We start from the raw sequence: 47,644 nt of genomic DNA, 5'->3' as shown, positions 1-47,644 counted from the left end.
GCGCGGAGAAAGAGCGTAAGATTCTCTTCTCCGCGCCCCCGGCGTCCCCTGCGGTGATTCCTCCGTGACCGATCCCGTCCGCGAGAAGGTGCTGGCCGTGTACGCCGAGGCCGACGCGGCGGTGCGCGAGGCCGGGCCGCGGTGCGAGGCGTCCGGCAAGTGCTGCCGGTTCACCGAGTACGGCCACACGCTGTTCATCTCGCACTTCGAAGCCGAGATCCTCCTCGAATCGGCCCCGCCCTACACACAGCCCGTCACACGCGACGGGTGCCCGTTCCAGGTGGGCGGCCTCTGCACGGCCCGCGACGCGCGCCCGCTCGGGTGCCGCATCTACTTCTGTGACCCGGCCTACACCGACCGCATGGTCGAGATCACCGAGACCGCCATCGCGAAGCTGAAGGCGATCGCCGACGAACACGACGCCGGGTGGAACTACGCGCCGCTTCATTACTTCCTGAACGCGGCCGTGCGGGAGGGGCCGGCGGTTTCCGCGCCGGATAGCATGACCCCGCCGGACTCACGGCTCTCGCTGCCGGTGGTGTCGATTCCGGGCGAAGCCGGAGCGTGAGCGGCGGGGTGAGGAGTCGGAGAGAAGCGATGGCACGCGGATGACGCGGACGAGAGACAGGATGAAGAGGATCAGAGAAGACTGCATTTCGAAGAACAGGTTTCCTCTGATCGGTCTTCGATCCTGTCTTTCGTCCGCGTCATCCGCGTGCCATCGCTTCCTGTCTTTCAAACCGCCCCGGCGCTCGCGCTCCGGGTTCGCCAACTGCCAGGAGGGTTCCGCATGCTCCGCTTCTTGGCCTCGCTGCACCTCGCACTTGGGCTCGCGCTCACCACAGCGGCTGCCGACTGGCCGCAGTTCCTCGGCCCGACCCGCGACGACACGACCCCCGAGGCCGTCGAGCCGTGGGCGGCCGACCTCAAGCCGCTGTGGAAGAAGCCCGTCGGCGAGGCGCACAGCTCGCCCGTGGTCGCCGGCGGCGTCGTGTACGCCTTCTACCAGCCGAAGGGCAAGAACGCCGACGCGCTCGCCGCGTTCGACGCGAAGAAGGGCGACCTGCTCTGGGAGAAGAGCTACGACCGGCCCGAGTTCAAGCCGCTGTTCGGCAGCGGCCCGCGGTCCACTCCGGCCGTCGCGGACGGGTCGGTGTTCACGCTCGGCGGCACCGGGATTCTTGCGTGCTGGGACGCGAGGACCGGCGAGATCACGTGGAAGGTGGACACGCTCAAAGACTTCGACACGCAGAACCTGTTCTTTGGCGTCTCGACCTCGCCGATCGTCGTGGACGGGCGCGTCGTCGTCATGGTCGGCGGCAAGGGGGCCGGGGTCGTGGCGTTCGACGCGAAGACCGGGAAGACCGCGTGGAAGGCGACCGACGAGCCCGCGAGTTACTCGTCCCCGGTGTTCAGCGGTGGGCAGTTCATCTTCCTGACCGGGGCGAACCTGCTCGGCCTCGGCCCGAAGGGCGAGAAGCTGTGGGCGGTGCCGTTCGAGGGGAAGGTCGGGCAGTTGGTCGAGTCGTCGGCGACGCCGATCAAGGTCGGCGACGTGGTGCTCGGCAGCACGGTCACGTCGGGCTCGATCGGGCTGGGCCTTACCGAGAAGGACGGGAAGTTCGCGGCGCACAAGCTGTGGGCGAACAAGAAGCTGACGTGCTACTTCTCGACGCCCGTGGCCGTCGGCGAGTACGTCTACATGGTGAACGGCGCGGCGTCGATCACGAACCCGACCATCACCCTGCGGTGCGTGGAACTGGCGACGGGGAAGGTCGCGTGGGAGAAGGCCGGGGTCGGGAAGTACCACGCCGCGATCGTCCGGTGCGGGCCGCCAGGCAAGGAGCGGTTGCTGATGCTCGACGACAACGGGTTCCTCACGCTGTTCGAGCCGGACCCCAAGGAGTTCAAGCCGCTCGCGAAGTCGAAGGTGTGCGAGAAGACGTGGGCGCACCCGGCCCTCGTGGACGGGCACCTGTACCTCCGCGACGACCACCACCTGATCTGCGTCCCGGTGAAGTGACGCCCGCCGTCCGCTTGCCCCCAGGTGTTCCGTGACCGCCGGGCTCATCATCGCTGCCGTGTTGATCGCGCTCGGGCTGGGCACCGGGGCGCGGCAGGTCCGCACGCTCCGCCGCCTCCGCGAGGAGCAGTACACGCCGGAGGTCGACCGCCGCTACTTCCGCGGGCAGGTCCGCCGCCGCGGGCTGGCGGCGCTGGTCCTCTTCAGCATCGGGGCGATGATCGCGGGCTACTACCTGAGCGGCACGGACGCCCGCATGGACGCGCTCGGCGCGCAGCGCGAGACCGGCCAACCGCTCGACGCGGGGGACAAGGAGTTCGCCCGCGGCGTCGCGCTGTACTGGATCGCCGTCATCCTGCTGGTCGGGGTGGTGCTGACGGGTGCCGTGGTCGACTTCTGGGCCACGCGGGTGTACTGGATGGCCCGGTACCGCGAGATCAAGACGGACCACGACACGAAGCTCCGCCGCGACCTCGCCGTGTACCGGCAGCAAAGGCTGAACGACCGCGCGAAGGGACTGAAGCCGCCCGCCGCCGACACCCCCGAGGGCGACCCGCCCGTGGCGTAGCGTAGTGCGGCGTCCGGCGCGGTATAATTCGGGCACGGGGGGTGAATGAAATGAGCGAGAGCGAGCTCGATGCCCTGGAGGCTACCGTACCCGACCTGGCGGTCCGGGCGCTCAACGAAGCCCAGCAACGGGCCCGGGTTTCGGGGCGCCCCGTCGTACTGGTAGTACACGACCAACTCGTGCGCATCGGGCCGGAGGGCACGACCGTACTGTAAGACATGCCGCCGCTGGTCAAGGTAACGACACGGACGAAGCGGGCGACCTCGTGAATCGCATGCCCCGGGTGCGGATGTTCGCCGGGCCAGAAGCTCTTGGCTGCTTCGATCTCGTTCACCTTCGAGACGGTCATCTCCGCGCCGGATAAGGTCGAGTTGCTCCGTGAGGCGCGGGCTCTGGGATACCGCACCTACCTGTCCTCTGCACTGAAATCGCGGAGCGCGTCCGCCGTGCCGGGCACGGAGTCTCTGAACGTGTATAGGCGGGGAAGATGGCCTTCGACTTCGACGCGATCATCTGCGGTGCTGGAGCGGCAGGTCTGATGGCCGCTATTCACGCCGCCGAGCGCGGGCGTCGTGTGCTTCTGTTGGAGAAGGGCAAGAAGGCTGGTGTGAAGATCCTCATGTCCGGCGGCACGCGGTGCAACATCACGCACGACTGTGAGCGGCGCGGCATCATCGAAGCGTTCGGGCCGAACGGGAAGTTCCTGCACTCGGCGCTCGCCCAGCTCGGCCCCCGCGAAACGGTGCAGTTCTTCGAGGCCGAGGGGGTCGCCACCAAGGTTGAGGACACCGGCAAGGTCTTCCCCGTGAGTGATCGGGCGGTCGACGTGCTCGATGCGCTCCTCCGGCGGCTCGGTCGAAGTGGCGCGAAGCTATCGCTGACCGAGCCGGTGCGCGAGATCGCGGCGAACCCCGACGGCGGGTTCCGCGTAGTGACCGCGGCTCGCACGGTGACGGCCGAGAAGGTGCTCGTCACCACGGGCGGCCGGTCGTTCCCGGGGTGCGGCACCACCGGCGACGGGTACGGCTTCGCGGCCGCGTTCGGCCACACCATCCTGCCGCAGCGGCCGGCGCTGGTGCCGCTCACCGTGCAACCGGCGTGGGTCGGCGAACTCCGCGGCATCACGCTCCCCGACCCGAACCTGAAGGTGATCGACCCGGCCGGCAAGGTGCTGGATTCGCGCCGCGGGTCGATGCTGTTCGCGCACTTCGGCCTCACCGGTCCGGCCCCGCTCGATGTGAGTCGCGCCGTCAGCGGCCACCCGAACCCGGCCACGCTCACGCTCGAAGTCGACCTGCTCCCGGGCGAACCGGAGCAGGCGTTCGACGAGTTCGTGCGGGTCGAGACGGCCGCGAACGGCAAGCAACTCCTCGCGGGTGTGCTGTCGGCGAAACTTCCGCGGCGCATCGCCGATCAGGTCGTGGTGCTGTGCGGGCTGCAACCCACCCGCACGGCCGCGGCGCTGAGCAAGCCCGACCGCCAGAAGATCGTCGCCGCGACCAAGCGCCTGCGGCTCCCCTTGCGGGGGACGCTCGGCTTCGAGAAGGCCGAAGTGACGGCCGGCGGCGTGAGTCTCGACGAGGTCGATTCGCGGACGATGCAGAGCAAGAAGCAACCCGGGCTGTACCTCGCCGGCGAGGTGCTCGACCTCGACGGCTGGATCGGCGGGTACAACTTCCAGTCGGCCTGGAGCACCGGGTGGCTCGCCGGCCGTGAGTTGTAACGCGAACTTCTCCCCCGTCGCCCGTGTCTCGCGTTCACCCCCGGAGGCACGAAATGGCGGCGATCGTTCACGACCTCGACTTCGCCGCCCTCGCCGCGTGGGGCACCGAGCGGGTGCCCGCGGCGCTGTTCTGGACCGTCAGCGGGTCGCACCTCTACGGGTTCCCGTCCGTCGACAGCGACGTAGATTTACGCGGGTGCTTTATCGCGCCGCTGCGGAGCGTCCTCGGGTTGAAGGTGCCGACCGAAACGGTCGAGCCGAAGGGCGTGGTCGGCGGGCGGGAAGTGGAGGCCGTGTCGCACGAGGTCGGGAAGTACCTGCGGCTCGCGTGCAAGCACAACGGGTACGTCCTCGAACAGATCTTCTCGCCGCTCGTCGTCCACGGGGCCGAGTTCCTCGCCGCGCTGCGGCCGCTCGCGGCGCTGTGCGTGACGCGGCACTGCGCGCACCACTACCGCGGGTTCCTCGCCACGCAGCGGAAGGTGATGGACAAGGAACCGGCGCTGCGCGCGAAGACGCTGCTGTACGCCTACCGCGTCGCGATGACCGGCGTTCACCTGCTGGAAACGGGCGCGGTCGTGTCGCACCTGCCAACGCTCAACGAGCGGTTCGGGGTGCCGTACATTCCGGAGCTGATCGCACGGAAGGCGGACGCCGAAACGGGCGCGCTCGCCGGGGCGGACGTCGCGTTCCACTGCACCCAGCTCGACGCCTGGGAGCGCCGTCTGGACGAGGCGGAGGCCGCGAGCACGCTGCCGCACGACGCCCCGGTCGGCGAACTCAGCGAGTTCGTCGCCGACCTGCGGCTCGCGTGATCGTGACGCCGGGACCGGTGGCCCCGGCGAACAACGCGGTGGATCAGTTGGGGCAGACTTCGACGTGGTTCAAGAGGCGGCGACTGCCGAGTACCGAGCGGATCGACTCCTGAGCGAGTTGCTTCATGTAGTAGCTGGTGACGCGGCCGGTGATGACGACCTCGTGGTCGGTCGTGGTCACCTGGAGCCGCCGGAGTTGCGGCAGCGGGCTGGTGGTCAGGACGGTCGTGGGCTCGGTCGAGAAAATGGTACAGGCGTTCATCGCATCGCTCCTTGCGGATGTCGATCTCGGGTGAAGACCGAGACGCCTCAGGGAAGCCGCCGACGAGGGGTCCGTCGGTGGGTTCCACGAGAAAAGGTCGCCAACTTTCCGGGAGTTGAGAACGAGGGAGACTCCCGCGAATCCTTCCGGGGTCACCGTTCGGGCGAACCTGGGGGCGATCCATTCAGCTAGGATGGTAAGGGCGGGTCGGCGCGATTGCAACGGTTTTTCCGACGTACTCACGGCTTTCACAACTCCCCGACACGCTTGAAGGGGCTGTGAGCGGGCCGTAAACTTCCGCCCACCCGCGTGCCCGCGGGGCTCCCAAGGACGCACCCGGACACCGATGGCGAGCGAAGCCTCACTCACGCGGTCCCGCTTCCGGCCGTGGCGGTCGGCGGCCCTCGGGTGGGTCGTCGCCGCGCTCGCGCTCATCGTCGGCGTGCCCCTCTTCCTCGTCATGCCGCCGTGGGTCGACGTCACCCTCTACGACATGGCGGTGCGGTCGATTCTCCGCGGCGGCGTCTACTACCGCGACGTGTTCGACACGAACCTGCCCGGCATCTCCTGGGCGATGGCGGTGGTGCGGCTCCTGTTCGGGTGGAGCTACGTCGCGCTCCGGGCCGTCGATCTGCTCGTCATCGGAGCCGAGGTCGCAGTTCTGATCGGCTGGACGCGAAGGGCCGGCGCGACCCCTTACGCCGCCGCGTGGCTCGCGGCCGCCGCGGCGCTGTTCTACCCGTACACGTCCGAGTTCAGCCACGTCCAGCGCGACGGCTGGATGCTCCTCCCGGCGCTCGTCGCGGCGCGGTTGCGACTGAAGCGCGTCGAGGGGCTGCACGCCGAATCACCGACTCCCGCGCCGTTGTGGCGAGCCGTTCTCGAAGGGCTCGCCTGGGGCGCGGCGGTGTGGTTCAAGCCCCACGTCGTCGTCCCGGCGTTCGCGGTGTGGCTCGCGTCGGCCGTGCTGCTCGCGCGCCGCGAGGCGCCGCGCCGCGTCCTCGGCGACCTGGCCGCACTCGTGCTCGGCGGGGGGCTCGCCGGGGCCGCTGGGGTCGCGTGGCTCGTCGGCACCGGCGCGTGGCCGTACTTCCGCGAGGTGTTCCTGGAGTGGAACCCGAACTACGTCTCGGACGTGTTCGCGGACCTCGGGAACCGGGCGGTCTACACGTTCGAGGTGTTCCGCCCGTGGGGGATGATCCACACCCTCGCGCTCCCGCTCGCGCTCCTCGCGTTCTGGGAGGGGCGGGCGTGGTCGCGGCGTCCCGGGCCACCACGACGAGTCCGCGGCACCCCGCGGATCTACGCCGCGGCCGGGACCGAGGGCGTCGCCGCCGCTCGCGTGCTGCTCGCGGCGCTCTACCTCGGCTGGGTGGCCCAGGCCGTCCTCTTTCAGAAGGGGTTCGAGTACGTTCAGGTGCCGGTGCTGCTGCTCGGCCTCGCCGTGATCGCGACGCAGTCGTGGTGCGTCGGCTTCGTGTACGCGGCGTGGTTCGCGTTCCTCGCACTGCTGCTGAACCTCACGAGCCTGGTACCGCCGCACCAGTGGCCCGCTCCCGGGTTCCCGGCCGTGCGCCTCGAACACTATGGCGCACTGACCGACCCCGCACTCCTGAAGCTGTGGCCGCGGTGCTGGGCCGAGGGAAGTTCGCCGGAGATGCGCGACCGCACCGGCCAGCGGATCGACATCCACTGCGGCGTGAACTGGGAGCAACTCGACGCCGTCGCGAAGTACCTCCGCTCCGTCGAGCCGCCGCTCGGCCCCGGCGAACTCAACTGCTGGCACGACAGCACGCACTCGCTGTACCTGACGCTCGACGCCGACCCGGCGACGCGGTACATGCACTACGGCACCGTCTTCGCGATCCGCTCGCCGGGCAACTGGATCCGCTCTCGTATTGTCGAGGAAGTGCGCACGAGTCGCCAGCGCTACGTCGTGGCCGACCTCGCCCGGATGACCGAGGACCGCGTCCTCCCGCACGCGCCGGGGGAGGGCGGCCCGTACTCGCTGCCGGCGTGGTTCCCGGCATCCGAGCGAACCAAGTTCCCGTGGAACCAGCGGCCCGTGTTCCGCGCCGGGCGGTATGTCGTGTACCGGGTCGAGAACCCGCTCGGCGAGATCGGCGTCCCCGACTGGGCCGACCTGCCGCGGCCGTCCGGGGGCTGAGCCTCCGGTGCATTCGGGCGAACCCCGAGCGCCAGCGAACGGGTGCGCCTTACCCCCTCGCTGGTGCTCGGGGTTCGCCACCAGAGCCCGCACCTTTTCGCTTTTCGCGTGATCCGCCGGCCGCGGGCTGCGACACTGAATCCATCACCTCTGCGAAATTCTTCGAAGCCCCGGGCCGCGGCCGGGAACTATCTGGGCGTCGGCACTCCGGAGAGGACGATGGGCGTTTCACCCCGCGGGCTGTTCAGCTTCGTGGCCCGGTTGCACCTGCCGCCGGCGGCCGAGTCCGACGCCGACCTGCTCGACCGGTTCGTGCGGACCGGGGACGAGGCCGCGTTCGCGGGGATCGTCCGCCGGCACGGGGCGATGGTCCTGGGCGTGTGCCGCCGGCGGCTGGGCCGCGAGGCCGACGCCGAGGACGCCTTCCAGGCGGTGTTCCTCGCTCTGGCGACGTCGGCCCGGGGCATCGGGGGCGGGGCGGCGCTCGCCGGGTGGCTGTACCGGGTGGCGTACCTCGTCGCCCTCAAGGCCGCCGGCCTCCGGGCCAAACTGCCGGTCCCGTCGCCCCTCTCGGCCGAGGTGCCGATGCCAGCCCCGCCGCAAGCGCCGTGTGAAACTCAGGAACTGAAGTCGCTGCTCGACGCGGAACTCGCGGCGCTGCCGGACAAGTTCCGCTCGGTGGTCGTGCTGTGCCTCGTCGAGGGCCGCACGAACGCCGAGGCCGCGGGGGTGCTCGGCGTCCCGGTCGGCACCGTCGACTCGCGGCTCAGCACCGCGCGAAAGAAGCTGCGGGGCCGCCTGTCGCGCCGCGGGGTGGCGCTGGCGGCGGCGGCCGCACTCGAACACCAGCTCGCCGCGCCGCTCGCTGCGACGGACGCGGCCGCGTTTCAAGAACTGGTCGGACTCACGATCCGGGCCGTCCTCGCCGAGGCGGCCGGACCCGGGGCCGGGGCGGTGGCGCCCGCGGTCACACACCTTGCACGAGGAGTCGGAACGATGGTCGCGTCAAAGCTCCGGTTCGCGGGCGTCCTGTGCCTCGCGCTGGGAATTCTGGGCGGGGCCGGGGCGGGCGTGTACTTCGCGGACGCCGGTGACCCGCCGCCCCCCGCCGCGAGGGTCCCCGCCGAGAAGCTCCCGGCCGATGCGGCCGCGCCGCAAAAGGCGAAGGCCCCCGACCCCGCGGCCGCTCCGCCGGCGGCGAAGGGCGACGCCGGGGCGCTCGCGCTCCAGAAGCCGTTCGGCGTCAAGCTCGACGCCGTTGACGGGACCGCACTGGAGGAGGTTCTGGAGCTGATCGAGGACAACAGCGACCTCGTGGTCCGGGTGGACGTGGCCGCGTTCCGCCGGATCGGGGTACTCGGTGAGGCCGCTCCGCCGACCACGTTCCTCAAAGGAATCTACGACACGAAAGTGATCCTCCCGCGGCGTGTCGACAAGCTCACGCTCGGCGAGGTGCTGGCCGACTCGCTCGCCCAGCTCGACCTCTCCCACCCCTGCACGTTCCAGGTCCGCGGGTCGCAAATCCTGATCGTGCCCGCGTACCGGCCACCGGTCCGGCCCGGGGCCAACCCCCTGGCACCCTTCACGTCGGACGGGAGTTTTCAAGAGGAGGTGCCCGTGCTGTCGGCGAACGTCCTCAACGAGCAGATCTACGGCGGCGTGGTGAGCGTGGCGGTCGAGCGGAAGCCGCTGGCCGACGTCCTCGCCGACCTGCGGAAGCAGACCGGGGCGAACATCGTCCTCGACCCGCGGTGCGAGCCGCTGGTCGCGAAGTCGACGGTCACGGTGGCCCTCGGCGACGTGCGGCTGTACGACGCGCTCCGGGTGATCGCCGACATGGTCGAACTCAAGATGGTGTACGCCGGGAACATCTACTACGTCACCACACCGGCGAACGCCAAGGCGTTCCAGCCGGCCCCACCACCGCCAGCGGCGGTCACGGGTGGGGCCCCCTTCGGGTCTCCGGCACCCGCTCCGCAACAGCAGCAACCGAACCCCCAACCGTGACTCGATTTACGACAACGAAAAAGCCCGCACCGGGAGGTGCGGGCTTTTTTGCATCCAACTGACAGGGCGGCCCGTTATCAGTTGTGGGGAATCTCGATCCGGCACCAGCCGAGGTCGAGGTGCGTGGCCTTGGCGCTATCGTTGTTGAAGATCTTCGGGTGGAGCGAGTACACCACGAAGCGGCCGTTCTTCTCGTCCTGGACCAGTCCAGCCGTCCGGAGGACGCCGAGGTGGTGCGAGACGTTCACGATTTCGACGCCGAGTTCCTTCGCCAGTTGCGTCACGTTCTTCGACCCGCCGCGAAGGCACTCGATAATCCGGATGCGGTTCGGCTCGGCAATCGCCTGGAGCATGTCCGCGCAATCTTTTGCTTGCTTCTTGTCGGTCATGTGCAGAATACCTGAATATGAAGACGACGGTTTGGGAGAGGGCGGGTTAGGCGTGATTCCACCCCACGAGGCTGACCCAACTGCATAACCCAGCGGGACATAGTGATAGCCAGCAGGGTTATCTAATCATCATACTTATCCCGGATGTCCTCACAAGGCAAGGCACCGAGATATTTCATTTTTCGAGTGGACCTGGGCCAAAGAATTCGGGTCACCCGACAAATCGGACATTCCTGTCCAACACGCCCGGAAAAGCTCTAAGGGCGGATACCGGGACCACCTTCAACCCTTACGTCCGCACCACGACGCACCGCACGGCGGGCCGTCGCCGCGGCAGTTCGTTGGGGCACCCCCCTCGGCCACCTTCGCGGTCGGCAGGGCGAGCAACCGGCCCACGTCGGCGCTGTCGCACTTGGGGCACCGAACCGCCTCGGTCGTCCGGGACGTGACGAGGGTCTCGAACGGCTGGGTGCAACTGCGGCACTCGTACTCGAACAGGGGCATCGCGAGAGTCCTCTTCGCAAGAACGCCACTCATACCTTCGACGCGGCACAACGGGGCCGCATTCACCGGCATCCTCAAATCATCATAGCAGGGGGGTCCGGGTCGCGGCGGTCACCCGGGTGCGGCGGCCCGCGTCAGCCGGTCCCGCACCGCGGCCCACTCGGGCGCATCGGGCGGCAGCGCGACCACGATCCGGTCGAACCCGCCGTCATCCAGTTCGTGAAGGACCGCGTACAGTTCCGCGGCGTACTCGACCGGGTCGCCGGAAATCGACCGGTGGTCCGAGAACAGATCGACCCCGACCGAGATCACCCGGAACCCCGCATCGCGGAGCCTCCGGTGCTCCGCGTCCGCGTCTTCGGCCAGCACCACCGGCGTGCGCGGCGAGTAGTGCCTCGCCATCAGCCCCGGGGAACGGGCGACGGAATCGGGATTCGCGCCGACCGCCAACGGGCCGACGACCGCCTCCAGCATCGCGACCGTCACGAGGCCGGGGCGCAGGAGCCGCGCGACCGGTCCCGTGACGTCGACCACGGTGGACTCGATGCCGCCGGTGCAGGGGCCGCCGTCCAACACGAGGTCGATCCGCCCGTTCAACCCCTTGAGGACGTGTTCGGCGAGCGTCGGCGACAGTTCCGTGCTGCGGTTCGCGCTCGGCGCGGCGACCGGAACCCCCGCTGCGGCGATCAGGGCGCGGGCCACGGGGTGCCTCGGGCACCGCACCGCGACCGTCGGCCCGCCGGCGGTCACCTCGTCCGGCACGGTCGGCAACTTCGGAACGACCAGCGTGAGCGGGCCTGGCCAGAACGCTGCGGCGAGTTTCGCGGCCGCCTCGGGCCAGTCCGCGGCGACGTTTCGCACCTGCGAGGGTTCGTGAACGTGTACAATAACGGGGTTGGACGGCGGCCGGCCCTTGGCCGCGAAGATGCCCCGGACCGCGGCCGCGTCCAGGGCGTTCGCACCCAGTCCGTAGACCGTCTCGGTCGGGAACGCGACGAGCCGCCCGGTGCGGAGCACGGCCGCCGCCCGCTCGATCAGGACCGGGTCGGGGGCGTGCGGGTCGACTCTGAGAACCTCTGTGCTCATGTCCCTCGGATCGGCCCGCTCGGCCGCGACGACAATGTGATCGGTTCCGCTACAACTGTATGGTACGCTGTGTGTGCCGGTCGTCCCGGTCTGGAGCGCCTCTCATGCCCGACCAACCCGCCCCGCCGTCCGCCCCGACCCCGACCGCCGACCAGCGGCGGATCGCGCAGGACAGCTTCACCAAGGCCCGTGAGGCGATCACCAACGACCAGTACGACTACGCCATCAGCCTGCTCCTGACGTGCTGCCGGCTCGACCCAGCGAACTTCTTCTACCGCCAGACCCTGCGGAAGACCCAGAAGGAGAAGTTCGACAACAACCTCCGCGGCAGCCGGTTCGCGTTCCTCACGACGCCGCGGCTCAAGGCCCGCGTGAAGGCCGCCAAGCGGAACCGCGACTACCTGAAGGCGCTGGAGCACGCCGAGCAGGTGCTGTGCCGCAACCCGTGGGACCTCGGTACGCAGCTCGACATGGCCGAGGCGTTCGACGCTCTCAACCTGAGCGACCTCGCCGTCTTCACGCTCGACCAGGCCCGGCAGAAGCACCCCAAGGACGCGACCCTCAACCGCGCCCTCGCCCGCCAGTTCGAGAAGCGGGGCGACTTCAAGAGCGCGATCGTCCTGTGGCAGCTCGTGAAGGAGTCGAACCCGACGGACGTCGAGGCGGCGCACAAGGCGAAGGACCTCGCCGCCAGCGACACCATCGCCAAGGGCCAGTACGAGGAGGCCGCCTCCGGCAGCAAGGAGTCGCCGGTCCTGAACCGGATCGAGTCGCGGGCGGCGGAGAAGACCGACAAGCTGGCCCGCGACGCCGACCCGCTCCGCAAGCGGATCGAGGCCGACCCGACCGAGCCGTCGCTCTACGTGCAGCTCGCGAACCTGTACCGCCGGCACGGCCAGGCGGACCGCGCCCGGGCGACGCTCCAGCAGGGGCTCGGGCCGACCGGCAACGCCTTCCAGTTGCAGCTCGAACTGATGGACCTCGACCTCGCCCCGGTCCGCAAGAACCTGGAGCTGACCGAGGGCCGGCTCCGCAAACTCAAGGACCGGTCCGCGTCGGCCGACGACACAACCGAGACCGGCACCGACGTCGCCGAACTGTCCGAGAAGGAGCTGCAGCAGCTCCGGGCCAAGCTCCTCAAGGAGATCAACGCCCGCGAGATCGACCTCTACCGGGTGAAGGCCGACCGGTTCCCCAACGAGACCCAGCACCGCATCGAACTCGGGACCCGCCTGCTCAAGGCCGACCTCATCGACGAGGCGATCACCGAGCTCCAGACCGCCCGGCGGGACGAGAGGCTGAAGTGGCGGGCCGCGATGCTCCTGGGCGTGTGCTTCCGCAAGCGGAACAACTGGCGGCTGGCGCAGCGGAACTTCGAGGAGGCGCTCACGGCGCTGCCGCCGGGCGAGGACGGCGGCCGCAAGGAGCTCCTCTACCAACTCGCCAGCGGCTGCGCCGAGAACGGCGACCTCCCCCGGGCCATCGACCTGGGCCACGAACTCGCGAACCTCGACTTCGGGTTCAAGAACATCGGCAAGCTGCTCGACGAGTGGAACGACCGCCTCCAGTCGGCGTAACCGCGCGGTTCGTGGCACGGGCCTCGGGCTTGTGACCGCTTGCACGGGCCAAAGGCCCGCGCCACCAGAATGGGCCGGGCCGTGAGCGATCCGTCACCCCCTGTTGTCCACACCATCCGGCTCCGGGGCGCGTGGGTCGCGGCCCCCGACGGCGGCCGCACCGCCCACACCCGCCACTTCGGCTGGCCCCGGACCCTCGACCCCGACGAGCACCTCTGGCTCGCCTGCACGCACCTCCCCGGCCCGGCCGAGGTCCGGCTCAACGGCGCGGTCGTCGCGACCACTCACGCCCCCGGACCGTTCCGCCTCGACGTGACGCGACTCGGTCGCCCGCGGAACACTGTCGGATTCTCGGTCACATCGGACGGGGCGCTGGGTGAGGTCACACTTGAAGTGCGCCGGTCCCTGGGGTAACTTGGCGGTAACCGTCTGGCAGGAGAGGAATTCAGGGGTCGAATTTCGCCGGGGGGAATGTCAGCTTTCGGGGCGCGACGCGTAAGGATTTCGGTCGCCGGCATTTCGTGAGCTACACTTCCTCGAAAATCGGACAGCCTCCACTCTCCCGGGCGACGCGCCCCGTGTCGAAGGACCGCGTGCGATGTCCACCTGCCAGAAATGCCAGTTCGCGAACCCCGACGCGGCGACCGCCTGTGGGCGGTGCGGGGCGAGCCTGTTGACGAGCCTCTCGGCCCTCGCCCGCGCCGCCGGGCTCCCGGCCCCGATGGTCGAGCCGATCAACGACCCGGCCCCCGTCACGGAGCCGGGCCGGTCCACCGGGGCGGCCCCGAAGACGATGCTGCTCGACGACCAGCGCTCGAGCAAACTGGCCCGCGACGGCCGATACGGGTTGGAGGTGACGCCGCCCCCCGTTCGCCGCGGCCCGGTCGCCCGCGACGCCCGCAAATCGCAAGGCACGGCCCCCGCACTCCCAGGCCTCCCGGGACACCCGATGAGCGACCCACAACAGAACCTGGCAATCACCATTCCGGCGACCGCCCGGGCGGACGAGGCCCTCCAACCGGTCCCCGACGCGCCGCAGATCAAGCCCAAGCTCGTGGTCCTCCGCGGCACCCGGATCAATGCGGAGTACCCGATCTACGAGGGGCGGAACATGGTCGGCCGGTTCGCCGACAAGCCCGTTGACATCGACCTGATGAGCCAGGAGTCGCTCGAACAGATCTGGTGCTCGCGGCAGCACGCGATCATCCACTTCGAGCGGGGCGTGGTCGCCGTCGAGGACCTGAACAGCCTGAACGGGACCTGGGTCAACGGCACCCGCCTCCCGCCCAAGCAGCCGCGGCAACTCAAGCCCGGCGACGTCGTCCAGATCGGCACCGTCCAGATGAAGCTCGTCTTCGCCTGACCGCGGGCGAGAGGCCTTCGGCCCCAGAAGCCAGAGGTCAGAGGACAGAAACCAGATCGGACTGCCCCAGTCGCGTCGCTGACTCCGCGGGGCCGCGTGCCGCTTCGGAGCGGCGGCCGCTAAACTGGTGTCTGTCCTCTGATCGCTGTCCTCTGACTCTGACGGGCCACAGCATGTCCAAAGCGGTCGTACTCCTCAGCGGCGGGCTCGACAGCACCACCGCCCTCGCCGTCGCGAAGTCACAGGGCTTCACCCCGTACGCCCTCAGCGTCGACTACGGGCAGCGGCACCGCGTCGAGTTGCAGCGCGCCGCGGCCGTGGCAAAGGCGCTCGGGGTCGCCGACCACCGCGTCGTCACGCTCGACCTGCGGGCGATCGGCGGGTCGGCGCTGACCGCCGACGTTGAGGTGCCGAAGGGCCGAACGGCCTCCGAGATGGGCCGCGGCGTGCCGGTGACCTACGTTCCCGCCCGGAACACGATCCTGCTGGGCCTGGCGCTGGGGTACGCCGAGACGGTGGGGGCGTTCGACCTCTTCATCGGGGCCAACGTGCTCGACTACTCGGGCTACCCGGACTGCCGGCCCGAGTTCCTGTCCGCGTTCGAGAACCTGGCGAACCTGGCGACGCGGGCGGGCACCGAGGGCGCGGGCCGGTTCCGCGTCCACTCGCCGCTGCTGAGGATGACGAAGGCCGAGATCATCCGCGAGGGGGCGCGGCTCGGCGTGGACTACGCGCTGACGCTGAGCTGCTACGACCCGGACGGGGCCGGGCGGGCGTGCGGCCGGTGCGACTCGTGCGTGTTGCGGGCCAAGGGGTTCGCCGAGGCGGGGGTGCCGGACCCGACGCCGTACCAGTAGGCGATCGGGGGCGGGCGGGCCCCCGAGCGGTTCGTCAGCTCGGCTTCGCCGCGGGCTTGGGGGCCGGTGCGGGCTTCGGGGCCGCGGGCCGGGCCGCCGCCTTCGGGGGGGTGGGCACGACGGCGTGGGGCAGGACCGCCGGGATCGGCTGGATGGGCGGCTTCGAATCGGCCGCGGCCGCGGCCGCCTCGTCCCACAGCCCGCGGGCCATGAGCCACGCCCGCGCCAGCGCCAGCGTCACGCCCTGCGGCCCCTCGCCGGTCGCCTCGACCTTGGTGCCGTCCCCGACGAGGGTGCCGGCCCAGGTGGCGTCCGGGCGGCGGCTCATCGTGATCTCGGTGCCCGGGGGCAGCGCCTTGAACGCCTCGCCCTTCTTGGGCAGCGTCGCGGCCCGCCGCTGCTCCTCGACCAGCTTCGCGACGCACGCCGGGCACCGCGTCTTCTGGAACTTCGCCTTCCGCTGCTCGCGGTACCGGTCGACCGCGTAGTGCTGGAACTCTTGAACGCACCCGCACGCCCGCGCGACCATGGGCCGCGCGATGATCTCCCCCGACGGAACGCCCATCGCACCTTCTCCTGACTCGAACGGCCGCACGGCCGTTCCGAACACGATCCCCCATCAGCATAGTTCAGAATAGCAAAGCGGCGTGCCCGGCGGAAGTCACTCTCGGACGCGGGTCACCCGGCGAACTGGAACAGGTCGGCCGCGGTGACCGTTTCCCGGACCGACTCCGGGAGCAGGTGGCTCGGCACGTACATCGCGGCGGCCTGGGTCGCGGGGCACATGACGACGTGCTGGGCGGTGATCGCTTGCAGCACCCGCCGGTCGGTGAGGAGGTCCATCGGGTCGCGGCGGCCGGCGTACTCGGCGAGGCACGCGTACCGGTCGCACACGACGGTCGGCGGTGCGAGTTCGCGGTAGTGGTTGGTGGCCATCAGCGGGCCGTCGCCCAACGGCCGGCGGACGCGGGCTCTCGCCGGCATCCGCTCGACGACGACCCGCTCGTCGTTGCGCGTGCCCACGACCGTGACCAGCCCGCCCGACATCAGCCGCTCGCCCTCGACCATGTTTAGCGCGTCGCCGAAGTTCCGGGCGGTGTCGAGGACGTGCCGAAGGAACAGGAGCATCGGGTAGCCGTCGGGGTCGGTGCCGCCGAACGCCGCGTTGATGCACACGCAGAACCCGTTCTTCGACAGACCGGTGACGGCCCCGAGCCCGCCGAGGAACCCGGCGCTGACGCCGAAGTCTTCGGTCACGAGGCAACTCGCCTTGGCGATCTTCTCGGCGGGGAACCAGTCCATGTTCCGGGCGAGGACCGGGCCGTCGGTGCCAGCGAGCGCGAGCGTCGAGCACCCCATCGCGACTGTACCGGCGAGGATGTCGTAGCACAGGTTCCCGGTGAGGAGGTCGACGGGATCGACACCCATCACCGCGGCCGCGGCGGTCGCGCGCCCGGCGTGGACCGGGTACTTGTGGAACGCGGCCCGGCCGATGCCCGCGACCGGTCCGAGCGGCCGGAACAGCGTGAGCGTCGCGTCGAGGAACTCCCGCGCCCGCGCCGCGAGGTCGGGCGGGTACGGCGGCCTGTTGGCGACCGCGGGGACGGGCTCGTAGCTGTACCCGTCGGCGTTGGTGACTCGCACGGCTGGCCTCCGGTGTGGGGAGCAGGTTACCCGGAACTGGACAGGCACCCAACGGCGGCTCGCCCGTCGAGCCCGGCGAACAACTCCCCGATGCTCTCGGTCCGCTTGATCGCGTCGAACCGCGTGAACCCGCCGAACTTCGCGGCCATGCTGAGCCACTGCTTGAGTCGCGACAGGACGCGCCCCGGGCGGCCGTCCGGGAACTCCTGCGACCATTCGACGAGCCGATGCAGCAGTGCGGGCCAGTCGACCGGAGCGTCGGGCCCGGCCCCGGGTTCGCGCGCGACGAGGCCCAACTCGGCGGCGACCTGGCGGGGCAGGTGCGGGCGGGCGAGCGCGCCGCGGCCGAGCATGTAGTGCCGGCACCCGGTCTCCTCGCGGCACCGCCGGAAGTCCTCGATGGTCCAGATGTCGCCGTTGGCCACGACCGGGATGCCGAGCCGCTCGCGGACCCGTCCGATCGGCGCCCAGAAGATCGGCGGGGCGTAGCCGGCGAGGCGCGTGCGCCCGTGGATGGTGATCCACGACGCGCCGCCCTGTGCGGCCATTTCGGCGTTCTCGAAGATCGGGTCGAGGCGGTCCCACCCGAGCCGCAGCTTGGCCGACACGGGCACCGACGGCGGCACCGCCGCCCGCACGGCCGCGACGATCTCGCGGATCCGCGCCGGGTACTTCAGCAGCGTCGCGCCGCCGTCGTGCCGGTTCACGGTCGGGGCCGGGCACCCGAAGTTGATGTCGACGGCCGTCGCGCCGAGGCCGACCGCGGCCGCGGCCGACTCGCCCATGCGGCCCGCGTCGCCGCCGAGGAGTTGGACCTGCACGGGCAGGCCCGTGAGCGTGCGGCACCCGGTGCGGAGTTCGGGGACGTGCCTGAGGATGACGCCGCGGGGCAGTGCCGTCTGCGTGACGCGCAGGAACTCGGAGACGGCGTAGGTGAACGCGCCGGCCGCACCCTGCACGGCCCGCATGGGCGCGTCGGTCACGCCCTCCATCGGGGCCAGCACGAGAGCGGGAACGTCCGGGTGGATCATTGCGGTGGTCGCCTCGGGGCGGTGCGGGCGTGCGCCTACCAGTACAGTTTATCGAGGCTCACGTTCCCCCCGCTCAGGACAACGCCGACCGCGTCGATGTTCGCGAGCGCCTTGAACTCGTCGGACAGCACGACCGCGACGCCGACCGCGCCGCTCGGCTCGACGACCAACTTTACCCGCTCCCAGACGAACCGCATCGCGGCCCGGATCTGGTCGTCGGTCACGGTGAAGACGCGCTCGACCCGGTCGCGGATGATCGGCCACGTCAGCCGCCCGGTGCTGGTGAGGAGCCCGTCGGCGATGGTGTTCGGGGCGGTCTGCGGCACCCACTCGCCCGCCGCCTTGGACCGGGCCGCGTCGTCGGCCCCGAGCGGCTCGGCCCCGAACACGCGGATCGTCGGCTTCATCCCGCGTGCGGCGACGGCACACCCGGCGAGCAGCCCGCCGCCGCCGACGGGGGCGACGATCGCGTCGAGCCCGGGCGCGTCCTCGAGCAACTCGATCGCGGCCGTGCCCTGGCCGGCGATCACGTCTTCGTGGTCGAACGGCGGGATCAGCGTCGCCCCGGTGCGTGCGACCAGCTCGGCCGCGGCCGCCTCGCGGGCCGCGAGGTTCGGCTCGCACTCGGTGACGAGGCCGCCGTACCCCTCGACCGCGGCCCGCTTCACGGCGGGTGCGGTCCGCGGCATCACGATGTACGCCGGGACGCCGCGGACCCGGGCCGCGAGCGCGAGGGCCTGCGCGTGGTTGCCGCTGGAGTGCGTGACGACGCCGCGGGCCGCTTGCGCGTCGGTCAACTTCAGCACGGCGTTGGACGCGCCGCGGTACTTGAACGCGCCGACCTTCTGGAGGTTCTCGCACTTGAGGAACACCCGCCGCCCGGCCCGCGCGTCGAGCGTCTGGGAGGTCATCACGGGCGTCCGGTGGACGACCCCGGCGAGCCGGGCCGCCGCGTCGCACACGGCCGCGAGGTCGCAGGCGTAGGTGGTGGTGCTCATTGGGGTGGTGTAGCCCGCGGACCGGGTTTGACACCCCACCGCACTGGTTAATTGTCGGCGGCCCGCGCGGCACCAGCGCGGCGAACGGTCACCCGTCGGGGGTGTCGAGGATGTGTTGCAGCCGGGCGGCGAGTTCGGGCGGGAACCGCGCCGGCCAACTCGCGTCGATCAGCCCGACGTCGAGGAAATCCCGCAGGTGCGTTCGGTCCTTGTCGCGGTTCGAGGTGAGCTTCATTCGCACGAGCGCTTCGAGTGCCAGCACTCGGAACGTGCCGCCCGGTTCGCTCTCGGTCACGTCGGGCGTGGGCAGCGCGTAGCTCTCGCGCACCTTCTCGTTCGCGAACAGGACGTGGACCGCGTCGCGGGCCTTGGCCCCGGGTCCGTCGAGGAACATGTCGATGCTCGCCGCGTGCCGGTACACGAACCCGGCCGCCTCCAGCGCGGCCTTTGCGGCGTCGAAGTCGGCCCGGCGGAGCAAGACATCCACATCCTGGGTGTTCCTCACGGCGGCCTCGTCCACTCGCGACACCCAGGCGGCCACCGCGTTACCGCCAATCACCGCGTAAGGCACGCCGCCCCGCTCCAGGGCGGCCGTGGCTCGCAACAACCGCTCGCGCACTTTTTCCACGGCTCCGACCATTCTTTCCCAGGAGACTTCGCCCAGCACGACGTCTGCCACGTGTTCTCCTCCCTTCAAGCGGGCTGCTTCTCGAGCACCTTCCGCCAGAACTCGGGCATTCCGGCGTAGGCGGCCATGTACGTCGATTCGAGCGCGAGCGGAACGTACTTATTGGCGGTGAGGAACACCGGCATGTCGGGCAACTCGTCGCCCGCAGCGAGGCGGTTGACGAACGCCTCGACGGTCCGGCCCGCCGCGTACGCCGCCAGCGTCAACGCCCGGTCCTCAGGGACCGCGGTCTCGATCGACGTCAGTTCCCGCCAGACGGCCCCGTGCATTCCGAGCGGGTCGGCGGCACCGGGCGGGAACGGATCGACGAGCAGGACGTGGACGCCGCTCCGGAGCGCCTCGGCGACCTTGGCCGCGAACCCGACGACGCTCTCGATGCGGTCCTTGTTCGACGGCGAGACGAGTTCGATGAACGCGATGATGCGGTGCCCACTGGTGTGGCGGATCGCGACGCGGCGGCGGGGGATCACCTTGAGGGGTTTGGGTGAGGTCAGCCGCTCCGCGACCTTCGGCTTGGTCCTGGTGAGCGTCGCGACGCCCCCGCCGGACGGCTCGGGAACCTCGTCCCGGTCCGGGTCCGACTCGTGAAGGCCGATGACGTCCGGGATCGCGTCGCCCGCGTGCTGCTCGGCCATCGCGTAATAGCCCGGCGGAAGGACACCACCGTTGAGCGCTTTTTGGAGTTCACCGAGCCACGCGACATGGAACGCATGGTACGTTCCGGCTTCGACGCGGCTCCAGTCGTGCATCGGCATGGCGGCCCCTCTTGTGCCACCATGCTACCACAACGTGCCCACCCCAGTCACCCCGTCACGGCCCCCTCGCTGGCGCTGCGGACGAGCTTGGCGTACTTCGCCAGCACGCCGCGCTCGACGCGGAGCGCGGGGGCCTTCCACTTCGCCTTGCGGCCCTGGATCTCGGCGTCCGGCACGTTCAGGGTCAACAGCTTGTTGTCGCCGTCGATGGTGACCGAGTCGCCGTCCTGGATGAGCGCGATCGGCCCGCCGACCCACGCCTCGGGGGCGACGTGGCCGACCACCAACCCGTGCGTGCCGCCGCTGAACCGGCCGTCGGTGATGAGGCCGACGCTCTCGCCGAGCCCCTGGCCCATCAGCGCGCCGGTGATGCTCAGCATCTCGCGCATCCCGGGGCCGCCGACCGGCCCCTCGCCGCGGATCACCACGATGTCGCCGGCCACGATCTTCTGCGCCTGGATCGCCTGGAAGCACGCCTCCTCGCCGTCGAACACCCTCGCCGGGCCGGTGATGGTCCGCACCTTGAGCCCGGCCGTCTTGGCGACCGCCCCCTCCGGCGCGAGGTTCCCCTTCAGCACGACGTGGATGCCGTGGGAGTACATCGGGGCCTCGAACGGCCGCACCACGGACTGCGGCTTCGCGTACACGCTCGCCACGTCGGCCAGGTTCTCGGCCAGCGTCTTGCCGGTCACGGTCGGGCAGTCGCCGTGCAGGAACCCCTTGTCGAGCAGCGCCCGGAGCACGGCCGGGGTGCCGCCCACGCGGTACAGGTCGAACATGACGTACTTGCCGCCCGGCTTCAGGTCCGCGAGGTGGGGCACCTTGTCGCCCAGGCGGTCGAAGTCGTCGAGGGTCCACTCGACGCCGGCCTCCCTGGCGATCGCCATGAGGTGCAGCACCGCGTTCGTCGAGCCGCCGAGGGCGAGCACGAACGTGTAGGCGTTCTCCAGGCTCTTGCGGGTGATGATGTCCCGGGGCCGCAGGTTCCTCTCGACCAGCCCGACCACCGCCTTGCCGGCCTGGAACGCCTCGCGCTCCTTGGCCGCGGTGACGGCCGGGTTCGACGCGCCGTACGGGAGCATCAGGCCCATCGCCTCGATCGCGCTGGCCATCGTGTTCGCGGTGTACATGCCGCCGCACGAGCCGTGCCCCGGGCAGCTCTCGCACTCGACCTTGTGCAGGGTCTTGGTGTCGATCTTGCCGGCCTGGAACTTCCCGACGGCCTCGAAGATGGACACGATGTCCACGTCCTCGCCGTGCGGGCCGACCCCGGGCATGATGCTCCCGCCGTAGACGAACACGCTCGGCACGTTGAGCCGGGCCATCGCCATGACGCACCCGGGCATGTTCTTGTCGCACCCGCCGAACGCGACGACCCCGTCGTGGTTCATCGCCCCGGCGACGGTCTCGATGCAGTCGGCGATCACCTCGCGGGACACGAGCGAGTACCGCATGCCCATGTGGCCCATGCTGATCCCGTCGGACACGGTCGGCGCGCCGAACGTCTGCGGCACCCCGCCCCCGGCCCGGACCCCCTCGCGGCCCTTGACCGCGAGCCGGTCCAGGTGGGCGTTGCACGGGGTGATGTCCGAGAACAGCGAAGCGATGCCGATGACCGGCTTGTTGAAGTCGTCGTCGGTGAACCCGACCCCGCGGAGCATGGCCCGGTTGGGGGCGCGGCTCGTGCCGCCGGTGGTCGTTAAGCTTTTTCGCTGCATCGGGTCGGGCACGGGTGCGTCCTCAGGGAGAGTCCGGCGGGGTTTCACGGCGTGACCCGAATGTTATCCGGACAACGGACCCCCGCGGCCACGCGAACCGCGGCGCAGGATTTCTCGACACCGGGGCGGGTCTGAGCCGCGCGGGCCGGAGTACCCGTGGTGCGGGCGGCCGAATGCCTGGATTTCCTTCGGTTTCCTCACCAAGGTGGCCGCGGCCGGATGGCTTGCAGGGGTGGCCGTGCGTGCGGCAGAGAATGCCGCGCAGGAAAATCCGACATCGAAAAAGGGGAAAACGGACGCGTTCAATTGCACGCGCCCGGAGCGTGACTTAAAGACTTGTCGTCAATGCTCGCTGATCCCAACCGGTCCTCGGAGCGAGGCTCACCAGGGTATGCGGGTACCCCTAACCTCTCACGGAAACACTCAGATGCGCAGCCTGACGAAGAAACTGGTTTCGTTCGTGAAGAAGGAAGACGGCCCGACGGCGGTCGAGTACGCGGTGATGCTGGCCCTGATCGTGGTCGTGTGCATCGCCGCCATCTCGGCCCTGGGCAAGAACGCCAACAACACGTTCTCCAAGGTCGGCTCCGCCGTCGAGACGTGAGCACTCAACAGTTCGACCCGCACCGGTGGTCCCGGGTGGGTTCGTCTTGTGTCCCCCTCGCAACCCCTGACCCGGAGAGTTTCAGATGCGCAGCCTGACGAAGAAGCTAGTTTCGTTCGTGAAGAAGGAAGACGGCCCGACGGCGGTCGAGTACGCGGTGATGCTGGCCCTGATCGTGGTCGTGTGCATCGCCGCCATCTCGGCCCTGGGCAAGAACGCCAACAACACGTTCTCCAAGGTCGGCTCCGCCGTCAACCAGTAAGACCGACACGGACGGCCAGATACACCAAACGAGCCGCGCGGGGAACCGCGCGGCTCGTTGCGTTCGTTGGGCTGGGCCGCGGCGGCCCGCACCGCCCACCCCGGCTCAGGCGTCGCCGAGGTACTCGGGCACCTTGACCCGCAGGTGCTCGATCTCCTGGTGCGACTCGCCGAGGTACGCGAGCAACCGCAGGTCGTCCTTGCTCACGGTGCCGCCCGAGAACAGCCACGCCCGGACCCGGAACAGCTTGTAGAGCTTCACGAGCTTCCGGTCGCTGATGAAGATCTTGTCCTCACGCACGAGGGTCTTCACGAGCCGCTGGTACTCGCGGAACACTTCCGGCGGGAAGAACACCTGCCGGTCGTTGTGCTCCTCGCCGCGGCCCCCGGCCGGCTCCTTGCGGGCGAACAGGTACGTCAGGTACCGGTTCGCCTTCAGGAAGTCGTCGAGGTTCGCGTGCCCCTCGACCCACGGGTTCTGGTTCAACCCCTTGTACGCCTCGTTCTGGAGCCCGGCGTCGATCAGTTCGGTGAAGAAGTCGTCCTGCACCGACCGGCTCAGCACCTTGAGCACGAACCTGTCCTTCAGCGCCGCGAGTTCGCCCTGCTCGGGGATCTCGTTCGTCGCCGCGAACATGACCCGCAGCGGCACCGGCTCGGGCTTCCCCTCCTGGTAGAACTTCTTCTCGTTGATGATCGTCAGCAGGATGTTGAGGATGGCCGAGTTCGACTTGAAGATCTCGTCGAGGAACACGAGCTTCGCCGTCGGGAGCTTGCCCTCCTTCTTGCGGATGTACCGGCCGTCGCGGAGCTCCTTGATGTCGATCGCGCCGATGATCTCGCTCGGCTCGGTGAACCGGGTGAGCATGTACTCGAAGTAGTCGGCCTGCTCGATCCCGAGCGCGTCCTTGAACTTCAGCACGAGGTCCGACTTGGCGGTGCCGGGCGGGCCGACGAGGAGCAGCGGCTCCTGCGCGACGGCCGCCACGCACATCAGGTCGATGATCTCCTGCTTGTTGACGAAGAACCGGCCGAGCGACTCGCGGAACCGGGTGATCCGCTTGCGGACCGCGTCGGCCTCGGCCTGGAGGTCGGCGAGCGAGAGTTCCTCGGGGTTCGGCTTCGGTGCTGCGGGCATATCGTGGTCCGGGGCCTTGGGTGTTCGGGTCGGTGGCACGGGGCTCGGCGGTCGCGGGCGAGGGAGAGGGAGAGGCGACAAGTGAATTCTAAAGGGTCGCGGGACGGGAGTGTATCTCAGCGGCCGCGGGTTCCCGGCCCGTCACGCCCCGGGAGCCGGTCCCCGGACGGGGGGACGGGGCTCCCGCGGCTCGGGTTCGCGGCCCCGCGAGCGGTCCACCTCGGCCGGGTCGAGCCGCAGGCGGACGATCCGCGGCAGGTCGCCCGGCACGTGCCGCGCGACCACGGGGTACGGGTGCGGGCAGTCCGCGGGGGCCAACTCGCCGTCCATCCGCCAGCCCATCGCGTTGATCGTGACCACCGGGAACTCGCGGTACTCCTCGGGCAGTTGCCACCGCTCGGCGACGTGGTCGTGCCCGCGGATCAACCGACACACCGGGACGCGGAGGTGTTCGCGGCCCGCCACCTGGCAGAAGCTCGCGAAGTCGCGGGAGCCGAACTCGTGCCCGCGGTTGCCGCGGTTCGGCCGCTTCTTCACGGACTCGGAGAGCCGCGCCCACAGGAAGTCGTCGAGGCACCGTTTCGCGCCGAGGTCGGCCCGGGTCCGGAGCGACTCGTGCAGGTCGGTGTGCGGGAACCCGCCGTGCGAGAGTGCGGTGCCGTCCGGGAGGAACACCGCCTTCGGCCGGCCCTTCCAGAACTCGATCGCGAGCCGCGCGAGTCGCACCTGCTCCTGGTCCGGCGACGGGTTCGCGTCGAGGAGTTCGTTCAATCGCTCGCAGTACTCCGCGGGCTGGATGCTGACCCCGAACCGCTGCGCCTTCTCGCCCCACCGCAGGTCGACGTCGTGGTTCCCGGGGATCACGCACACGCGCTCGGGGCACCTCATCACGAGGCTGAAGAGCAGGAGCAGCGTCTCGTGGTCGTGCGGGCCGCGGTCGATGAAGTCGCCGAGGAACACGAAGCTCGGCTCGCCGCCCTCGTGCCGACTCACGCGGGTGGCGTACTCGATGGCGGTGGCCAGCGAGAGCACGTCGGCGTGAACGTCGCCGACGATCCACAGCGGGTCGGGGACCGGGTGCGGAACCACGGCCGGGACTTCGACCGGTGGCGCTCCCTCGGTCGCAGGTGCGGGCGGGGGAAGGGGGGTGAGGATCGCGACTTCGGGGCAGTCGGTGCGGGCGTCGTCGAACAGGAGCCGGCGTGCGTTGGCGGGGTCGGCGAGCCACTCGCCGACCTGGCGCACACTCGTTGCACGAGCGCGATCCATTGCGTCCGCGAACGTGAGGGGCGGGAAGTCGGCGGCGGTGACCACGTCGAGCATGTGGCGTCAGTTCTTCTTGAACCGGACCTGCAGCCTGAGCTTCGCCTTCGAGACCGAGATGACGCCGCCGTCGGCGAGTTCGACGCCCGCCGGCCCGATCGGCGTCCCGTTGTAGCACGTCGGGTTCACCGCACCCGGCCGCTGCCGGACCACCCACGCGACGCGGGCCTCGTCGCGGACGATCTCGAACTGCAATTCTGAGGCGAACACCGCGTCCGGGTCGGCGAACCGGTGCGCGAACACGGCCCGGCCGAACTTGGCCGACTCGGTCAGCACCGCTTCCCTGCCGGTAGCGGCGGCCCGCAGCACGACGACCCGCGGCAGGTTCGGGTGCCGGCACACGAGGCACCGCCGCTCGGCCGCCGGGTTCTCGGTGCCGTCCTGCGGCCAGGTCCAGGTCGCCGGGGCCATGCCGGGCTACTCCGCACGCACGGTCAGTTCCAGCACGCTCTTCTTACTCGCGGCCTTCCCGATGCCGACCGTGTCGCCGGCGGCTAGCTTCGTGCGGCTCACGAGCAACGCGCCGTTGAGCAGCGTGTCGTTCGGCGTGTTTAAGCACGGCTCGACGAACCACTCGTCGCCGGTGCGGTCGATGACGAACTGCTCGTTCGCGGCGTACCGGGCGGCGTCGCCGAACTTCGCCAGCACGACGCGTCCGAACACGACCCGCGCGCCGACCGATTGCGACACGCCCCCGGCCGCCAGTACCAGCCGCGGGGCGGGCTGCTCGCCGTCCTTCGGCTTCGGCGGCTCCGGCTCGGCGCGCTTCCGCATGTCGCCGGCGATGCGGGCCACCTCGCGCGCCCGATCGTCGGCTTCCTTTTTGCGCCGCTCGGCGTCCGCGGCGCGCGCCCGCTCGTCGTCGGCCCGCTTCCGCGCCGCCTCGGGGTCGTCCGGGGGCGGAACGTAGTCGCCCGTGAGCGCCTTGTGCAAGTCGGCCGCCGTGGGCCGATTCGCCGGGTCGGGGTGCAGGCACCTGTGGAGGACGTCGCCGATCACGTCGCCGCGGGCCGGGGCCTTCGGGGTGCCGAGCAGCTTCGGCGGCGCGGCCGCGTGTGCCCGGTACGCCGGGAGGTACTTCTCGGCGTCGTCGAACGGGTACGGGTGCCCCTGTGCGAGCAACTCGTACAGCATGACCCCGAGCGTGAACACGTCCGACGCGGGGGAGGGCACCACGTTCGTCACGTGCTCGGGGCTCATGTACCCGGGGGTGCCGAAGTACCCCTCGTGTCCGTCCCACGGGGCCCTCTTGTCGGTGAAGAACGAGAAGTCCATGTCGATGATCTTGAGCCGGTACTTCATGCCGATCGACGGGTCCTCGATGAGCATGACGTTGTCGGGCTTCAGGTCGGCGTGGACGATCCTCGCGCCGTGGATCTGGTTGATCCCGGCGACGAGCACCTTGGCCATCAGCTCGCGCTGCTCCCAGCTCACCGCCGCCGGGCGCACGCGGATCTTGTCGAAGATCTGGGCGAGCGAGTGGCTCCTGTCGAGGAACTCGAACACCTGGTGGTACTTCCGCTCGTGCTCGAACCCGCCGAGGAACTTGTAGCAGAACTGGCGGCACGGCCCGGCCTCGATCCGCTTCTTCAACTCGGCCTGGTGCTGGACGAACGGCTTGTACCACGGGACGCGGACCGACGGCGACTGGTACAGCTTGAAGAACACCTTCTCGCCCGCCGCCGACCGTGCGGAGTACGAGACGGAGTTGTTACCCGTGGTGATGAGCTCGTCGATCGTGTACCCCTGGACGCGCTCCCTGGGGTCGTAGATGCGGACCATGCGGGCGGTACTCCGGCTCCCGGCACAAACACAAAGCAAAGAGTGGCCGCACGATGAGAGACACGATCCGCACGATTCGGGCAGAGACAGTCTCTGCTTGCCGTCTTGATCGTGACTGATCTGCTTCGATCGTGCAGCTGGTTCTTGTCCTACTCCAGCACGAGCGGCACCTCGGACTGCACGGTGATGGTCTTCGCGAGCTGCTCGATGATCTTGCCGAACCGGCTCGGGTCGGACGTGTAATCGGCCAGCGCGGCCTGCGGGGTCTGGCCGTCCTGCGTCGCGATCGCGTACCACTGGGCCTTGTCCACCTCGGCGAGCGTGTTGTACCGGTCGAACTTCTTTGGGGCGAAGATGTGGAGCACGATCTTCGCCGTCATCAGGTTCAGGATCACGTCGTCGATCGACGCGCCGCGGGGCTCGCGGAGCGGCTCCTTGAACGGCGCGTCGGTGAACACGACCACGAACCGCCGCGCGCCCCCGACCGGTCGCCAGGCGTTCGCGTCGAGGTCCGCGTTCGCCGCGGTCGCGGGCATCGCGGCGAGCTTGTACAGCGCTTCGAGGAGCGTCTCGGCCTCGTCCCCGCCGCCGTCGGCCACCAGGCCGCTGAGCTGCGCTTCGAGCTGGTGGATGTTCGACACGAACGGGTTGTCGACGTAGGGCGGGCAGTCGGTGTAGTCGAGGTCGCGGTACCCGACGACCTTGGCCCGCCAGTCCTTCACGACCGCCCCGCCGTTGGGGCCCGGGGTGGTGAGCGTCGTCACGAACTTCGTGATGTTCTGCTTGACGGCGTGGATGCACGGCCCCATGCTCCCGGTCGCGTCGAGCAGGAACACGATGTCGGCGATGCCCTTGACCTTCGGCTGCTGGCTCACGGGCGCGGTCCTCGGTGGGGAAGTCCCGGCATTATTCCAGAGTACGCACCCAGAGGCAAGGAACAGCAGGAGCAGCCTCCTTCGGCGTCAGAGGACAGAGTCGGGCACGGGCACGGGCTGGGGCACGGGCACGGATCAGACGGAAAAGGCACGGGACCGGAAACGCGCGTCGTGATTTGGTCCGTGTCCGACTCTGCCTTCTGCCCTTCTGTCTTCTGTCCTCTGTCGCCGAAGGCGTCTGGGCCGAAGGCGTCTGATCCGCGTGAACCGCCGCCGCGGTTCCGCTGTCCGTGACGCGGGGCGGACGATCGACACCCCGAACCGAGGGCACCCAGTGCGGACGCTGGCCAGCATTCAGGTCGTGAACACCGCCGAGCCGATCCCGAACGCCGACGCCATCGAGCGCATCCGCGTTCTGGGGTGGTGGGTCGTCGTGAAGAAGGGCGAGTTCGCACCCGGCGACAAGGTCGTGTACTGCGAGATCGACTCGCTTCTCCCGGAGCGTGCCGAGTTCGAGTTCCTGCGTGCGAGCAGCTTCAAGCCGACCGTGCTCGGGCCGGACGGCGCGTTGCAGCCCCCGGGGTTCCGCATCAAGACGATCCGCCTCCGCGGGCAGGTGTCGCAGGGGATCTGCTTCCCGCTGTCGATCCTCCCCGCCGGCGCGCCGACCGTCGAAGGGGCCGACGTGACCGACGCGCTCGGCGTGCGGAAGTGGGAGCCGCCGGTGCCGGCAGGGATGACCGGTCGCGTGAAGGGCAGCTTCCCGGGGTTCCTGCCGAAGACCGACGAGACCCGCGTGCAGGTGCTGGAGCCCACGATCGCGAAGCACCGGGGCCGCACCTTCTACGTCACCGAGAAGCTCGACGGCAGCTCGTTCACCGCGTTCGTCCGCGGGGGCGAGTTCGGCGTGTGCAGCCGGAACCTGCTCCTCGACACGGCCGACGAGACGAGCCTGTTCATGCGCGTCGCCAGGCGGCTCGGCCTCGAAGACCGCCTCAAGGCGTTCGCGGCGGCCCGCGGGTTCGACGTTGCGGTGCAGGGCGAAGTCATCGGCCCCGGCGTGCAGGGGAACAAGTACGCGCTGCCCGAGTTGGCGCTACGGGTGTTCAACGTGTTCGACGTGAGCGGCTACCGCTACCTCGACCACCCCGACATGCTCGCGGCCGTCGCCGAGATGGGCCTGGAACTGGTGCCGCAACTCGGTACGCTCGACCTGGCGCACAGCGTGGACGAACTCGTCGCGCTGTCGGAGGGGATGAGCGTGTTGAACCCGAAGGCGCACCGCGAGGGCCTCGTGCTCCGGCCGCTCGTGGAGGTGCGGGACGACTACCTCGGCCGCCTCAGCTTCAAGGCGATCAACCCGAAGTTCCTGCTGAAGTACGACGAGTAACCCCGGCGTGAGCCGGCTGTTCTCCCAACATATCGAGAACAGGCGGCTCACGCCGGAAACCTTTAGACAAGGGTGGCTCATGACCCCTGTGCTCGAACTCTACCTAGCGATTCAGCAGGAGGACACCTCACGAGCCCTGCAACTGCTCGTGTCGCACGCCGGTTTGGTCGGGGAGCGCTTTCTGGGGGAGACCTGGCTGCACTTCGCTGCGGAGAAAGGAAACGAGAAACTGATCTCGACACTGCTCGACTTGGGTGCGAACGTTAACGCAGTTCTTGACGATCTTCCGTTCGCGCCATTGGATCGCGCCGTTCGCCATTGCCACGAGGGAGCGGTTCGCTTGCTCCTGTGCGGCGGTGCGAAACTGCGACAGACAACATCGGAGGCCGGGGGCACCCTCATTGCAGCCGTTCACGGGGGTTCGGTCGAGATCGTGCGGACGTTGCTGGAACTCGGTGCCGACCCACACGTCGTATTCGGTCCCTATCGCAATAACGCGCTGAGCCAAGCGATCAAGATGGGTCACCACGAGATAGCTGACCTGCTACGCGCTCACAGGTGCCACCTGCCGGACGCGAATTAAACTTGAAGAACTCCGGTCTTGAACGGCTTCCCTTCATCGAAGCGCGTGGCGACGCTCAGCGCCGTGAGCAGCGCCTGGCGCGTGTCTTCGGGTCGAATGATTGCGTCCACCCACAGGCGGGCGGCGGCGTAGCGGATGTCGGTTTGCGAGTCGTAGCTCGCCTTCACCTTGTCGCGCAGCTCGGCCATCTCGGTCGCGTCGATCTCCTTACCCTGCCGCTTGAGCGCCTGCACCTGGACGTCGAGGAGCGTGGTCGCCGCCTGGTCGCCGCCCATCACCGCGTACTTCGCCGTCGGCCACGCCAGTATGAACCGCGGGTCGAACGCCTTGCCGCACAATGCGTAGTTGCCCGCACCGAAGCTCCCGCCGGTGATGAGCGTCAGCTTCGGCACCACGCTGTTCGAGATCGCGTTCACCAGCTTCGCCCCGGACCGGATGATCCCGTTCTGCTCCGAGTCCTTGCCCACCATAAAGCCGTTGACGTTCTGCACGAACAGGATCGGCACGCGGAGCTGGTTGCAGTCCATCACGAACCGCGCCGCCTTGTCCGCGGAGTCGACGTAGATCACGCCGCCGAACTGCATCTGCCCGTCGGCCGCCTTCACGCGCTGCTTCTGGTTCGCGACGACGCCCACCGCCACGCCGCCGAGCTTGCCAAAGCCGCACACGAGCGTCTTGCCGTAATCGGCCTTGTACTCGTCGAACGGCGCGTCGTCGAGCACGAGCTTCAGCAGTTCGCGGACGTCGTACTCGGGCTGGGTGAACGGCTCGAAGGTCTCTGAGGGGGTGTCGCCCACCCCCTCGCTTGCGCTCAGGGTTCGCCCAGTCGGCAGTATCCCCACGAGTCGCCGCAGGCGCTCGAGGCACGCATCGTCGGTCGGCTCTCGGTAGTCGATGGTACCGCTTACGGCCGCGTGCATCTTCGCTCCGCCGAGCGTCTCCGAGTCGACGACCTGGCCGATGGCGGCCTTCACCAGTGCCGGTCCCGCGAGGTAGAGCCCGCTGCCCTCGGTCATCAAAAGCGTGTCGCACAGCACCGGGAGGTAGCCGCCGCCGGCGACGCAGTTCCCCATGATCGCCGCGAACTGCGGGACGCCCGCCGCCGAGATCACCGCGTTGTTGCGGAAGATGCGGCCGAAGTCGTCCTCGTCGGGAAACACCTCGTCTTGCAGCGGCAGGAACACCCCCGCGGAATCGACGAGGTAGAGCAACGGCAAGCGGTTCTCGAGCGCGATGCGCTGGGCGCGGAGCACCTTCTTGCACGTCATCGGGAAGAACGCGCCGGCCTTCACCGTGGCGTCGTTGGCGACCACCATCACCTGCCGGCCGCTCACGGTGCCGACGCCCGTGACCACGCCGGCCGACGGCGCGCCCCCCCACTCGGCGTACATGCCCCACGCGGCCCACAGGCCGAGTTCGAACCAGTGGGCGTCGGGGTCGAGGAGCTTGGAAATGCGCTCGCGGGCGGTGAGGCGGTTCTTCTCGTGCTGCCGGTCGATGGCCTTCGCCCCGCCCCCGAGGCGGATGCGGGCTTCCTCGGTGGGGAGATCGGTCGGCATGGCGGCACCGCGGAGGCAGAGTTGAAAGCGAGTGATCCACAGATTACGCAGAAGACACAGATTTCAAAGACAGATGAAGACGAAGCAGAAGGCGGCTCTGCGTATCTCTCGATCTGGTCTTTAAATCTGTGTCTTCTGCGTAATCTGTGGATCAACTCTTCTGTTTGTTTACGCTCAGCTCCCGAGGGACCAGTCCTTGCGCTGGCGGCTCGACGGGATCTTCAGCATCTTCCGGTACTTCGTCACGGTGCGGCGGGCCACCGGGTAGCCCGAGTCGTTGAGCTTGGTGACCAGTTCCTCGTCCGACAGCGGCGTCGCCTTGTCCTCGTTGCTCACGAGTTCCATCAGCTTCTGCTTCATGACCTCGTAGGCCACGTCCTCGCCGGTCTGCTTGTTCTCCTTGCCGCCGCCGAAGAACCGCTTGAGGGGGAACACGCCGCGGGGGGTCTGCACCCACTTGTCGTCCACGGCCCGGCTCACGGTCGTGACGTGGACCTTCACCTGGTCGGCGATCTGCTGCATCTTGAGCGGCTGGATGTGGTCCATGCCGATGTCGAGGAACGCCCGCTGGTGCTCGATGATCGCCCGGGTCACCTTCAGGAGCGTGTTCCGCCGCTGCTCGACGGCCTTCACCAGCCAGTCGGCCGACTGGAGCTTCTTGCGCAGCTCCTCGCGGACCTTGTCGTCGAGGTCCTTGTTCTTGATGAGGTCCACGGTCCGCTTGCTGATGCGGATCTTGGGCACCCACTCGTCGGTGAGGCGGATGTTGAAGTCGTCGTCGTCGGTCCGCTCGACGATCACGTCGGGCATCACGTACCGGGTCTCGACGTCGGCGAACTTGAGCCCCGGCTTCGGGTCGAGGTGGTGCAGCGCCTCGATCGCCTCCTGGATCGTCGGGATGTCGAACTTGGTCGCCTTCTGGATGATCGGGATGCGGTTGTTGGCGATGTCTTCCAGGTGGTCGCGGACGAGGACGCGGAGCACGTCGCGGTACGGCGTGTCGCCGTTGAGCTGGAGGAGCAGGCACTCCTTGAGGTCGCGCGCCCCGACGCCGGCCGGCTCGAGCTTGTGGACCACGTCGGTGAGCGCCTCCTCGACCTCCTCGTCGGTCGCGAGCTGGTCGTAGCTCTGCGCGATCTCGGCGAGCGAGACGGTGCGGAACGCGTCGCGGTCGTCGTCCTCGCTGGCCTTCTCGCGGGTGCCGAGGTACCCGGTCCGGTCGATGAAGCTGCAGATGTGCTTGGCGAGCCGCCGCGTGGCCTCGTCGAGTTCGAGTTCGCCGATCTGCTCGGCGAGGTGGTCCTGGAGCGACTGCGGGCGGTTGGCCATGTTGGCCATCGCGTCGAGCTTCCGGTCCCCCTCCTCGTCCATCGCCCCGCGGCTGACCCGGTGCTCCTCGTTGAAGTGGTTGTCCCAGTCGCGGTTCAGCTCGTCGAGGCGGCTGAACTCCAGGTCGCCGGTCGTGTCGTGCTTGAGCGGCGCGTCGGGGTTGAAGTCCGGGGGCACCTCGTCGGTCTCCCCGTGCTTCTCCTTCTGTTCCAGGAACGGGTTCTCTTGTAATTCCTTCTCGATCTTCGCCTGCAAATCGGCAATGGGGAGTTGGAGGATCTCCATCGACTGGATCATGCGCGGGGCGAGGATCTGCCGCTGGTCCATTCGCGGCGACATGTCCATCCGCATTCCGATTCCGCTCATAGCACCGTCTCCGTGTTCCGGTCACCGGTCGCAGACGCGCCCGGCTCGCCGTCATCACCGGTTCGTCGCCCGTCAGAACGCCCGCCGTCCCTCAAGAGCCTCGGACAGCATCTGGGCGTTCGCCAACTCCAGGGAACTCCCGCTCGGCAATCCGCGTGCCAACCTCGTGATCGTCACGCCCGTTTCGGACAACACGTTCGACGCGAACAGGGCCGTTCCGTCGCCCTCCAGCGTGGGGCTCGTCGCGAGAATCACCTCGCGCACCCCGCCCTTGCGGATCCGATCGACCAGGGCGGTGAAGGTGAGGCGGTCCGGCCCCATCCCGTCGAGCGGCGCGAGCCGCCCGCCCAGAACGTGGTAGCGGCCGCGGAAGGTGCCCGCTCGCTCGAACGACCCCACGTCACGCGGGGTTTCCACGACACACACCAGGCCGCCGTCGCGCCGCGGGTCGGCGCAGATCGGGCACAGCTCGCCCTCGGTCAGGTTGAAGCACTCGCGACACGCCCGCACGCGCTCGGCCACGCCCCGCAGGGCCGCCGCCAGGGATACCGCGTTGCGGCGGTCGCCCGACAGGAGAAAGTGAGCGATCCGCTCCGCGCTCTTCGGCCCGATCCCGGGGAGCTTGGTCAGTTCTTCGAGCAACCGGGCGATCACCCCGTTCGTGTCGGCCACGCCCTACCTCCTGCCCTGTGCTCGCTCGCGACCCACGGGGTTTACCCCGCGTGGCCTTGGTCTTCGCCCAGACGCCGCGGGGGTAAACCCCGTGGCTCGTCGGTCGGTTCCCGGTCACCCGCCGAAGCCCGGGAAGCCGCCGGCCCCGAGCATGCCCGGGGGGATGCCCATGTTCGCGGCCATCTTCTCGCTCTCGGCCGCGAGCTGCTGGCGGGCCTTGGCGAGCGCCTGGTTGGTGGCAGCGGCGATGAGGTCTTCGAGCATCTCGCGGTCGTTCAGCTTCATGGCGTCTTCGGAGATGCGCACGGAGAGGACCTCCATGCGGCCGTTGACCTTCACGGTGACGTACCCGGCCCCTGCCGACGCCTCGGCAGTGATGTTCCCAATCTGCGCCTGGAGCTTCTGGATCTCCTCTTGGAGCTTCCCCTGGTTCTTCAAAAGGCTGAGCATCGAGCCGAATTCCTTGAACATCGTCAGCTCTCGTCGGGGGTTGCGGCGGGCGGGTCGACGTCGTCGTCGTCGTCGGTGGCGGTCGCCCGGGGGGCGACGCGGGGCGGGGCGGCCGGGTCGAACTCGTCGTCGACGTGCCAGATCTGTGCCCCGAGCATCTGGCTCGCCTTCTGGAACATCGGCAAGTTCATCAGTTGCTTCTTGCGGTCGGCCGTACCCACGACGGGCACGCCTGTGTCGGGCGCTCCGTTCTTGACCCCGGCCCCCACCACACGCTCGACCCGGACCTGAGCCGGGGAGCCCGTCACCGACCTCAGCGCCTCTTCGATCCGCCTCGTGTTGGACTCAGTGCCGCACGCCTCGTAGACGTGATTATACTCCGCCGTGAATCGAATTACCAGGGCGTTTGGCCCGAAAATTGCATACGAATTCGCGGATTTCAGTTGACTCCCGAGAATCGGTGACCTCTCCGAGAGCGCGACGAGCAACCGCCGCCACACCTCGGAAAGTGTTGATTCTGAAAGAGTTAGCGATAAATCTTCGGGTGCAGACTGCGGTCCCGGTGCGGGCGAACTAGCCGTCACTGGGCCGTTTTTTTTTGCGCCCGCGGCGCTCTCGGGGAGTGCAACGGCAGGCCGGACTGCCCGCGAACCGGGCGCGGCGACGGCGACCGCCCCCGGTTGGCTGAGCGCCTGAACGAGTTGCCCGACGGAAAGCAGTTCGCCCATCCGGCACAACCGCACCACCGCCATCTCCAGGATCACTTGCGTGTGCGGCGTGTCGCGGAGCCGGGCGCGAGTCGCCGTCCACACCTCCAGCCCCGCCAGGATCGCGTCCAGGCTCGTGAGTTTGGCCTGCGCGACCACCGCCTCCTTCTGCGTCGTGGTCACGGGCAGCTCGCGGACGTCCGGCCCCCCGCAACTCACCAGCATGAGCGACCGCCAGTAGCCGATGAGCTGATCGACCAACTCGCCGACCTGGAGCCCGCGATCGACCCACGCACCCAGGAGGTCGAGCGCCCCCTTCGCGTCGCCCTTGAAGACCGCGGCGGCGAGTTCGATGACCCGCTCGTCGCCGGCCGTGCCCAGCAGCGCGTTCACCTGCTCGGCGGAGAGCGTGCCGGGGCACGAGGCGAGGAGCTGGTCGAGGAGCGACTGCGAGTCGCGCATCGAGCCGCCGGCGCGGCGGGCGATGAGCTTGAGCGCCTCGTCGTCGGCCCGGTGGCCCTCCTGCGAGACGATCCGCTTGAGCTGGTCGAAGATCTTGCCCGACCCGACGTGCGCGAAGTCGAACCGCTGGCACCGCGACAGGATCGTGATCGGGATCTTCTGCACCTCGGTGGTGGCGAAGATGAACTTGACCCGCGGCGGCGGCTCCTCGAGCGTCTTGAGCAGGGCGTTGAACGCCCCGGTCGAGAGCATGTGGACCTCGTCGATGATGTAGATCTTGTACCGGCTGCGGATGGTGCCGACGCCGACCCCGTGGCGGAGGTCGCGGACGTCCTCGACCTTGTTGTTGCTGGCCCCGTCGATCTCGTGAACGTCGACGTCCTCGCCGGTCGCGATGGCCTTGCAACTGTCGCACCGGTCGCACGGCGTCGGGGTCGGCCCCTCGGCGCAGTTGAGGGCCTTGGCGAGGATGCGGGCGGCGCTCGTCTTGCCGACCCCGCGGGCCCCGGTGAACAGGTAGGCGTGCGCGACCCGGCCCGACTGGAGCGAGTTCACGAGCGCGCCGGCGACGTGCTCCTGCCCGAGCAGCTCGGCGAACTGCTGGGGGCGGTACCGGCGGGCGACGGCGGTGTAGTCGGCCGGTGCTCGCGCCGCCGCGGGTGCGGGTTCGGGTGCCTTGACCTTCGCCATGTCGCTCGTCCGTGCCGGGGCCGCGAGTCGGGTTCCTCTGGTGCCATGCTACCCGCGATGCGGCCCGGGTGACAACGCCGGTGCCGCTCCCTCAAAGTTCGAAGCACGAAATCCGAAGCACGAAATCCGAAGGACGGACTGTAACCGGTTGTTTGGATCTCGTGACCCGGATTGTCCGCTGTTCGGATTTCGTGCTTCGAATTTCCGATTTTTGAGGCGCAGCCGAGCGGGTGCGGTTTCGATTGACTGGAGGAGTCGCCCCGGTGCCGGAGACCGTTCGGAATGCAGCAGAACCCTGCGGTGGACCCGTCCCCGCCCCGCAAGAAGCCCTCGCGCAGGTGGGCCCCCCGGTTCATCGAGGGGACCGACGCGATCACCTGGAGCCGGTGGCTGTGGGAGACCCGGTTCGCGGTCCACCCCAAGTACTGGTACATCGCCGCGTTCGTCTCCGCGGCCTCGACGATGAACCTCGTGCTGCGGTGGGTCCAGAACGGCACCCACGGCCGCGACCTGGCCCGCGTGACCCTCGGCAAGCAGCCGGTGTTCGTCATCGGCCACTGGCGGACCGGGACCACGCTGCTGCACGAACTGCTCATTCAGGACCCGCAGTTCAACTACCCCGACACGTTCGACTGCTTCTGCCCGAACCACTCGATCCTCTCCGAGCGGTTCTTCAAGACCTACGTGAACTGGCTGGCCCCGCAGCAGCGGCCGATGGACAACATGGCGGCCGGGTGGGGCCGCCCGCAGGAGGACGAGTTCGCGCTGTGCCTGCTCGGGCTCCCGACCACCTACCTCGACGTGGTGTTCCCGCGGTCCGCCCCGATGCACCCCGGGTCGCTCGACCTGTCGGGCCTGACCCCGACCGAACTCGCGCGCTGGAAGCGGACGTTCCGGCGGTTCCTCCAGGCGGTCAGCGCCCGCGACGACCGCCGGCTCGTGCTGAAGTCGCCCCCGCACACGGCCCGCATCCCGGTGCTGCTGGACATGTTCCCGGACGCCCGGTTCGTTCACATCGTCCGCGACCCGTACGTCGTGTTCCCCTCGACGGTGAACCTGTGGACGTCGCTGACCCGCCGGCAGTGCGTGCAGAAGCCGCCCGCGACCGGGTACGAGGAGAAGGTGTTCGGCGAGTTCCGCACGATCTACGACCGCCTGGAAGAAGCGCGGCCGCTGCTCCGGCCGGGGCGGTTCCACGAGCTGCGCTACGAGGAGCTGGTGAAGAACCCGGTCGGCGAGCTGGAGAAGGTGTACGCGGGGCTGGAACTCGACGGGTTCGCCGACGCCCGCCCGCGGGTCGAGGCGTACCTGGCGCAGACCGACGGGTACGAGACGAACAAGTACGCCATCACGCCCGAGCAGCGGGAGGAGGTCACCCGCCGCTGGGGCGACGTGATCCGCCGCTACGGCTACGAACTTGAAGAGCAGAGAAGAGAGTGATCCACAGATTTCGCAGAAGACACAGATTTTTTAGACACAAGGCAGAGGTCAGAGATCAGAGTTCAGCCACCAGTCATGTAACCCATGCTCCTCTGTCTTAAAATCTGTGTCTTCTGCGTAATCTGTGGATCAAACTGTCTTTACTCGTGCGCTACTCGAAGTAGTCCTCGTTGGCGGCCTTCTGGCGGTCGGTGACCGGCACCTTCGCGTCGCCGACCAGTTCCCGCACGACGACGCTCGCGGTGCGCTTTCGCAGCCGGCTCTCGGGCCTCAGGATGAGCCGGTGCGCGAGCACGGGGTGGGCCATCCTCTTCACGTCGTCGGGGGTGGCGAAGTCGCGGCCGGCGATCGCGGCGAGCGCCTGCGCCGTGCGGAACAGCGCGATCGACGCCCGCGGGCTGCCGCCGAGGAGCACGTCCTCGTGCGCGCGGCTCGCGTGAACAATTTCGAGCACGTACCGCGTCACCTTGTCGTCCACGTGGACGTGCCGGATCGCCTCCTGGCACGCGAGCACGTCGTCGGCCGACACGACCGGCTTGAGGTCGTCGATCGGGTGCCCCTTCTGGAGCCGGACGAGCATCTTCCCCTCTTCCTCCATGCTCGGGTACCCGAGGCTGAGCCGCACGAGGAACCGGTCGAGCTGCGCCTCGGGGAGCGGGAACGTGCCCTCCTGGTCGACCGGGTTCTGCGTGGCGATGACGAGGAACGGCGGCTTCAGCACGTACGTCTGGCCGTCGGCACTGACGCGGCGCTCGGCCATCGCTTCGAGGAGCGCGGCCTGGGTCCGCGGGGTGGCCCGGTTGATCTCGTCGGCGAGGAGCGTCTGCGCGAACACCGGGCCGGGGCGGAACTCGAACTCGCCGGCCTTCTGGTTGAAGATCGAGACCCCGGTGACGTCGCTCGGGAGCAGATCGGGGGTACACTGGAGGCGCTTAAAAGTGCAGCCGACGGAGCGGGCGAGGGCGCGGGCGAGCATCGTCTTGGCGACGCCCGGCACGTCTTCGAGGAGGATGTGGCCCTCGGAGAAGTACGCGGCGACCGCGAGGGTCAGTTGCGGCCGCTTGCCGATGACGACACGCTCGACGTTGGCGATGATGCGGGCCGCGGTGCCGGCGACGTCGGTCTCGGTCTGGGACATGGGTGGTCCGTACGGGGTGGCGTCAGGATACGGCGCACGCCCCTACGACGCCGCCCGCGGCGGGCGGTTCCACGCGGGGGTCAGTCGGTGCGGGTCAACCCGGCGCGGAGCTTGCGCCGCATCTGCCGCCAGAGCGCCCGCACCTCGCGCTCGGGCAGGCCGAGGCGGCTGCAAACGTCGTGGAACGCCACCCCCCGGAGCCAGAGGCGCGCGAGCCGCAGTTCCGTGTCGTCGAGCGACGCGAAGCCGGCCTGGACGCCGGCGAGGGTTTCCTCTCGGGAGACCGCGGCCGGCGGCGGCAGCGGGTTCGGGTGCAAGTCAATGATCTCGGGCGGTTCGGATGGGTGGGCCGCACCGGGCGGGGGAGCAGTCCAACGACTTCGGCGACTCATGGCTATCGCTCCACGTAGAAATCGGTTCTCGCGACGGATACCAATTCGCCGGCTTGCCACCCGCGCGTTCGCTCCCGGAACAGTTCGATGCTGTGGCGCCCGGCGCCTTGGACACGGACCATGTGGAGGCGAAAGGCCACGTCTCGAACTGATGCTGTCGAGGGAAAGGCCACCCGAAACGGCCCGTAACTGCCGACGAGCACCGGCGTCCCACTCGGGTGATCGTTCCACCGAATCTGGACCATAAACTCCACCGGTCTCGCCCGGTCGAGGTAGAACCTCGTGAACAGGTCCAACCGCCCGATCGTTCGCGGGAACTCCGCGTCCGCCGGCACGTCGTGCCAGTAGTCGACGCCGAGCAAGTCGGACGTCGGGTGCGACCCGTACTGCCGGGTCGTCAGGTTCGCGACAAAGTGGTGGACGCTCACGCGCCGGCTCATCGGGCGAACTCCGCGACTTCCCCCACTCTACCCGGCCGCGGACGGCGGTACAAATCACCCGCCCCGGACCGCGCCGCACCCGGTTCCACCGCGGGCACCGCGTCACTCCTCCGACCCGCTGCTGCCCTTCTCGATGAACGGCTTTTCGCCGGCCCAGGTCAGTTCGATCTTCAGGTCCTTCGTCGGGCCGGTGATCGTGACGGTCAGTCCGGAGTCGTCGGGCGAGGCGTACTTCTTCGGGGCGAGCCAGCGGATGTCGGACGGGCCGACGTTCTCGTTCCCGACGACGCGGACCGCGTGCGTGCCGGTCAGGCACCCGTCGCCGTCGTCGGTGGTCGTCAGGGTGAACCGGCCGTCCGGGCCGATGGTGCCCGCGGCCGCCCGGTAGCCCGTCGGCATCACCTGGACGCTCCCCCTGGTGAGCGGTTGCCCGTCGATCAGGACGGTCCCAGATACCGGCACCACCTTCGGCCCGCTCTCGCAGCCCGCCGCGGCCGCGACCGTGGCGGCGAGCGCTGTGAAAAACATCGTGGAGAGGCGCATGCGTGTGACCCCGGGGTCGTGCCGAAACCCCGGCGCGTGCCCGGGGTTTCGGCGCTGAGAGGAACGGAACCACCGGCCCCGGGCGCTCACGGCGCGGACCGCGCCTCGCCGCCCGCACGGGTCGAGAGCGCCTGGTAGGTCGGGAGGTCGATGGTGTTGGTGAGGAACTGGACGTGGCCGTCGCCGAAGGCGAAGTTGCCGCCGCCCGTGTGCCGGCTCCCGAACCCGCCGTACAGGGCGACGCCGTAGGGCGACGTGGTGACCCCGGTCCCGGGCTTGGTGTTCAGCGGGTTCTCGGTGGACCGCAAACAGCTCTCGTGCCGCCCGGCCTGGGTCCACAGGTTCCTCGACAGGTCCGTGTGCGCGTCGATCACTTCCCCGACGATCATGGTGTGGCTCGTGCCGTCGGTCATGTCGGACATCTTGTGTGGCACCCGGTAGTTGAACATCCCGGTGTTGTAGAGCTTGAGGTTGCTGCTGATCCCCTGGCTCGGCCCGAGCTTCCCGTGAACGAAGGCGTAGCTCCCCGTGGCCGCGTTCAGCCCACTGCTGACAACGAACGGCTGGCTGGTGTCCGAGGGGCACACCAGGAACGCCGGCCGGGTCTCGACGACCGTCTTGTTCGGCGTCGCCCACGTGCTGGACGGCCCCCACGGCGGGTCGGTCTGGCTCACCGTCTTGTACAGCGCGTCGGCCTCCAGCATCGGCAGGAGCTGGACGAACCCGCTCTGGCCGGACCGGCCGACCTTGTCCGCGGTCGGCGTGATGCTGGTCGCGCACGGGCCGTCGGTAATGCCGTCGCACCCGAGCCGCCCGTGCGGGTACCGGTTGTACACGTCCGAGTAGCTGGCGACCGCGATGCCGACCTGCTTGAGGTTGTTGGAGCACTTCATCCGGGCCGCCGCCTCGCGGACCTTCTGGACGGCGGGCAGCAACAACCCGATCAGGATCGCGATGATCGCGATCACCACGAGGAGTTCGATCAGCGTGAACGCGGGGCGGGAGGGTTTCGGCTTCCAGATGTTGAGAGTTGCGTGCATGGGATAAAACTCCGGACCGGAGAGATGAGGCGAACAACGTCAAGTATCGCACGCTCCGGGCGCTGGGGAAAGCCGGTCAAAAGCGGAGTGGGGCGTGAGAAGGAACTTGACCTCACGGTTTTCAGGAATCGCATGAATCTTTCAGGAGGCGAACGTCGCGCCCGTAATCCGGCGACTACTTCCCGGTTCCGAACGTGTACACTTCTTGTGCCCTGAACCGCGGCCCGGCGCACGGTGTCACCCTCCCCATGAGCAACGGGATGATCGAGATCGACGGCTCGGAGGGGGAGGGCGGGGGCCAGGTCCTCCGGTCCTCGCTCGCGCTGTCGGTACTCACCGGCCAGCCGTTCAAGCTCGTCAACATCCGGGCCCGGCGTGCGAAGCCGGGGCTCCAGCCCCAGCACGTCATGTGCGTGAAGGCCGCGGGCACGATCAGCGGCGCGACCTACAAGGGGGCGAGTCCCGGGTCCGCGGTGCTGTACTTCGAGCCGAACGCGGTGAAGCCCGGGAAGTACGCGTTCAGCATCGGCACCGCCGGCGCGACGGCACTCGTGCTGCACACCGTCGCGCTGCCCCTCGCCCTGCGCGGCGGGCAGGCGAGCGAGGTCGCGATCACCGGCGGCACGCACAACCAGCACGCGCCGTGCTATCACTTCCTTGAAACGACGTGGGCGGCGTACCTGCGGCGGATGGGGGTCGAGGTCGAACTCGAGATGACCCGGCCGGGGTTCTACCCCCGCGGCGGCGGCGAGATCCGGGCGGTGGTCCACCCCTGTTCCCGCGTGACCGGCGTGACCCTCACGACGTGCCCCGACCTGACGACCGCCGGCGGGTTCAGCGCGTTCGCGGAGTTGCCCGAGTCGGTCGGCCGCAAGCAGGCCCGGCGGCTCTCGGTGCGGCTCAAGAAAGAAGGGGTCGAGCCCCACATCCCGGTCGAGGAGTGGCACGCGGCGAACCCCGGCACCGTCGCCGCGGTGATCTTCCGGCAGGCCCCGGTGCCGCCGCTGTTCTTCGGCCTGGGCGAGCGCGGCAAGCCGGCCGAGTCGGTCGCCGACGACGCGGCCGACGAGGCGATCCGGTTCCGCGACGCGAAGTGCCCCGTCGACCCGCACTCGGCCGATCAGCTCCTCCTGCCGCTCGTGTTCAGCCCCGACGCCAGCGAGTTCAGAACGTCCGAAGTCACGCGGCACCTGACGACGAACATTGCAACCGTGCGGAAGTTCGTGGATCGTGTGATCGAGGTGGACGGGGAAGCGGGGCAACCCGGAACGGTCCGCATCCCCGCGGTGGTATAATGCCCAACCGCGAGAAGAGCGATCCACGGATTACACAGAAGACACCGGCTGAAAAACCGGATCAAGACCGAGCGGGGCCGAACGGGCTGGTGCGCGTCGCCCGCGTCTTGAACTCTGTGCCTTCTGTTTAATCTGTGGATCACTGCTTGTTGAGGAGACTCATGCAGATCGCGCAGGTCGTGCCGTGTACCGAGGCCGAGGGGCCGGGCAAGCGGTTCGCGGTGTGGTTCCAGGGGTGCCCGTTGCGGTGCCCCGGGTGCTGCAACCCCGAGTTCATCCCGTTCAAGGGCGGCGAGACGAGGACCCCCGACGAGTTGATCGGCTGGATGGAGCGGGTGCGAGCCGAGAGCGGCATCGAGGGGCTCACGCTGCTCGGCGGCGAGCCGTTCGCCCACGCGGCCGCCGGGGTCGCCCTCGCGGAGGGTGCGAAGCGGCTGGGGCTGTCGGTGATGGCGTTCAGCGGCTTCACGCTCGAAGAGCTGCGCACCCGGCCCGAACCGGAGGTCGCCGAACTCATCGCCCTGACGGACATCCTCGTGGACGGCCCCTACGACCGCGACCACCCGGACACCGAGCGGCGGTGGATCGGCTCGACCAACCAGCGGGTCCACTTCCTCACGGACCGGTACCGGCTGGACGAGCAGTGGCGGAAGCGCAACACGCTGGAGATCCGGGTCGTCGGCCGGGAGATCACGGTGAATGGTTTTCCGGCGAAGGATGCTGTAGGCTTGTGGAAGGGGTGGACGCGGAAGAAGCCGCTGCCGGTCGCGCGCCCGACCCCGACGCCCGATTCGCTGGGGACCGACGCGACATGACCCGTGCCGCCGCACCGCCGCGACCGCCCGAGCCCGACGGCCCCCGGCAGGTCTCCAAGTTCGAGTTCAACCTCCTCCGCATCCTGCGGTTCGTGGTCGGGCACTTCCCCGCGGACCAGGGGATGCAACTCGTTCGCGCCGCGGTCACCCGGCCCGAGTGCCTCAGCGCCGGGGCCGTCGATCTGGTCAAGGACACGCTCGCGAAGGCGTGCGTCCTGTTCCTCGTCAAGCAGGGGGCGTGGCGGAACGACAAGTACCTCCGCGAGGGGAGCCCGGTCCAGGGCCGGGTGTGGGACCGCGTGCCGCTCGACGAGCGGGGCCTGACGTTCTCGCGGCCGGTGCTCGAGTTCCTCCAGTGGGCCACGGCCGAGAAGGTGAACGACACGAAGGCCCCGTGGGACGCCGCCCCCGCGGCGCTGACCCCGGCCGACGAGTTCTTCTTCTGGCTCGCGTTCGACGCGACCCGCGCCGACCCGGACCTGCTGGCCGCGCTCCGCCGCAAGGACGCCTTCCGCACGAACGCCTTGTGCTGGATCACGTGTCCCGGCGACATGGCCGAGGGCGACGAGGCGGCCCCGCCCGACTTCGCCCCGCTGTTCGAGGGGCAGCGGGCGGTGATCCTGGAGTGCCTCCAGCGGCACCTGGAGCACCGGTGGGTCCGGTCCGAGCGGATGAAGGGGCAGATCGGCGACTGGAAGCGGATGCGGCAGCAGGGCCGGGCCGAGTTCGCCGCGCTGCAGGCGTTCCTGAAAGCGGCGCACGCCGCGAAGCGGACCGACCTGGCCCGGTTCGTGCTGCGGACGAACGCGGCGCTGTTCACGAGCGAACTGACGCCGGTGTTCTGGACCGGCGGGCTCCAGGGCAGCGGCCCGCCCCGCCTCGCGGACCGGCTCGACACGCAGCGGGCCGCGCTCGCCGTGCCGCGGCAGATGGACGTGCTCGACGCCTGGCAGCGCGAGGCCCTGAACGTCGGGTACTTCGACGAGGGGTACCAGGCGAACCAGATGTGGAAGGCCGACTGGGAGGCCGCCAACGGGACCCGCATCGCGGCCCGCGCCCACGCCGCCGTCGAGATGCTCGAACCGCTCCGCGGGCCGGTCGGCGGGCCGCCCGCGGCCGGGACCCCGCCCGTGACGACTGATACGGAAAGTAGCCCCGGGTGATCGGGCGCGTGTCCTGACCCCTGACTCCCGACCCCTGACTCCTGGAGCGAAGCGATGAGCCGCGCGTACCGCATCACCGTGAAGGAATCGGACACCCGCCACCTCAAGGCCGGGGACGAGATCTGCACGCAGTTGGAGATCCTCGAGATCCTCCCGCCCGAGGACATGGCCACGCTGCTCAAGGAAGAACTCAAGAAGCGCGGGTTCGAGGAGCAGGCCGACGGCACCATGCTCCGCAGGGACGGCGACCTCACCGTGAAGATCGACCCGTGCTCCGGCGAGGTCTCGGTGAAGGCCGAGGCCGAGGAGACGGTGAGCCAGGAGGCCAAGCGCGAGGCGACCGGGTTCAACGACGTCGGCCCGAGCGAGAAGAGCCTCCGCGACCGGGTCAAGGACCAGCTCAAGACCGACCTCGACAAGAAGTTCGAGCAGGAGCAGTCGCGGCTCCAGGGCAAGGCGACCGAGCAGCTCGAGAAGCACCTGAGCGACCTCCAGCCGGAGATCTCCGAGGTCGTCAACCAGGTGACCCGCGACGCGCTCAAGCAGAAGGCCCAGCAGATGGGCACCGTCAAGGAGATCAGCGAGGACGCCGAGAGCGGCTCGCTGACGATCAAGGTCGAAGTGTGACCGGGGTCGGGAGGCGGGAATCGGGAGTCCGCGAACCCGATCCCTCGCTCCCGGTTGCCGGCTCCTGACCCCCGACCCCCGACCACCGACCCCCGAACATGAGCATCACCGTCACCGAAAAAGAGCTGGCCAAGTCGCTCACCGTCGAGCAGGCGGTCGAGGCCGCGTACTCGCAGGAACTCGCCGACATCGCCAGCAAGCTGGTCCGCGGGCTGCCGGTGCTCGTCGAGTGCGACAAGGAACTCGCCCCGTACCTGTTCCTGAACGTGCGGAACCGGCTCCGCGAGGCGAAGCTCCAGTGCATCTACCTCGACGGCCGCCAGCGCGACCCGCAGCAGGGGGCGGTGCCGATGGGCCTGATCGGCACCATGATCGCGCAGCTCCGCGACGCGGTCCGCGGGGCCGTCGAGCGCCGGGTCGTCGTGCTCCCGCACCTCGACCTGCTCACCACCAGCCAGGGCGGGCTCACGGGCGAGGCCCGCGAGGTGATCCCGCTGCTGTACGAGAACCCCGAACTCGTGTGGCTCGGGTTCAAGGACCCGTCGTTCCCGCTCCCGAAGGTGATCGAGAACCTGTTCCCGTGCTACACGAACATCCTCGGCACCGCCCGGAACAAGCTCCGGCAACTCGTCACGCAGTCGGAGAGCCGCAAGTTCGGCCGCGAGTTCGCCCCGTGGCAGCTCTACAAGTACGTCTCGGGCGTGAACGCCGTCCGGTTGCGCCGGCTGCTGTCCACGCTCGAGGGCGAGGACTACCCGGCCGACCCGAAGCGCGCGTACTCGCAGGTGCGGCAGGCGACGCTGAACGGCCACATGGAGATCCCGACCGTTGACCTCGAGAAGGACATCGGCGGGTACGCGAAGGTGAAGTCGAAGCTCCGGGCCGAGATCCTCGACACGCTCCAGAAGCGCGACAAGGCCACGGACCCCGAGGAGGTCACGCGGCTCGAGGAACTGATCCCCCGCGGCATGATCTTCTGGGGGCCGCCGGGCACCGGGAAGACGTACTTCGCCAAGGCCATCGCCGCGAGCATCGGCGCGGCCATCACCATCGTGAGCGGCCCGGAACTGAAGTCGAAGTGGGTCGGGGAGAGCGAGGAGAACCTCCGCCAGATCTTCCACAAGGCCCGGCAGTCCGCGCCGTCGATCATCGTGTTCGACGAGATCGACTCGTTCGCCACCGCCCGCGGGACGTACACCGGCAGCGGCGTCGAGCACTCGATGGTGAACCAGTTGCTCACCGAGATGGACGGGTTCCACAAGGACGAACTCGTGTTCATCGTCGGCACCACCAACTTCGTGGAGTCGCTCGACCCGGCCCTGCTGCGGCCCGGCCGGTTCGAGTTCCACATCCACATCCCGTACCCGGACGACGACGACCGCCGCGCCATCTTCGAGATCTACAACAAGAAGATGAAGCTCCAGTTCACCCCGGAGGCGATGGACTACGCGGTCAACCGCACCGGCAACCGGTACATGACCCCGACCGGCACCGCGTTCAGCGGCGACCACCTGAACGCCCTGTGCCGCGCCGTCGCCCGGCTGCGGATGCGCGAGAACCTCACCGGCGAGACGACGCCCAAGCTCATCGAGAAGGCGATCACCGAGTTCGACGAGAAGGTCGAACTGCACGAGAAGGACCTGCCGGTCGTGGCGACCCACGAGGCCGGGCACTTCCTCGTGTCGATCTTCTGCCCGCACCACGCGCCGCCCGAGAAGGTGACGATCCAGAGCGACATGCCGTGGGCCCCGTTCTTCACCCAATTCAAGCACGAGAAGAAGCGGATCGGCATGAGCCGGAACGAGCTGCACGACATCCTCGCGGTGCTGTACGGCGGCATCGAGGCCGAGCGGCTGCTGACCGAGGACGTGTCCACCGGCGCGAGCGGCATGGGGCACCCGGGGTCCGACCTGTTCCGCGCGACGGACATCGCCGAGCTGATCGTCGAGGTGTGCGGCATGTCGAACCTCGCGGCCCCGCTCCGGTCCTTTCGGGACGAGAAGGGCCACCGGGCGGTGCTGTCCGGGTCGATGGCCGAGGCGATCGACCGGCAGGTGAACACGATCATCGTCGAGGCGCAGGCCCGGGCCGCCGGCATCCTCGCGAAGCACAAGGCCGACCTCGTCGCGATCCGCGACGAGTTGATGGAGAAGAAGACCATCGAGGGCGACCGCACCAAGGCCATCATCGACGACCTGCGGGCGCGGTACCCGAAGGACGTCGGCGCGCCGGGGCCGGAGGTGAAGCTCGCGGCCGGGGCCGGCACCACGACCGCTGCACCGGTGGCCGACGAGAAGGCCGAGAAGGACAAGAAGACCACGAAGAAGAAAGAAGACTAGCTCGGCGAGCCGGGAGCGTGAGCGACCGGAGCAACGTTGCTCCGGT

47 protein-coding genes are annotated in these 47,644 nt (G+C 69.1%); 21 read left to right on the top strand and 26 right to left on the bottom strand.

What is annotated here, in order from left to right; genetic code table 11:
- Positions 1–64: 64 nt before the first annotated feature.
- The 5 genes from ACTIGN_RS23680 (at position 65) to ACTIGN_RS23660 (ending at position 5,129) form a co-directional block, all read left to right on the top strand.
- Positions 65–568 carry a hypothetical protein gene (locus ACTIGN_RS23680; protein ID WP_439628471.1) on the top strand — a complete coding sequence of 168 codons (504 nt, stop codon included), beginning with the start codon at positions 65–67 and terminating at the stop codon, positions 566–568.
- Between the two features lie 222 nt (positions 569–790).
- The gene (locus ACTIGN_RS23675; protein ID WP_439628469.1) at positions 791–2,023 is read left to right on the top strand and encodes an outer membrane protein assembly factor BamB family protein; all 1,233 of its coding nucleotides are present in this window, start codon (positions 791–793) and stop codon (positions 2,021–2,023) included.
- 31 nt (positions 2,024–2,054) lie between these two features.
- Positions 2,055–2,591, top strand: coding sequence for a hypothetical protein (locus ACTIGN_RS23670; RefSeq protein ID WP_439628467.1), 537 nt, complete (start codon positions 2,055–2,057; stop codon positions 2,589–2,591).
- Positions 2,592–3,078: 487 nt separating this feature from the next.
- Positions 3,079–4,314, top strand: coding sequence for an NAD(P)/FAD-dependent oxidoreductase (locus tag ACTIGN_RS23665; RefSeq protein WP_439628465.1), 1,236 nt, complete (start codon positions 3,079–3,081; stop codon positions 4,312–4,314).
- A gap of 53 nt (positions 4,315–4,367) precedes the next feature.
- Positions 4,368–5,129, top strand: coding sequence for a nucleotidyltransferase domain-containing protein (locus tag ACTIGN_RS23660; protein WP_439628463.1), 762 nt, complete (start codon positions 4,368–4,370; stop codon positions 5,127–5,129).
- Between the two features lie 43 nt (positions 5,130–5,172).
- On the opposite strand, the gene ACTIGN_RS23655 is transcribed toward ACTIGN_RS23660, so the two are convergent.
- A complete protein-coding gene (locus tag ACTIGN_RS23655) occupies positions 5,173–5,391 on the bottom strand; it encodes a BON domain-containing protein (RefSeq protein WP_439628461.1) in 219 nt (72 codons plus the stop codon).
- Positions 5,392–5,737: 346 nt separating this feature from the next.
- Between ACTIGN_RS23655 and ACTIGN_RS23650 the strand changes: the two genes are divergently transcribed.
- On the top strand, positions 5,738–7,558 hold the full coding sequence (locus tag ACTIGN_RS23650; RefSeq protein ID WP_439628459.1) for a hypothetical protein: 1,821 nt from the start codon (positions 5,738–5,740) through the stop codon (positions 7,556–7,558).
- A 219-nt stretch (positions 7,559–7,777) separates the two neighbouring features.
- On the top strand, positions 7,778–9,565 hold the full coding sequence (locus tag ACTIGN_RS23645) for an RNA polymerase sigma factor (RefSeq protein WP_439628457.1): 1,788 nt from the start codon (positions 7,778–7,780) through the stop codon (positions 9,563–9,565).
- Positions 9,566–9,642: 77 nt separating this feature from the next.
- Here ACTIGN_RS23645 and ACTIGN_RS23640 read toward each other — a convergent pair whose 3' ends face one another.
- From ACTIGN_RS23640 to ACTIGN_RS23630, 3 genes are all read right to left on the bottom strand, one after another.
- Positions 9,643–9,954 (bottom strand): ArsR/SmtB family transcription factor, encoded by a 312-nt coding sequence (locus ACTIGN_RS23640; protein WP_144948975.1) that lies wholly within the window; start codon positions 9,952–9,954, stop codon positions 9,643–9,645.
- 282 nt (positions 9,955–10,236) lie between these two features.
- A complete protein-coding gene (locus ACTIGN_RS23635) occupies positions 10,237–10,458 on the bottom strand; it encodes an FmdB family zinc ribbon protein (RefSeq protein WP_439628455.1) in 222 nt (73 codons plus the stop codon).
- 111 nt (positions 10,459–10,569) lie between these two features.
- Positions 10,570–11,544, bottom strand: coding sequence for an L-threonylcarbamoyladenylate synthase (locus ACTIGN_RS23630; RefSeq protein WP_439628453.1), 975 nt, complete (start codon positions 11,542–11,544; stop codon positions 10,570–10,572).
- 104 nt (positions 11,545–11,648) lie between these two features.
- Between ACTIGN_RS23630 and ACTIGN_RS23625 the strand changes: the two genes are divergently transcribed.
- From ACTIGN_RS23625 to queC, 4 genes are all read left to right on the top strand, one after another.
- On the top strand, positions 11,649–13,121 hold the full coding sequence (locus tag ACTIGN_RS23625) for a tetratricopeptide repeat protein (RefSeq protein ID WP_439628451.1): 1,473 nt from the start codon (positions 11,649–11,651) through the stop codon (positions 13,119–13,121).
- An 81-nt stretch (positions 13,122–13,202) separates the two neighbouring features.
- Positions 13,203–13,535 carry a hypothetical protein gene (locus ACTIGN_RS23620; protein WP_439628449.1) on the top strand — a complete coding sequence of 111 codons (333 nt, stop codon included), beginning with the start codon at positions 13,203–13,205 and terminating at the stop codon, positions 13,533–13,535.
- Between the two features lie 184 nt (positions 13,536–13,719).
- Positions 13,720–14,484 carry an FHA domain-containing protein gene (locus ACTIGN_RS23615; protein ID WP_439628447.1) on the top strand — a complete coding sequence of 255 codons (765 nt, stop codon included), beginning with the start codon at positions 13,720–13,722 and terminating at the stop codon, positions 14,482–14,484.
- 173 nt (positions 14,485–14,657) lie between these two features.
- Entirely contained in the window at positions 14,658–15,341 is a 684-nt protein-coding gene (gene queC / locus ACTIGN_RS23610; protein ID WP_439628445.1) for a 7-cyano-7-deazaguanine synthase QueC, read from the top strand.
- Between the two features lie 34 nt (positions 15,342–15,375).
- Here queC and ACTIGN_RS23605 read toward each other — a convergent pair whose 3' ends face one another.
- The 7 genes from ACTIGN_RS23605 to ilvD form a co-directional block, all read right to left on the bottom strand.
- On the bottom strand, positions 15,376–15,906 hold the full coding sequence (locus tag ACTIGN_RS23605) for a hypothetical protein (RefSeq protein ID WP_439628443.1): 531 nt from the start codon (positions 15,904–15,906) through the stop codon (positions 15,376–15,378).
- A gap of 113 nt (positions 15,907–16,019) precedes the next feature.
- Positions 16,020–16,985: a C45 family autoproteolytic acyltransferase/hydolase gene (locus ACTIGN_RS23600; protein ID WP_439628441.1), complete on the bottom strand. Its 966-nt coding sequence runs from the start codon at positions 16,983–16,985 to the stop codon at positions 16,020–16,022.
- Positions 16,986–17,011: 26 nt separating this feature from the next.
- On the bottom strand, positions 17,012–18,016 hold the full coding sequence (locus tag ACTIGN_RS23595) for a tRNA dihydrouridine synthase (RefSeq protein ID WP_439628439.1): 1,005 nt from the start codon (positions 18,014–18,016) through the stop codon (positions 17,012–17,014).
- A gap of 35 nt (positions 18,017–18,051) precedes the next feature.
- Positions 18,052–19,014, bottom strand: coding sequence for a pyridoxal-phosphate dependent enzyme (locus ACTIGN_RS23590; protein ID WP_439628437.1), 963 nt, complete (start codon positions 19,012–19,014; stop codon positions 18,052–18,054).
- Positions 19,015–19,102: 88 nt separating this feature from the next.
- Positions 19,103–19,693 (bottom strand): nucleotidyltransferase family protein, encoded by a 591-nt coding sequence (locus ACTIGN_RS23585; protein WP_439628435.1) that lies wholly within the window; start codon positions 19,691–19,693, stop codon positions 19,103–19,105.
- 14 nt (positions 19,694–19,707) lie between these two features.
- Complete coding sequence (locus ACTIGN_RS23580) at positions 19,708–20,457, bottom strand: DUF4058 family protein (protein ID WP_439628433.1); 750 nt, start codon at positions 20,455–20,457, stop codon at positions 19,708–19,710.
- A gap of 47 nt (positions 20,458–20,504) precedes the next feature.
- Positions 20,505–22,187: a dihydroxy-acid dehydratase gene (gene ilvD / locus ACTIGN_RS23575; RefSeq protein ID WP_439628431.1), complete on the bottom strand. Its 1,683-nt coding sequence runs from the start codon at positions 22,185–22,187 to the stop codon at positions 20,505–20,507.
- Between the two features lie 415 nt (positions 22,188–22,602).
- On the opposite strand from ilvD, the gene ACTIGN_RS23570 reads away from it, so the two are divergent.
- Complete coding sequence (locus ACTIGN_RS23570; protein ID WP_439628429.1) at positions 22,603–22,779, top strand: Flp family type IVb pilin; 177 nt, start codon at positions 22,603–22,605, stop codon at positions 22,777–22,779.
- Positions 22,780–22,864: 85 nt separating this feature from the next.
- A complete protein-coding gene (locus ACTIGN_RS23565; RefSeq protein ID WP_144950755.1) occupies positions 22,865–23,041 on the top strand; it encodes a Flp family type IVb pilin in 177 nt (58 codons plus the stop codon).
- A gap of 105 nt (positions 23,042–23,146) precedes the next feature.
- On the opposite strand, the gene ACTIGN_RS23560 is transcribed toward ACTIGN_RS23565, so the two are convergent.
- The 5 genes from ACTIGN_RS23560 to ACTIGN_RS23540 form a co-directional block, all read right to left on the bottom strand.
- Positions 23,147–24,178: an AAA family ATPase gene (locus tag ACTIGN_RS23560; protein WP_439628427.1), complete on the bottom strand. Its 1,032-nt coding sequence runs from the start codon at positions 24,176–24,178 to the stop codon at positions 23,147–23,149.
- A gap of 141 nt (positions 24,179–24,319) precedes the next feature.
- Positions 24,320–25,501 (bottom strand): metallophosphoesterase, encoded by a 1,182-nt coding sequence (locus ACTIGN_RS23555; RefSeq protein ID WP_439628425.1) that lies wholly within the window; start codon positions 25,499–25,501, stop codon positions 24,320–24,322.
- A 6-nt stretch (positions 25,502–25,507) separates the two neighbouring features.
- Entirely contained in the window at positions 25,508–25,912 is a 405-nt protein-coding gene (locus ACTIGN_RS23550; RefSeq protein WP_439628423.1) for a hypothetical protein, read from the bottom strand.
- Between the two features lie 6 nt (positions 25,913–25,918).
- Entirely contained in the window at positions 25,919–27,283 is a 1,365-nt protein-coding gene (locus tag ACTIGN_RS23545; protein WP_439628421.1) for a protein kinase domain-containing protein, read from the bottom strand.
- Positions 27,284–27,432: 149 nt separating this feature from the next.
- Entirely contained in the window at positions 27,433–28,158 is a 726-nt protein-coding gene (locus ACTIGN_RS23540) for a vWA domain-containing protein (RefSeq protein ID WP_439628419.1), read from the bottom strand.
- A 334-nt stretch (positions 28,159–28,492) separates the two neighbouring features.
- Here ACTIGN_RS23540 and ACTIGN_RS23535 point away from each other — a divergent pair, with 334 nt between their 5' ends.
- On the top strand, positions 28,493–29,548 hold the full coding sequence (locus ACTIGN_RS23535) for an RNA ligase (ATP) (RefSeq protein ID WP_439628417.1): 1,056 nt from the start codon (positions 28,493–28,495) through the stop codon (positions 29,546–29,548).
- A gap of 7 nt (positions 29,549–29,555) precedes the next feature.
- Positions 29,556–30,131 (top strand): ankyrin repeat domain-containing protein, encoded by a 576-nt coding sequence (locus tag ACTIGN_RS23530; protein WP_439628414.1) that lies wholly within the window; start codon positions 29,556–29,558, stop codon positions 30,129–30,131.
- Here ACTIGN_RS23530 and ACTIGN_RS23525 read toward each other — a convergent pair.
- The 5 genes from ACTIGN_RS23525 to dnaX form a co-directional block, all read right to left on the bottom strand.
- Positions 30,128–31,690, bottom strand: a complete 1,563-nt coding sequence (locus ACTIGN_RS23525) for an acyl-CoA carboxylase subunit beta (RefSeq protein WP_439628412.1) — start codon at positions 31,688–31,690, stop codon at positions 30,128–30,130. The genes ACTIGN_RS23530 and ACTIGN_RS23525 overlap by 4 nt on opposite strands.
- A 174-nt stretch (positions 31,691–31,864) precedes the next feature.
- Positions 31,865–33,385, bottom strand: a complete 1,521-nt coding sequence (gene rpoN, locus ACTIGN_RS23520; RefSeq protein WP_439628410.1) for an RNA polymerase factor sigma-54 — start codon at positions 33,383–33,385, stop codon at positions 31,865–31,867.
- A 72-nt stretch (positions 33,386–33,457) separates the two neighbouring features.
- Entirely contained in the window at positions 33,458–34,057 is a 600-nt protein-coding gene (recR, locus tag ACTIGN_RS23515) for a recombination mediator RecR (RefSeq protein WP_439628408.1), read from the bottom strand.
- Between the two features lie 114 nt (positions 34,058–34,171).
- Positions 34,172–34,528, bottom strand: a complete 357-nt coding sequence (locus ACTIGN_RS23510) for a YbaB/EbfC family nucleoid-associated protein (RefSeq protein WP_439628406.1) — start codon at positions 34,526–34,528, stop codon at positions 34,172–34,174.
- A 2-nt stretch (positions 34,529–34,530) separates the two neighbouring features.
- The gene (gene dnaX, locus ACTIGN_RS23505) at positions 34,531–36,366 is read right to left on the bottom strand and encodes a DNA polymerase III subunit gamma/tau (protein WP_439628404.1); all 1,836 of its coding nucleotides are present in this window, start codon (positions 36,364–36,366) and stop codon (positions 34,531–34,533) included.
- Between the two features lie 282 nt (positions 36,367–36,648).
- On the opposite strand from dnaX, the gene ACTIGN_RS23500 reads away from it, so the two are divergent.
- Positions 36,649–37,806, top strand: a complete 1,158-nt coding sequence (locus ACTIGN_RS23500; RefSeq protein ID WP_439628402.1) for a sulfotransferase family protein — start codon at positions 36,649–36,651, stop codon at positions 37,804–37,806.
- A gap of 151 nt (positions 37,807–37,957) precedes the next feature.
- Here the strand turns inward: ACTIGN_RS23500 and ACTIGN_RS23495 are convergent, their stop codons facing one another.
- From ACTIGN_RS23495 to ACTIGN_RS23475, 5 genes are all read right to left on the bottom strand, one after another.
- Positions 37,958–38,944 carry an AAA family ATPase gene (locus tag ACTIGN_RS23495; protein WP_439628400.1) on the bottom strand — a complete coding sequence of 329 codons (987 nt, stop codon included), beginning with the start codon at positions 38,942–38,944 and terminating at the stop codon, positions 37,958–37,960.
- Between the two features lie 80 nt (positions 38,945–39,024).
- Positions 39,025–39,336 (bottom strand): hypothetical protein, encoded by a 312-nt coding sequence (locus tag ACTIGN_RS23490; RefSeq protein ID WP_439628398.1) that lies wholly within the window; start codon positions 39,334–39,336, stop codon positions 39,025–39,027.
- 2 nt (positions 39,337–39,338) lie between these two features.
- Positions 39,339–39,776 (bottom strand): hypothetical protein, encoded by a 438-nt coding sequence (locus tag ACTIGN_RS23485; RefSeq protein ID WP_439628396.1) that lies wholly within the window; start codon positions 39,774–39,776, stop codon positions 39,339–39,341.
- 102 nt (positions 39,777–39,878) lie between these two features.
- Positions 39,879–40,319, bottom strand: coding sequence for a hypothetical protein (locus ACTIGN_RS23480; RefSeq protein WP_439628394.1), 441 nt, complete (start codon positions 40,317–40,319; stop codon positions 39,879–39,881).
- Positions 40,320–40,405: 86 nt separating this feature from the next.
- Complete coding sequence (locus ACTIGN_RS23475; RefSeq protein WP_439628392.1) at positions 40,406–41,359, bottom strand: DUF1559 domain-containing protein; 954 nt, start codon at positions 41,357–41,359, stop codon at positions 40,406–40,408.
- 260 nt (positions 41,360–41,619) lie between these two features.
- Between ACTIGN_RS23475 and rtcA the strand changes: the two genes are divergently transcribed.
- The 5 genes from rtcA to ACTIGN_RS23450 all read left to right on the top strand — a co-directional run bounded on the left by rtcA (position 41,620) and on the right by ACTIGN_RS23450 (position 47,598).
- Positions 41,620–42,654: an RNA 3'-terminal phosphate cyclase gene (gene rtcA, locus ACTIGN_RS23470; protein WP_439628390.1), complete on the top strand. Its 1,035-nt coding sequence runs from the start codon at positions 41,620–41,622 to the stop codon at positions 42,652–42,654.
- A 161-nt stretch (positions 42,655–42,815) separates the two neighbouring features.
- Complete coding sequence (locus tag ACTIGN_RS23465) at positions 42,816–43,469, top strand: 4Fe-4S single cluster domain-containing protein (protein ID WP_439628388.1); 654 nt, start codon at positions 42,816–42,818, stop codon at positions 43,467–43,469.
- Positions 43,466–44,632: a hypothetical protein gene (locus ACTIGN_RS23460; protein WP_439628386.1), complete on the top strand. Its 1,167-nt coding sequence runs from the start codon at positions 43,466–43,468 to the stop codon at positions 44,630–44,632. The genes ACTIGN_RS23465 and ACTIGN_RS23460 overlap by 4 nt, the downstream gene beginning before the upstream one ends.
- Positions 44,633–44,686: 54 nt before the next feature.
- On the top strand, positions 44,687–45,259 hold the full coding sequence (locus ACTIGN_RS23455; RefSeq protein ID WP_439628384.1) for a hypothetical protein: 573 nt from the start codon (positions 44,687–44,689) through the stop codon (positions 45,257–45,259).
- Positions 45,260–45,357: 98 nt separating this feature from the next.
- Positions 45,358–47,598, top strand: a complete 2,241-nt coding sequence (locus ACTIGN_RS23450) for an AAA family ATPase (protein WP_439628382.1) — start codon at positions 45,358–45,360, stop codon at positions 47,596–47,598.
- The last annotated feature ends 46 nt before the right edge of the window (positions 47,599–47,644 follow it).

The sequence above is a fragment of the Gemmata sp. genome (genome assembly GCF_051859125.1).
Lineage (GTDB): Bacteria > Planctomycetota > Planctomycetia > Gemmatales > Gemmataceae > Gemmata.
This window is presented reverse-complemented; position numbering and strand designations above follow the sequence as displayed.

Coding starts and splice junctions, on each gene's coding strand:
- rpoN (WP_439628410.1), bottom strand. CDS start 33,385: ATGAGCGGAATCGGAATGCGGATGGACATGTCGCCGCGAATGGACCAG.
- ACTIGN_RS23495 (WP_439628400.1), bottom strand. CDS start 38,944: ATGTCCCAGACCGAGACCGACGTCGCCGGCACCGCGGCCCGCATCATC.
- ACTIGN_RS23490 (WP_439628398.1), bottom strand. CDS start 39,336: ATGAGTCGCCGAAGTCGTTGGACTGCTCCCCCGCCCGGTGCGGCCCAC.
- ACTIGN_RS23560 (WP_439628427.1), bottom strand. CDS start 24,178: ATGCCCGCAGCACCGAAGCCGAACCCCGAGGAACTCTCGCTCGCCGAC.
- ACTIGN_RS23450 (WP_439628382.1), top strand. CDS start 45,358: ATGAGCATCACCGTCACCGAAAAAGAGCTGGCCAAGTCGCTCACCGTC.
- ACTIGN_RS23590 (WP_439628437.1), bottom strand. CDS start 19,014: ATGAGCACCACCACCTACGCCTGCGACCTCGCGGCCGTGTGCGACGCG.
- queC (WP_439628445.1), top strand. CDS start 14,658: ATGTCCAAAGCGGTCGTACTCCTCAGCGGCGGGCTCGACAGCACCACC.
- ACTIGN_RS23475 (WP_439628392.1), bottom strand. CDS start 41,359: ATGCACGCAACTCTCAACATCTGGAAGCCGAAACCCTCCCGCCCCGCG.
- ACTIGN_RS23545 (WP_439628421.1), bottom strand. CDS start 27,283: ATGGTCCGCATCTACGACCCCAGGGAGCGCGTCCAGGGGTACACGATC.
- ACTIGN_RS23650 (WP_439628459.1), top strand. CDS start 5,738: ATGGCGAGCGAAGCCTCACTCACGCGGTCCCGCTTCCGGCCGTGGCGG.
- ACTIGN_RS23675 (WP_439628469.1), top strand. CDS start 791: ATGCTCCGCTTCTTGGCCTCGCTGCACCTCGCACTTGGGCTCGCGCTC.
- ACTIGN_RS23605 (WP_439628443.1), bottom strand. CDS start 15,906: ATGGGCGTTCCGTCGGGGGAGATCATCGCGCGGCCCATGGTCGCGCGG.
- ACTIGN_RS23665 (WP_439628465.1), top strand. CDS start 3,079: ATGGCCTTCGACTTCGACGCGATCATCTGCGGTGCTGGAGCGGCAGGT.
- ACTIGN_RS23555 (WP_439628425.1), bottom strand. CDS start 25,501: ATGCTCGACGTGGTCACCGCCGCCGACTTCCCGCCCCTCACGTTCGCG.
- ACTIGN_RS23635 (WP_439628455.1), bottom strand. CDS start 10,458: ATGCCCCTGTTCGAGTACGAGTGCCGCAGTTGCACCCAGCCGTTCGAG.
- ACTIGN_RS23625 (WP_439628451.1), top strand. CDS start 11,649: ATGCCCGACCAACCCGCCCCGCCGTCCGCCCCGACCCCGACCGCCGAC.
- ACTIGN_RS23480 (WP_439628394.1), bottom strand. CDS start 40,319: ATGCGCCTCTCCACGATGTTTTTCACAGCGCTCGCCGCCACGGTCGCG.
- ACTIGN_RS23595 (WP_439628439.1), bottom strand. CDS start 18,016: ATGATCCACCCGGACGTTCCCGCTCTCGTGCTGGCCCCGATGGAGGGC.
- ACTIGN_RS23580 (WP_439628433.1), bottom strand. CDS start 20,457: ATGCCGATGCACGACTGGAGCCGCGTCGAAGCCGGAACGTACCATGCG.
- ACTIGN_RS23460 (WP_439628386.1), top strand. CDS start 43,466: ATGACCCGTGCCGCCGCACCGCCGCGACCGCCCGAGCCCGACGGCCCC.
- ACTIGN_RS23630 (WP_439628453.1), bottom strand. CDS start 11,544: ATGAGCACAGAGGTTCTCAGAGTCGACCCGCACGCCCCCGACCCGGTC.
- ACTIGN_RS23500 (WP_439628402.1), top strand. CDS start 36,649: ATGCAGCAGAACCCTGCGGTGGACCCGTCCCCGCCCCGCAAGAAGCCC.
- ACTIGN_RS23570 (WP_439628429.1), top strand. CDS start 22,603: ATGCGCAGCCTGACGAAGAAACTGGTTTCGTTCGTGAAGAAGGAAGAC.
- ACTIGN_RS23640 (WP_144948975.1), bottom strand. CDS start 9,954: ATGACCGACAAGAAGCAAGCAAAAGATTGCGCGGACATGCTCCAGGCG.
- ACTIGN_RS23645 (WP_439628457.1), top strand. CDS start 7,778: ATGGGCGTTTCACCCCGCGGGCTGTTCAGCTTCGTGGCCCGGTTGCAC.
- ACTIGN_RS23550 (WP_439628423.1), bottom strand. CDS start 25,912: ATGGCCCCGGCGACCTGGACCTGGCCGCAGGACGGCACCGAGAACCCG.
- ACTIGN_RS23655 (WP_439628461.1), bottom strand. CDS start 5,391: ATGAACGCCTGTACCATTTTCTCGACCGAGCCCACGACCGTCCTGACC.
- ACTIGN_RS23510 (WP_439628406.1), bottom strand. CDS start 34,528: ATGTTCAAGGAATTCGGCTCGATGCTCAGCCTTTTGAAGAACCAGGGG.
- dnaX (WP_439628404.1), bottom strand. CDS start 36,366: ATGGCGAAGGTCAAGGCACCCGAACCCGCACCCGCGGCGGCGCGAGCA.
- ACTIGN_RS23465 (WP_439628388.1), top strand. CDS start 42,816: ATGCAGATCGCGCAGGTCGTGCCGTGTACCGAGGCCGAGGGGCCGGGC.
- ACTIGN_RS23455 (WP_439628384.1), top strand. CDS start 44,687: ATGAGCCGCGCGTACCGCATCACCGTGAAGGAATCGGACACCCGCCAC.
- rtcA (WP_439628390.1), top strand. CDS start 41,620: ATGATCGAGATCGACGGCTCGGAGGGGGAGGGCGGGGGCCAGGTCCTC.
- ACTIGN_RS23565 (WP_144950755.1), top strand. CDS start 22,865: ATGCGCAGCCTGACGAAGAAGCTAGTTTCGTTCGTGAAGAAGGAAGAC.
- ACTIGN_RS23660 (WP_439628463.1), top strand. CDS start 4,368: ATGGCGGCGATCGTTCACGACCTCGACTTCGCCGCCCTCGCCGCGTGG.
- ACTIGN_RS23525 (WP_439628412.1), bottom strand. CDS start 31,690: ATGCCGACCGATCTCCCCACCGAGGAAGCCCGCATCCGCCTCGGGGGC.
- ACTIGN_RS23485 (WP_439628396.1), bottom strand. CDS start 39,776: ATGAGCCGGCGCGTGAGCGTCCACCACTTTGTCGCGAACCTGACGACC.
- ACTIGN_RS23615 (WP_439628447.1), top strand. CDS start 13,720: ATGTCCACCTGCCAGAAATGCCAGTTCGCGAACCCCGACGCGGCGACC.